This window comes from Cytobacillus kochii (assembly GCF_020171845.1).
Lineage (GTDB): Bacteria > Bacillota > Bacilli > Bacillales > Cytobacillaceae > Cytobacillus > Cytobacillus kochii.
Map to the genome: position 1 here is coordinate 461,371 of NZ_JAIVAM010000003.1, position 57,179 is coordinate 518,549.

The 57,179-nt window shown below is 35.8% G+C and carries 64 protein-coding genes, 1 pseudogene and 1 riboswitch (2 of these 66 only partly in view); of the genes and pseudogenes, 53 read left to right on the plus strand and 12 right to left on the minus strand.

Going from position 1 to position 57,179, the window contains the following annotated elements; all coding sequences use genetic code 11:
- Together LCM23_RS05760 and LCM23_RS05765 are read left to right on the plus strand one after the other, a co-directional pair.
- Positions 1-546, plus strand: partial view of an acetyl-CoA C-acetyltransferase gene (locus LCM23_RS05760; RefSeq protein WP_095372680.1) — the 3' end only. The gene continues 645 nt to the left of window position 1, outside the view; only the last 546 of its 1,191 coding nucleotides appear in the window; its start codon lies off the left edge, out of view; its stop codon occupies positions 544-546.
- 74 nt (positions 547-620) lie between these two features.
- Positions 621-872, plus strand: a complete 252-nt coding sequence (locus LCM23_RS05765) for a YqkE family protein (RefSeq protein WP_224936056.1) — start codon at positions 621-623, stop codon at positions 870-872.
- Between the two features lie 56 nt (positions 873-928).
- Here the strand turns inward: LCM23_RS05765 and LCM23_RS05770 are convergent, their stop codons facing one another.
- Positions 929-1,840: an aldo/keto reductase gene (locus tag LCM23_RS05770; protein ID WP_224936057.1), complete on the minus strand. Its 912-nt coding sequence runs from the start codon at positions 1,838-1,840 to the stop codon at positions 929-931.
- A 92-nt stretch (positions 1,841-1,932) separates the two neighbouring features.
- Positions 1,933-2,103, minus strand: a complete 171-nt coding sequence (gene mciZ / locus LCM23_RS05775; RefSeq protein ID WP_224936058.1) for a Z-ring formation inhibitor MciZ — start codon at positions 2,101-2,103, stop codon at positions 1,933-1,935.
- A 76-nt stretch (positions 2,104-2,179) separates the two neighbouring features.
- On the opposite strand from mciZ, the gene LCM23_RS05780 reads away from it, so the two are divergent.
- The 3 genes from LCM23_RS05780 (at position 2,180) to LCM23_RS05790 (ending at position 5,037) form a co-directional block, all read left to right on the plus strand.
- Complete coding sequence (locus LCM23_RS05780) at positions 2,180-2,734, plus strand: NUDIX hydrolase (protein ID WP_224936059.1); 555 nt, start codon at positions 2,180-2,182, stop codon at positions 2,732-2,734.
- Positions 2,731-3,903, plus strand: a complete 1,173-nt coding sequence (locus tag LCM23_RS05785) for an endonuclease Q family protein (RefSeq protein WP_224936060.1) — start codon at positions 2,731-2,733, stop codon at positions 3,901-3,903. Before LCM23_RS05780 ends, LCM23_RS05785 begins: the two co-directional genes overlap by 4 nt.
- A 225-nt stretch (positions 3,904-4,128) precedes the next feature.
- Entirely contained in the window at positions 4,129-5,037 is a 909-nt protein-coding gene (locus tag LCM23_RS05790; RefSeq protein ID WP_224936061.1) for an EamA family transporter, read from the plus strand.
- A 93-nt stretch (positions 5,038-5,130) separates the two neighbouring features.
- Here the strand turns inward: LCM23_RS05790 and LCM23_RS05795 are convergent, their stop codons facing one another.
- A complete protein-coding gene (locus LCM23_RS05795; protein WP_224936062.1) occupies positions 5,131-5,700 on the minus strand; it encodes a GNAT family N-acetyltransferase in 570 nt (189 codons plus the stop codon).
- Positions 5,701-5,917: 217 nt separating this feature from the next.
- Here LCM23_RS05795 and spoIIM point away from each other — a divergent pair, with 217 nt between their 5' ends.
- The 17 genes from spoIIM (at position 5,918) to LCM23_RS05880 (ending at position 20,888) form a co-directional block, all read left to right on the plus strand.
- Positions 5,918-6,559 (plus strand): stage II sporulation protein M, encoded by a 642-nt coding sequence (gene spoIIM, locus LCM23_RS05800; RefSeq protein WP_224936063.1) that lies wholly within the window; start codon positions 5,918-5,920, stop codon positions 6,557-6,559.
- Between the two features lie 251 nt (positions 6,560-6,810).
- Positions 6,811-7,275 carry a ferric iron uptake transcriptional regulator gene (fur, locus tag LCM23_RS05805; protein WP_224936064.1) on the plus strand — a complete coding sequence of 155 codons (465 nt, stop codon included), beginning with the start codon at positions 6,811-6,813 and terminating at the stop codon, positions 7,273-7,275.
- Positions 7,276-7,471: 196 nt separating this feature from the next.
- Positions 7,472-7,699, plus strand: coding sequence for a YqzK family protein (locus LCM23_RS05810; RefSeq protein ID WP_095372690.1), 228 nt, complete (start codon positions 7,472-7,474; stop codon positions 7,697-7,699).
- A 7-nt stretch (positions 7,700-7,706) separates the two neighbouring features.
- A complete protein-coding gene (gene xerD, locus LCM23_RS05815) occupies positions 7,707-8,600 on the plus strand; it encodes a site-specific tyrosine recombinase XerD (protein ID WP_224936065.1) in 894 nt (297 codons plus the stop codon).
- 258 nt (positions 8,601-8,858) lie between these two features.
- Positions 8,859-10,055: a phosphopentomutase gene (gene deoB, locus LCM23_RS05820; protein WP_224936066.1), complete on the plus strand. Its 1,197-nt coding sequence runs from the start codon at positions 8,859-8,861 to the stop codon at positions 10,053-10,055.
- Positions 10,055-10,873: a purine-nucleoside phosphorylase gene (locus LCM23_RS05825; RefSeq protein WP_224936067.1), complete on the plus strand. Its 819-nt coding sequence runs from the start codon at positions 10,055-10,057 to the stop codon at positions 10,871-10,873. Before deoB ends, LCM23_RS05825 begins: the two co-directional genes overlap by 1 nt.
- Positions 10,874-10,894: 21 nt before the next feature.
- On the plus strand, positions 10,895-12,199 hold the full coding sequence (locus tag LCM23_RS05830; RefSeq protein ID WP_224936068.1) for a pyrimidine-nucleoside phosphorylase: 1,305 nt from the start codon (positions 10,895-10,897) through the stop codon (positions 12,197-12,199).
- A gap of 269 nt (positions 12,200-12,468) precedes the next feature.
- Positions 12,469-13,647: a D-alanyl-D-alanine carboxypeptidase family protein gene (locus LCM23_RS05835; protein ID WP_224936069.1), complete on the plus strand. Its 1,179-nt coding sequence runs from the start codon at positions 12,469-12,471 to the stop codon at positions 13,645-13,647.
- Positions 13,648-13,824: 177 nt separating this feature from the next.
- The gene (spoIIAA, locus tag LCM23_RS05840; protein ID WP_095372696.1) at positions 13,825-14,175 is read left to right on the plus strand and encodes an anti-sigma F factor antagonist; all 351 of its coding nucleotides are present in this window, start codon (positions 13,825-13,827) and stop codon (positions 14,173-14,175) included.
- On the plus strand, positions 14,176-14,616 hold the full coding sequence (gene spoIIAB, locus LCM23_RS05845) for an anti-sigma F factor (RefSeq protein ID WP_095372697.1): 441 nt from the start codon (positions 14,176-14,178) through the stop codon (positions 14,614-14,616). It begins immediately after the preceding gene.
- Positions 14,617-14,627: 11 nt separating this feature from the next.
- Positions 14,628-15,383 (plus strand): RNA polymerase sporulation sigma factor SigF, encoded by a 756-nt coding sequence (gene sigF / locus LCM23_RS05850; protein WP_095372698.1) that lies wholly within the window; start codon positions 14,628-14,630, stop codon positions 15,381-15,383.
- 47 nt (positions 15,384-15,430) lie between these two features.
- Entirely contained in the window at positions 15,431-16,168 is a 738-nt protein-coding gene (locus LCM23_RS05855; protein ID WP_404826582.1) for a stage V sporulation protein AA, read from the plus strand.
- Complete coding sequence (locus tag LCM23_RS05860; protein ID WP_095372700.1) at positions 16,158-16,580, plus strand: stage V sporulation protein AB; 423 nt, start codon at positions 16,158-16,160, stop codon at positions 16,578-16,580. Before LCM23_RS05855 ends, LCM23_RS05860 begins: the two co-directional genes overlap by 11 nt.
- Before the next feature lie 28 nt (positions 16,581-16,608).
- A complete protein-coding gene (locus LCM23_RS05865; RefSeq protein WP_224936070.1) occupies positions 16,609-17,175 on the plus strand; it encodes a stage V sporulation protein AE in 567 nt (188 codons plus the stop codon).
- A complete protein-coding gene (locus LCM23_RS05870; RefSeq protein WP_224936071.1) occupies positions 17,172-18,653 on the plus strand; it encodes a spore germination protein in 1,482 nt (493 codons plus the stop codon). The genes LCM23_RS05865 and LCM23_RS05870 overlap by 4 nt, the downstream gene beginning before the upstream one ends.
- A gap of 182 nt (positions 18,654-18,835) precedes the next feature.
- Entirely contained in the window at positions 18,836-20,155 is a 1,320-nt protein-coding gene (gene lysA, locus LCM23_RS05875) for a diaminopimelate decarboxylase (protein WP_224936072.1), read from the plus strand.
- A gap of 370 nt (positions 20,156-20,525) precedes the next feature.
- A complete protein-coding gene (locus tag LCM23_RS05880) occupies positions 20,526-20,888 on the plus strand; it encodes a GNAT family N-acetyltransferase (RefSeq protein ID WP_224936073.1) in 363 nt (120 codons plus the stop codon).
- Between the two features lie 13 nt (positions 20,889-20,901).
- Here the strand turns inward: LCM23_RS05880 and LCM23_RS05885 are convergent, their stop codons facing one another.
- Both LCM23_RS05885 and LCM23_RS05890 read right to left on the minus strand, forming a co-directional pair.
- The gene (locus LCM23_RS05885; protein ID WP_224936074.1) at positions 20,902-21,414 is read right to left on the minus strand and encodes a DUF309 domain-containing protein; all 513 of its coding nucleotides are present in this window, start codon (positions 21,412-21,414) and stop codon (positions 20,902-20,904) included.
- Between the two features lie 112 nt (positions 21,415-21,526).
- Positions 21,527-21,661: a YjcZ family sporulation protein gene (locus tag LCM23_RS05890; RefSeq protein WP_224936075.1), complete on the minus strand. Its 135-nt coding sequence runs from the start codon at positions 21,659-21,661 to the stop codon at positions 21,527-21,529.
- A gap of 216 nt (positions 21,662-21,877) precedes the next feature.
- Between LCM23_RS05890 and LCM23_RS05895 the strand changes: the two genes are divergently transcribed.
- The 18 genes from LCM23_RS05895 to LCM23_RS05980 all read left to right on the plus strand — a co-directional run bounded on the left by LCM23_RS05895 (position 21,878) and on the right by LCM23_RS05980 (position 39,290).
- Positions 21,878-22,630 carry a segregation/condensation protein A gene (locus tag LCM23_RS05895; RefSeq protein WP_224936076.1) on the plus strand — a complete coding sequence of 251 codons (753 nt, stop codon included), beginning with the start codon at positions 21,878-21,880 and terminating at the stop codon, positions 22,628-22,630.
- Complete coding sequence (gene scpB, locus LCM23_RS05900) at positions 22,631-23,212, plus strand: SMC-Scp complex subunit ScpB (RefSeq protein WP_224936077.1); 582 nt, start codon at positions 22,631-22,633, stop codon at positions 23,210-23,212.
- A gap of 223 nt (positions 23,213-23,435) precedes the next feature.
- Positions 23,436-23,792 carry a hypothetical protein gene (locus tag LCM23_RS05905; RefSeq protein WP_224936078.1) on the plus strand — a complete coding sequence of 119 codons (357 nt, stop codon included), beginning with the start codon at positions 23,436-23,438 and terminating at the stop codon, positions 23,790-23,792.
- 72 nt (positions 23,793-23,864) lie between these two features.
- Entirely contained in the window at positions 23,865-24,353 is a 489-nt protein-coding gene (locus LCM23_RS05910; RefSeq protein WP_095372710.1) for a YpuI family protein, read from the plus strand.
- A 168-nt stretch (positions 24,354-24,521) separates the two neighbouring features.
- Entirely contained in the window at positions 24,522-25,403 is an 882-nt protein-coding gene (locus LCM23_RS05915) for a superoxide dismutase (protein WP_224936211.1), read from the plus strand.
- Between the two features lie 292 nt (positions 25,404-25,695).
- The gene (locus LCM23_RS05920; protein ID WP_224936079.1) at positions 25,696-26,838 is read left to right on the plus strand and encodes a D-alanyl-D-alanine carboxypeptidase family protein; all 1,143 of its coding nucleotides are present in this window, start codon (positions 25,696-25,698) and stop codon (positions 26,836-26,838) included.
- On the plus strand, positions 26,831-27,418 hold the full coding sequence (locus LCM23_RS05925; protein WP_095372712.1) for a nucleoside recognition domain-containing protein: 588 nt from the start codon (positions 26,831-26,833) through the stop codon (positions 27,416-27,418). Before LCM23_RS05920 ends, LCM23_RS05925 begins: the two co-directional genes overlap by 8 nt.
- 5 nt (positions 27,419-27,423) lie before the next feature.
- A complete protein-coding gene (locus LCM23_RS05930) occupies positions 27,424-27,954 on the plus strand; it encodes a spore maturation protein (protein ID WP_095372713.1) in 531 nt (176 codons plus the stop codon).
- 266 nt (positions 27,955-28,220) lie between these two features.
- Positions 28,221-28,952, plus strand: a complete 732-nt coding sequence (gene rluB, locus LCM23_RS05935) for a 23S rRNA pseudouridine(2605) synthase RluB (RefSeq protein ID WP_224936080.1) — start codon at positions 28,221-28,223, stop codon at positions 28,950-28,952.
- 134 nt (positions 28,953-29,086) lie between these two features.
- Positions 29,087-29,611 carry a thiol-disulfide oxidoreductase ResA gene (gene resA, locus LCM23_RS05940; RefSeq protein WP_224936081.1) on the plus strand — a complete coding sequence of 175 codons (525 nt, stop codon included), beginning with the start codon at positions 29,087-29,089 and terminating at the stop codon, positions 29,609-29,611.
- Between the two features lie 19 nt (positions 29,612-29,630).
- Positions 29,631-31,274, plus strand: a complete 1,644-nt coding sequence (gene resB / locus LCM23_RS05945) for a cytochrome c biogenesis protein ResB (RefSeq protein ID WP_318247528.1) — start codon at positions 29,631-29,633, stop codon at positions 31,272-31,274.
- A gap of 2 nt (positions 31,275-31,276) precedes the next feature.
- Positions 31,277-32,464, plus strand: a complete 1,188-nt coding sequence (gene ccsB / locus LCM23_RS05950; protein WP_224936083.1) for a c-type cytochrome biogenesis protein CcsB — start codon at positions 31,277-31,279, stop codon at positions 32,462-32,464.
- Between the two features lie 122 nt (positions 32,465-32,586).
- Entirely contained in the window at positions 32,587-33,303 is a 717-nt protein-coding gene (locus tag LCM23_RS05955) for a response regulator transcription factor (protein WP_095372717.1), read from the plus strand.
- A complete protein-coding gene (locus LCM23_RS05960) occupies positions 33,300-35,075 on the plus strand; it encodes an ATP-binding protein (protein WP_224936084.1) in 1,776 nt (591 codons plus the stop codon). The genes LCM23_RS05955 and LCM23_RS05960 overlap by 4 nt, the downstream gene beginning before the upstream one ends.
- Positions 35,076-35,503: 428 nt before the next feature.
- On the plus strand, positions 35,504-36,055 hold the full coding sequence (gene sigX, locus LCM23_RS05965) for an RNA polymerase sigma factor SigX (RefSeq protein WP_095372719.1): 552 nt from the start codon (positions 35,504-35,506) through the stop codon (positions 36,053-36,055).
- Positions 36,030-37,328, plus strand: coding sequence for a hypothetical protein (locus tag LCM23_RS05970; RefSeq protein ID WP_224936085.1), 1,299 nt, complete (start codon positions 36,030-36,032; stop codon positions 37,326-37,328). Before sigX ends, LCM23_RS05970 begins: the two co-directional genes overlap by 26 nt.
- A gap of 296 nt (positions 37,329-37,624) precedes the next feature.
- A complete protein-coding gene (locus LCM23_RS05975) occupies positions 37,625-38,272 on the plus strand; it encodes a peptidoglycan DD-metalloendopeptidase family protein (RefSeq protein WP_373370921.1) in 648 nt (215 codons plus the stop codon).
- 205 nt (positions 38,273-38,477) lie between these two features.
- Entirely contained in the window at positions 38,478-39,290 is an 813-nt protein-coding gene (locus LCM23_RS05980) for a histidinol-phosphatase (protein ID WP_224936087.1), read from the plus strand.
- A 149-nt stretch (positions 39,291-39,439) separates the two neighbouring features.
- On the opposite strand, the gene serA is transcribed toward LCM23_RS05980, so the two are convergent.
- Positions 39,440-41,014, minus strand: coding sequence for a phosphoglycerate dehydrogenase (gene serA, locus LCM23_RS05985; RefSeq protein WP_224936088.1), 1,575 nt, complete (start codon positions 41,012-41,014; stop codon positions 39,440-39,442).
- A gap of 262 nt (positions 41,015-41,276) precedes the next feature.
- Positions 41,277-41,442, plus strand: a riboswitch (FMN riboswitch).
- Between the two features lie 158 nt (positions 41,443-41,600).
- On the opposite strand from serA, the gene LCM23_RS05990 reads away from it, so the two are divergent.
- A complete protein-coding gene (locus LCM23_RS05990; RefSeq protein ID WP_224936089.1) occupies positions 41,601-42,185 on the plus strand; it encodes an ECF transporter S component in 585 nt (194 codons plus the stop codon).
- 298 nt (positions 42,186-42,483) lie between these two features.
- Here the strand turns inward: LCM23_RS05990 and LCM23_RS05995 are convergent, their stop codons facing one another.
- Complete coding sequence (locus tag LCM23_RS05995) at positions 42,484-42,732, minus strand: ferredoxin (protein WP_095372725.1); 249 nt, start codon at positions 42,730-42,732, stop codon at positions 42,484-42,486.
- A gap of 312 nt (positions 42,733-43,044) precedes the next feature.
- Here LCM23_RS05995 and LCM23_RS26045 point away from each other — a divergent pair, with 312 nt between their 5' ends.
- From LCM23_RS26045 to LCM23_RS06040, 9 genes are all read left to right on the plus strand, one after another.
- Positions 43,045-44,100 (plus strand): helix-turn-helix domain-containing protein, encoded by a 1,056-nt coding sequence (locus tag LCM23_RS26045; protein ID WP_224936090.1) that lies wholly within the window; start codon positions 43,045-43,047, stop codon positions 44,098-44,100.
- Positions 44,100-45,602, plus strand: coding sequence for a RecQ family ATP-dependent DNA helicase (locus tag LCM23_RS06005; RefSeq protein WP_224936091.1), 1,503 nt, complete (start codon positions 44,100-44,102; stop codon positions 45,600-45,602). Before LCM23_RS26045 ends, LCM23_RS06005 begins: the two co-directional genes overlap by 1 nt.
- Positions 45,592-46,182 carry a CPBP family intramembrane glutamic endopeptidase gene (locus LCM23_RS06010; RefSeq protein ID WP_224936092.1) on the plus strand — a complete coding sequence of 197 codons (591 nt, stop codon included), beginning with the start codon at positions 45,592-45,594 and terminating at the stop codon, positions 46,180-46,182. The genes LCM23_RS06005 and LCM23_RS06010 overlap by 11 nt, the downstream gene beginning before the upstream one ends.
- A complete protein-coding gene (locus LCM23_RS06015; protein WP_224936093.1) occupies positions 46,179-46,904 on the plus strand; it encodes a LysM peptidoglycan-binding domain-containing protein in 726 nt (241 codons plus the stop codon). Before LCM23_RS06010 ends, LCM23_RS06015 begins: the two co-directional genes overlap by 4 nt.
- A gap of 62 nt (positions 46,905-46,966) precedes the next feature.
- The gene (locus LCM23_RS06020; protein ID WP_095372729.1) at positions 46,967-47,425 is read left to right on the plus strand and encodes a YpbF family protein; all 459 of its coding nucleotides are present in this window, start codon (positions 46,967-46,969) and stop codon (positions 47,423-47,425) included.
- A gap of 292 nt (positions 47,426-47,717) precedes the next feature.
- Positions 47,718-48,539 carry a metallophosphoesterase gene (locus LCM23_RS06025; protein WP_224936094.1) on the plus strand — a complete coding sequence of 274 codons (822 nt, stop codon included), beginning with the start codon at positions 47,718-47,720 and terminating at the stop codon, positions 48,537-48,539.
- A gap of 35 nt (positions 48,540-48,574) precedes the next feature.
- A complete protein-coding gene (locus tag LCM23_RS06030; protein ID WP_224936095.1) occupies positions 48,575-49,153 on the plus strand; it encodes an adaptor protein MecA in 579 nt (192 codons plus the stop codon).
- A 366-nt stretch (positions 49,154-49,519) separates the two neighbouring features.
- On the plus strand, positions 49,520-50,797 hold the full coding sequence (locus LCM23_RS06035; protein ID WP_224936212.1) for a Glu/Leu/Phe/Val family dehydrogenase: 1,278 nt from the start codon (positions 49,520-49,522) through the stop codon (positions 50,795-50,797).
- A 120-nt stretch (positions 50,798-50,917) separates the two neighbouring features.
- Positions 50,918-51,886 (plus strand): YpdA family putative bacillithiol disulfide reductase, encoded by a 969-nt coding sequence (locus LCM23_RS06040; protein WP_224936096.1) that lies wholly within the window; start codon positions 50,918-50,920, stop codon positions 51,884-51,886.
- Positions 51,887-52,156: 270 nt separating this feature from the next.
- On the opposite strand, the pseudogene LCM23_RS06045 reads toward LCM23_RS06040, so the two are convergent.
- Positions 52,157-52,642: pseudogene (locus LCM23_RS06045) on the minus strand (asparaginase); the annotation flags it as partial.
- Positions 52,643-52,802: 160 nt separating this feature from the next.
- Here LCM23_RS06045 and LCM23_RS06050 point away from each other — a divergent pair.
- Complete coding sequence (locus LCM23_RS06050) at positions 52,803-53,768, plus strand: asparaginase (protein ID WP_224936097.1); 966 nt, start codon at positions 52,803-52,805, stop codon at positions 53,766-53,768.
- A 241-nt stretch (positions 53,769-54,009) separates the two neighbouring features.
- Here the strand turns inward: LCM23_RS06050 and LCM23_RS06055 are convergent, their stop codons facing one another.
- A complete protein-coding gene (locus LCM23_RS06055; RefSeq protein WP_224936098.1) occupies positions 54,010-54,345 on the minus strand; it encodes a phage holin, LLH family in 336 nt (111 codons plus the stop codon).
- Between the two features lie 92 nt (positions 54,346-54,437).
- Here LCM23_RS06055 and LCM23_RS06060 point away from each other — a divergent pair, with 92 nt between their 5' ends.
- Positions 54,438-54,542: an anti-repressor SinI family protein gene (locus tag LCM23_RS06060; RefSeq protein WP_224936099.1), complete on the plus strand. Its 105-nt coding sequence runs from the start codon at positions 54,438-54,440 to the stop codon at positions 54,540-54,542.
- 38 nt (positions 54,543-54,580) lie between these two features.
- Here LCM23_RS06060 and LCM23_RS06065 read toward each other — a convergent pair whose 3' ends face one another.
- Together LCM23_RS06065 and LCM23_RS06070 are read right to left on the minus strand one after the other, a co-directional pair.
- Positions 54,581-55,771, minus strand: a complete 1,191-nt coding sequence (locus LCM23_RS06065) for an N-acetylmuramoyl-L-alanine amidase (protein WP_224936100.1) — start codon at positions 55,769-55,771, stop codon at positions 54,581-54,583.
- Between the two features lie 80 nt (positions 55,772-55,851).
- A complete protein-coding gene (locus tag LCM23_RS06070; protein WP_224936101.1) occupies positions 55,852-56,202 on the minus strand; it encodes a hypothetical protein in 351 nt (116 codons plus the stop codon).
- 229 nt (positions 56,203-56,431) lie between these two features.
- Here LCM23_RS06070 and LCM23_RS06075 point away from each other — a divergent pair, with 229 nt between their 5' ends.
- On the plus strand, positions 56,432-56,992 hold the full coding sequence (locus tag LCM23_RS06075; RefSeq protein ID WP_224936102.1) for an acyltransferase: 561 nt from the start codon (positions 56,432-56,434) through the stop codon (positions 56,990-56,992).
- A 38-nt stretch (positions 56,993-57,030) separates the two neighbouring features.
- Here the strand turns inward: LCM23_RS06075 and LCM23_RS06080 are convergent, their stop codons facing one another.
- On the minus strand, positions 57,031-57,179 hold the end of the coding sequence (locus tag LCM23_RS06080) for a fibronectin type III domain-containing protein (protein WP_224936103.1). 4,399 nt of this gene lie beyond the right edge of the window; only the last 149 of its 4,548 coding nucleotides appear in the window; its start codon lies beyond the right edge, outside the window — the gene reads right to left on this strand; it ends in the stop codon at positions 57,031-57,033.

A 57,179-nucleotide genomic window follows, 5' to 3' on the forward strand; every position in this document is an offset into this window, starting at 1 on the left:
TTTGATCAAGATGAACATCCGAAAGCAGGTACAACGGCAGAAAAATTAGGTAAACTACGCCCAGCATTTAGAAAAGAAGGAAGTGTGACAGCAGGCAATGCATCAGGTATCAATGATGGTGCAGCAGCAGTGGTAGTAATGAGTAAACAAAAAGCGGAAGAGTTAGGAATTAAGCCACTTGTTACAATTAAAGGGAATGGGAATGCTGGTGTTGACCCAAGTATTATGGGAATTGGTCCAGTAGAAGCGGTGAAGAAAGCATTAACGAAAGCAAATACTACATTGGAAGAATTAGAGTTAATTGAAGCAAATGAAGCATTTGCGGCGCAGTCCTTAGCGGTTGATCGTGAATTGAACTTTAAGAAAGACATCTTAAATGTAAACGGTGGCGCAATTGCCCTAGGGCATCCAATTGGTGCAAGTGGCGCACGAATTTTAGTTACTCTCATCCATGAAATGCAAAAACGCCAAGCGAAGAAAGGGTTAGCAACATTGTGTATTGGTGGCGGACAAGGTGTGGCAACTGTAATAGAGCTTGCAGAATAATTTATGGTGAGAGGGTTCTATGCTATAATAACCATACATTCTATTTAAAAGAATGAGGGGGTAGGACACCAGTCATGAAGCAGAGAAAACAGCGAGCACAATCAAAGAAAATAAGTGAGGATAAGCCGCTTACTTTAGGAGATATGTTAAATCCTGAGCTTGTCAAAGGATTACAAGTGAAGAAAAATGAGCTAAAAAAAGCGGAAGAAATAAAGTTTGAGGAAGAATCACGTAGAAAAGCAGAAGAGCGTAAATTACGTGAGAAAAATAAAAGCTTTGAAGAGCTTTTAGGCGAAAGTAACTTAAATTGGAAAGAATTTAAATAATAGATTACGAGAAAAGATGACGTATCCAAAGGTACGTCATCTTTTTTTGATTGGTGTTAACGATGTGCCTCGTACTTATTCATTTTAGCTAATTGCTCCATGAAGGTTAATTCTGACTTAGATAATGGCTCTGCACGAACGGCGGCAACATTTTCTTTAACCTGCTCCATAGAAGAGGCACCGGCAATAATAGAAGTAACCCCTTTATGTGCCAAGTTATATTGTATAGCCGCTTCTTGTAGATGGCGTGTTTCAGTAAACTTTGCTTTAAGCTCAGTCAGAAGAGCGCGCAATTCAGTTTCACTATAATCTAAATATCCTTGTTCCGATAGTTTATCAATCCAGTTTTCACTTAATAAACCTTTAGCGAGTGGACCTCTCGTAACGACACTAATGTTATTTTCAGCTAAAAGTGGTAAAACTTCTTCCTCTGGACGACGATCAAGTAAACTATATTGCATCATTACTGAATCAATAGAGGCATGCTTAACATATTCGCGAATCACATTAGGACGAATGGAGGAGATACCATATGCCTTAATAAAACCTTCTTGTTTAAGCTCTTCAAACGCGTCAATTGTTTCTAGCATATTATCTTCTAGCGTCCCGCCATGCAATTGATATAAGTCAATATATTCTACACTTAATCGTTTCAAGCTTTGTTTTACGGCTTCTTTTATATAAGCTTTTGACGGATCCCAGCGCCAGCCTTCTTTTCCTTCGGTCCACCGATTACCTACTTTTGTGGCAATAACAACATCCTCTCGTACGCGTTTTAACGCTTCTCCAACTAGCTGTTCATTCAAACCAAAGTCGTATAAGTCGGCTGTATCAAAATAATTAATGCCTTCTTCTAGTGCTGTTTCAATAATCGCTTGTGCCTTTCGTTTATCTGTTCCAAGTGACATACAACCAAGACCAAGTGGAGTAACCATTAATGGTGATTTACCTAACTGTACTTTTTTCATTGTGAACCTCCGCTCTTCTCTGAGTATTTTTTATCTATTTTACCGATACTGAGAGAGGTTAAACAAATCTTTTGATTCATTGCATGGAGAATTTATAAGTGACGTTTGCTATTTTTGGGCTCCTTGTAATAATCATCATTTGTTGTTCCATCTACCCATTCTCTTACATAAGTAAATGACTGCTGATAAACCTTTAGTTTTTCTTTAATTTCCCATGCCTTACCAACAAAGGTAACACCATTTTCATGTACGTATATTTTCATCAAGAGCTCTCCTAAACATAAGTATGTTAAAATGTATGAGCAGAATAATCGGATAGAACAGGAGTGACGAGAGAAAATGAGTCGCCTAGAAGAAAAAACGTTAAAAACGGAAAAAATCTTTGACGGTAGGATTATTCGACTCCAAGTAGAAGAAGTTGAACTACCGAACGGACAATTGTCGAAAAGAGAAGTAGTCAAGCACCCAGGTGCAGTGGCAATATTAACACTAACGGATGAAGGAAAAATGGTTATGGTTGAACAATACCGTAAAGCACTTGAGAAGACGATAATTGAAATACCAGCAGGTAAATTAGAAGGAAACGAAGATCCCCTACAATGTGCAAAAAGAGAATTAGAGGAAGAAACAGGGTATGGGTGTGATGAAATAGAGTGGCTTATTTCTTTTTATACCTCTCCTGGTTTTGCTGATGAAATTGTTCATTTGTATATAGCAAAAGGTTTACATGTGATAGAAAATTCGGCCACTCTTGATGAAGATGAATTTGTTAATCTGAAAGAAGTCACTGTTCAAGAAGCTGTCCAATTAATAGGAGAGCAAAAAATCTATGATGCGAAAACCGCTTATGCAGTTCAATATATGCAACTAAAAGAAGCGTTGCAGCAAAAATGAAATCTTATTATGCAGATTTGCATATTCATATTGGGAGAACCGCTACTGGAAAGCCGGTTAAAATCACAGGTTCGAAAAACTTGACTTTTACAAACATTATTCATCATGCAAAAAATCAAAAAGGGTTAGACATCATTGGGATCATCGATTGTCATTCTCCAGAAGTGATAACTGAAATAGAGGCTTTACTTCAGGAGGGTGAGTTACAAGAGCATGAGGATGGCGGATTATTATTTGATGATATGATGATTATTCTTGGTTCAGAGCTCGAGATTTATGATCAATATTGCCATGGGCCCATCCATGTTCTGTCGTTTTTTCCGACACTTAGCCACATGAAAGATTTTTCAAACTGGTTGTCATTTCTAATGAAGAATATTCAACTGAGTTCACAGCGTGTTTATATAGAAGGGCGTGTGCTTCAACAAAAGGTAAAGGAATTAGAAGGTTTGTTTATTCCAGCCCATGTGTTTACACCTTTTAAAAGCTTATATGGAAAAGGGGTAAAGCATTCACTCGCGGAAGTATTTGACCCTCATTCGATTGATGCAATTGAATTAGGGTTAAGCGCAAATACAGAAATGGCAGACGTGATAGCGGAGTTACATGATTATCCATATATAACAAATTCTGATGCGCATTCATTAGCGAAAATTGCAAGAGAATACCAAAGAATCTCCCTCCAAGAATTAAGTTTTAAGGAGTTAACTATGGCACTGCAACAAACGGATGGAAGAGCAGTTGAAGCAAATTATGGATTAGATCCGCTTCTTGGTAAATATCATGAGACGGTCTGTGTTAAATGTGGTGAGGCCCAACCACAAGGGACAGTACAATGCAGTAACTGTTCTAGTAAGAAAATCATTAAAGGGGTAAAAAATCGTATTCAAGAGTTAGCAAATGTCACTCCAATGACTCAAGGGAGGAAACGACCACCATATATCCATCAAATCCCTTTAGAGTTTATTCCCGGAATCGGGGTAAAGACATTAGAAAAGCTACTTCTTCATTATGGCACAGAAATGGCCATCATCCATGATGTCCCTCTTGCCTCATTGCTACAAGTCATACCTGAACAAGCAGCGCTTCTGATTGAGCAGGCGAGATCAGGGAGCTTACAATTTGACGTAGGTGGCGGAGGAAGATATGGTAGAATACGCATTGATTAAATACTAGACTTGACAGACTACCCATGTCGGGGATAAGATACAGTGGTATAAATAATTGAATGCCAAAACCGGTACGGATTTGTGGACTTTTTAAGAGTAGACACTCTTTTTTCGCCACACATTGATGCAAGCAGCATTGATGTGTGGCTTTTTGTATTTTAAAAAAATGCTCTTATCTTTACTAAAACGATATTTGTTAACCGGTAGATTGAGGAGGAAATACGGATGAAACAATCAATGTATCCTTTAGCAGTCCTTATCGGAGGTGCTTGCTTTGGTGTATTATCAACCTTTGTCAAGCTTGCCTACGGTGAGGGATTCGAACTTGCTGAAGTTTCTGGAAGTCAATTTTTAGCTGGGACGTTACTGATTTGGCTTATATTCTTGTTTACAAAAAAACAGAAGATAAGCTTCAAGCGTTTTAGCTTTCTCGTATTATGTGGTGTGCCAACTGGTTTAACGGGAATTTTTTATTATCAATCCTTACAGTCTTTAAATGCATCGTTAGCCATCATTTTCTTATTTCAGTTTGTTTGGATTGGTACGGCTATCGAGTTTATTATTGATAGAAAAAAGCCAGGAATGAAAAAATTACGTGCGATTTTGCTATTACTTATTGGCTCTTTCTTGGCAACAGGTATTTTGTCACAAGGATTTAATGACTTTTCTCTAGTTGGTGCAGGATGGGGGATGCTTGCGGCATTATCTTTCTCCATCTTCGCCTATATTAGTAGCACGGTCGGGAAAGAAGTACCGCCGATCCAAAGAAGCGCTGTCTTTGCCATTGGTGGATTACTTATTACTTTTGTCATCTTCCCGCCAGTTTTCTTAGCTGATGCTGCAACTGTAACGGCACTTTTGCCGTACGGATTGTTTCTAGGTCTTTTTGGTGTCACTTTACCACCGTTGTTATTTGCGATCGGAATGCCTCATGTGGGTGCTGGGTTAGGTACGATATTGACATCGTCAGAATTACCAGTTGCTTTACTAATGTCTGTACTGGTTTTACAGGAAGAACTTGTCCCGCTTCAGTGGTTAGGGGTTTGTATTATCATTTTAGGGATTATTTATGGTAACGTGGCTCATAAAACAAAAAAGGACCACGACCTCATTCAGTCGTCAAAGGCGAGTTAATGAATCGGGGATAGGTTTATTTTTTTCTTGAGATGGTGGGGACTTTGTCTAAGATCTTGACAAGGCCCTCACCTTTTTTTATGAGGATATCAATTAGTCATCAACTTTTACTTTTGCATACACACATGTACTTCTCAGGGATATGTTATCTGTTGCTAAGCTATCGTTACGCAATATGCCCTCTAATGGGAAACCGAGACGTTCCGGTATTCGCCGACTATCTATATTTTTTTCATCACAGCGGATTTCAACTCTATTCGCTTTGAAATGCTCAAAACAGAAAGCTGTCAAAGCTTCTGCAGCTTCTGTTATATAGCCATTCTTTATTTGGCGGCTATCACACCAATAACCAATTTCAAATTTTTTAATATCCCAATTGATCCGGTGAAGGCCGATTGAGCCAACAAAAAGATGATTCTCCTTCAGATAGATATGTAGACGGAAATCGCTTCGGTTAATAAATTCGGCAAAAGATGCGCGTATTCCAGCTTCTACTTCTTCAACAGTCTCTTCTTTTACAGCAAAAGGCAGCCACTTTTTTAGAGAATCTCGCGACACCGCAATGGCTTCATGCACTATCTTGCCGTCACCAGGCAAACATGGTCTAAAATACAAACGTTCTGTTTCTATTTTCTCTGGAAAATCTACTAAGATGGGATTCATTCTTTATTCTCCTTTTTAATTTAATAGCGCCTATCGCCGGTCTATCAAACCCTTTTACATCAAGTAAATATAACTTTCTTAAAGTGTAAATAAATAACATCTTATTTACAACAACAATTTTACTAGATTAGTTATATTATTTCGTATCTTTCTGTCATGATCTCAGCAAGTCTAGCATACATTCTAGTAAGTGAAATCATTTTCAGGAGGAAGAGCAATGATAAAAAAAATGTACCAGAACGTCGTAGTAAATCATTTCCGTGAGCATTCCTCAATCTACTTGTTTGTTATTATATTGTTTTTGATGGGTGTCATATTTGGAGCGGTGGTCGTAAATAGTTTAAGTTTGACGCAAAAAGAGGATTTATTTCAATACTTGACTCAGTTTTTTGGTCATGTTTCAAATGAGGAAATGGCGACACCGGCTAATATATTTGAACAAAGCTTACTTCATAATGGAAAATATATAGGCGTGATATGGCTATTGGGGATATCTATTATTGGATTACCGCTTATTTTAGTTTTATTATTTGTGAAAGGGATGGTCGTTGGCTTTACTGTCGGTTTTTTAGTAAGTCAATTAAAGTGGCATGGGTTTTTATTATCTTTTGTGTCCATTTTGCCACAAAATATGATTATCATTCCAATTTTTATTATTACATCTACTTTTGCAATTTCATTTTCAATGAAGATGATTCGTCGGCTGTTTATGAAGAAAGTAAATAATCCATTTATGCCGTTGCTAGGTAAATACTTAATTTCTTTCCTTATTGCCATTATTATATTAGCTGGTGCATCAGCTATTGAGGCCTATATTTCACCGGTGCTAATGAAGTCAGTCATTGACTCAGTCCTCTAAACTCATCGATTGCTTATATAAGGTTTGAATGCTATAATTCTTTTATCATATGAGTTTAGTAATAATGACTACTTGGATAAATGATCATGTACAGAGCCTACGTTAGGTTCTGTACTTTTATGTTGTTTTAGGTATTATAACAATTCTAATATAAGAGTTATTATAAAGGTCTCTTTATAATGATTTTAGTTTGATTCTATACATCTATCTGTTATAATGAGAATGTTAGTGGTGAGGGAGGGACTTTCGGTATGGAAAGCAGAATTGACAGAATCAAAAAACAGTTGCATTCATCCAGTTATAAACTAACACCACAACGTGAAGCCACGGTTCGCGTTTTGTTAGAACATGAAGAGGACCATTTGAGTGCGGAAGATGTATACCTCCTTGTTAAAGAAAAGTCGCCAGAAATCGGTTTAGCAACTGTTTATCGAACACTTGAATTACTAACTGAATTAAAAATTGTTGATAAAATTAATTTTGGTGATGGCGTTTCCCGATATGACTTACGTCAAGAAGGTGCTGCTCACTTCCATCATCATCTTGTATGCATAGAATGCGGTGCAGTAGATGAAATTCAAGAAGATCTACTAGAAGATGTGGAAGAAGTTGTTGAGAAGCGTTGGCATTTCAAAATAAAAGACCATCGTCTTACTTTTCATGGCATCTGCTATCGATGTCAAGATAAAAAAAATGATGAAGAGCCAGAAGCATAAGGCACAACCCTTTTCTAATTTCATTGGAAAGGGTTTTCTTATTTTTCTCTAACTCGTGTCTCAAGCTCCGAACGAAAATAGGGTTTTTGTTCGGTAAAAGCTCACAGAACTTAAATGATTCCTCATTGGAAACAGGTATAAATCTTGTCCAAAATGGCATACCCTCTAATAAGACGTTTTATTTGGGGGAGAAATGATGAGTGCATGGATTAAATTAGTCTATCAAACCATTAAGGTTTTTGTTCTTTTTACAGGAAGCACAATTCTTTTTTATTATGGAATTATGTGGTTAAATGAAGAGTATCAGGATTATCATCGTTATGATGAGCCGAGTGGGGCAGCCGTGAAGGTAGCAGCAAGTGCGAATGCAACGGACTCTTCTTGGTTGGATCGGTTGATTCTGTTTTATTTAAATGGGGAGTAATGATTTTATGAATGATCATCTGCAGGATTTTATCCACTATTTAATGATTGAAAAAGGGCTAGCCAGAAATACGATAATGTCATATGAAAGAGACTTAAGAAGTTATATATTGTTTATTGAGCAGAAGATGATGAAGCAATCGATGAATGAGATTGAACGTGTTCATATTGTTCAGTTTCTAGCTCAGCTTAAGGATGATGGCAAGTCTGCTAAAACAATTGCAAGGCATATAGCGTCTATTCGTTCCTTTCACCAATTTGCACTTCGTGAAAAAATAGCAGATCACGATCCTTCTATTCATATTGAAACACCGCAAGCTGAAAAATCTTTGCCAAAGGTTTTAAATATGAAGGAAGTTGAGAGATTGCTAGACCTCCCGAACAATGGCAGCCGCTTTTATTTAAGGGACAAAGCTATGCTAGAAGTACTCTATGCAACAGGAATCCGCGTCAGTGAATTAATCCATTTAACAATAAATGATGTTCATCTAACGATGGGTTTTTTAAGATGCATTGGTAAAGGAAATAAGGAAAGAATCATTCCATTAGGAAAAACAGCACAAGCAGCTGTTCAAGATTATTTAGATAAGGGTAGACAACAGTTGTTATCACCAAAACACCCGACAGAATACTTATTTTTAAATCATCATGGGAAAGGGTTATCACGGCAAGGATTTTGGAAAAACTTAAAAAAAACAGCACAAGCAGCTGGTATTCAAAAAGAGTTAACGCCTCATACTTTAAGGCATTCATTTGCCACCCATTTACTTGAAAATGGAGCAGATTTAAGAGCTGTACAAGAAATGCTTGGCCATGCAGATATTTCTACGACACAAATATATACACATGTGTCAAAAACGAGATTAAAAGATGTATATAAACAATTCCATCCGAGAGCTTAACAGGAAATATGTAGAAAAACAGTGAAAAGTGATATAAAAGACTGTTTTTCTTTTTTTATTTTCAGTACAATATAGATGTCAGACTTCTGACGAAAGAGATCTTTCTTAAAGGTGATGTATATTAAAGTCTTTCATGACATTCCTCTTTGTTAGGTTCTAGACGTTTTACACTATCCTTCGCTGTTGATGAAAGCCTTTTTGGGGTATGATAAGTAGGGATTTCTGTAGTAAAGAAATAGTTAGAAAGGAGTGTTATTTGTGAACACATTTACATATAAACGTATTTTTCTTATTGTAATGGACTCTGTTGGAATAGGAGAAGCACCTGATGCGAAAAATTTCGGTGATGAAGATGCTCATACGTTAGGCCATATTGCCGAGAAGATGGGCGGTTTGCATATGCCTCATATGGAACGTCTCGGATTAAGTAATATCAATGAAATAAAAGGGATAGCCAAAGTCGCACAACCTGAGGCTTTTTATACAAAGCTTCAAGAAGCTTCTGTTGGGAAAGATACAATGACAGGACATTGGGAAATAATGGGCCTTCATATTCAAAAACCCTTTCAAGTATTTCCTAATGGATTTCCAGAGGAGTTAATTCAAGAATTAGAAGAAAAGACAGGTCGAAAAGTGATTGGTAATAAACCTGCGAGTGGCACAGTGATTTTAGACGAATTAGGGGAAGAGCATATGGAGACAGGCTCTCTTATTGTTTATACATCGGCTGATTCGGTGCTCCAAATCGCCGCCCATGAGGAAATCATACCAATTGAAGAACAGTATCGTATTTGTGAAATAGCTAGAGAATTGACTTTAAATGAAAAATACATGGTAGGTAGAGTCATTGCTAGACCATTTGTTGGTAAAGCTGGGGCGTTTACAAGAACAGCGAATAGACATGATTATGCATTAAAGCCATTTGGCAGAACAGTAATGAATGAGTTAAAAGATGCCAATCTAGATGTCATTGCCATCGGAAAAATTAATGATATATATGATGGAGAAGGCGTAACAGAAGCAATTAGAACCACTTCAAATATGGATGGCATGGACAAGATGGTAGCTATAGCAAAAAAAGACTTTACAGGCATTAGTTTCTTGAATTTAGTAGACTTCGATGCCCTTTATGGACATAGAAGAGATCCACTAGGGTACGGTCAAGCATTAGAAGAATACGATGCTCGTTTACCTGAACTTTTCGAGCAGTTAAATGAAAATGATCTTCTGATTATTACAGCGGATCATGGTAATGACCCAATCCATCATGGTACAGATCATACGAGAGAATATGTGCCATTACTTGTTTATTCTAAGCGCTTATCTCATGGAGAAGAACTGCCTCAAGGCAAGACATTTGCTAACATTGGCGCGACTATTGCAGAGAATTTCCAAGTAAATAAGCCATTGATTGGAGAGAGCTTTCTTAAAAATGTCAAGGGAGTAGGAAAATAATGACTAGTTTACATGAGGTAAAAGCAGCGCAAGAATTAATTCAATCTAGAATAGATCAAACACCAACAGTAGGACTTATATTAGGTTCTGGACTTGGGGTACTTGCTGAAGAGATAACAAATGCGATAAAAATACCGTATAGAGATATACCGGGTTTCCCGCAATCAACAGTAGCTGGTCATGCAGGTCAACTCGTTATTGGTCGATTAAACGGTGTAGCGGTTGTTGCTATGCAAGGAAGATTTCATTATTACGAAGGCTATACTATGCAGCAAGTTACGTTTCCAGTCCGTGTAATGAAGGAGTTGGGAGTACAGAAATTAATCGTAACCAATGCTGCTGGAGGCGTTAATGAAACTTTCTCACCAGGTGATTTAATGATCATCACAGACCATATTAACAATATGGGGGTAAACCCACTTATAGGTCCTAATGATGACCATTTTGGTGTGCGTTTTCAAGATTTGTCATCAGCGTATAATAAAGAAATGATACAAGTCGCAAAAGAGGTCGCAGAACAACAACAATTAGACATACAAACTGGTGTATACGTAGCTAATACAGGGCCAGTTTATGAAACACCTGCAGAAGTAAAAATGCTTAGAATTTGCGGTGGAGATGCAGTTGGTATGTCAACTGTTCCCGAAGTTATTGTTGCGAATCATGCTGGTATGAATGTACTTGGAATCTCTTGTATTTCTAATATGGCTGCAGGTATATTAGACCAACCATTAAATCATGAAGAAGTAATAGAAACAACGGAGAAAGTAAAACAACAATTTTTAAGCTTTGTCAAAGGAATCGTGACAAAAATTTAAATTTAGTGGGGGAACGATACGATGAGAATGGTGGACATCATTGAGAAAAAAAGGGATGGTCATTGCTTAACGACAGCGGAAATTAACTATTTTATTCAAGGCTATACAAATGAAACAATTCCTGATTATCAAGCAAGTGCACTTGCTATGGCGATTTATTTTCAAGGAATGGATGAAAGAGAAACAGCTGATTTAACAACGGCAATGGTTAAATCAGGCGATGAAATCAATCTTTCAAACATTGATGGAATCAAAGTCGATAAGCATTCTACTGGGGGTGTAGGAGATACTACTACGCTTGTATTAGGGCCGCTAGTAGCTGCTGTAGGTGTGCCGGTTGCAAAGATGAGCGGAAGAGGTCTGGGCCATACAGGTGGAACTATTGATAAATTAGAGGCTATAGATGGATTTCATGTGGAGATTGATAATGACGAATTTATGAATTTAGTCAATCGTAATAAACTAGCAGTCATAGGTCAAAGTGGAAACTTGACACCAGCTGATAAGAAGCTCTATGCATTAAGAGATGTGACTGCTTCTGTTAATAGCATCCCTTTAATTGCATCAAGTATCATGAGTAAAAAAATTGCTGCGGGTGCAGATGCAATTGTTTTGGACGTGAAAACGGGTTCAGGTGCATTTATGAAAACGATTGAAGAAGCAATTGCTTTAGCAAAAACAATGGTGAAAATCGGTAATCATGTTGGTAGACAGACAATGGCTGTCATCTCAGATATGAGCCAGCCCCTTGGCCTTGCAATCGGTAATGCTTTAGAAGTAGAAGAAGCGATTAATACTTTAAAAGGAGAAGGCCCGGAAGATTTGACTGATTTATGTTTAACTCTTGGAAGTCAAATGGTCGTTTTAGCGAAAAAGGCCGATACGTTAGAAAGTGCGCGCACGCTATTACAAGAAGCAATCAGTAGCGGTAAAGCGTTAGAGACTTTTAAAACATTTATCCAATCTCAAGGAGGAGATGTTGCAGTCGTTGATGACCCATCTCTACTTCCACAGGCAAAATATCAAATAAAGGTAGAAGCTGCACAGAGTGGATATATTTCTGAAATTGCTGCAGAAAAACTTGGTACTGCGGCAATGATGCTTGGTGCGGGTAGAGCAACAAAAGATTCTATTATAGATCTCGCAGCAGGTCTCCTTCTTCATAAAAAAGTTGGCGATTCTGTCCAAAAAGGGGAAGCGTTGCTAACGATTCATAGCAATATGGAAGATGTTGAAGAAGTGAAAGATATCCTTATTAATCATATTAAAATAGTGTCAGAAGAAGTAACAGCACCAACATTGATACATCAAGTCATCACTGAATAAAAATACTAGAAAAAGCTTAAAGGAAATAAAACCTTTAAGCTTTTTTAGTACAATTTAACTGAAAGATGCTCATTCTTAGAATATTTCCTTCGAATCATGCCCACATCAAAGTATACAAGGTCTCATTCCATCCCTCTTACCTTCCGAACTTTTTTCATAGTAAAACACGGAATTTTTCATTTATAAAATGTAGTTTATGGTATTTTCATTGGTATAAATTATCAACAAATGGTAATCATGGAAACTATAAAGAATGGAGGGTTTGTGCGATGAAGCGAATAGTAAGTGTATTTTTTATATGTATTCTCATGGTTTCTACCATAGCACCACAAGTATTTGCACGTGAAAGCGAAAAAATGACTGAAGAAGAAGTTGTGAAAAATGTAAAGTCAGCTATTTTAATTGAACGAGATACAGGCAAAGTGCTGTATGAAAAAAATAGTGATGTTCAATTACCACCTGCAAGTATGACGAAAATTATGACGATGCTTTTAATTATGGAAGCAATCGATGAAGGCAAACTTAAATGGGATGAAAAGATTAAGACAAGTGAATATGCTGCTTCAATGGGTGGTTCACAAATTTTTCTTGAGCCTGGAGAAGAAATGACAACAAAAGAAATGTTACAAGGGATTGCAATCGGTTCTGGAAATGACGCTTCTGTTGCTGTAGCAGAACGATTAGCCGGTACGGTAGATGACTTTGTCAAAATGATGAATGCAAAAGCAAAGGAGCTAGGTTTAAAGGACACTGTATTCAAAAATCCTACAGGCCTCCCGGTAACGGATCATTTTAGTACGGCTCATGATATGGCGATGATGGCAAAGGAATTACTGAAGTATGAAGATATTACTAACTTTACCGGTACTTACGAGGCTTATTTGCGTGAAGACACTGATAAAAAATTCTGGTTAGTAAATACGAATAAATTAGTGCGTTTTTATCCGGGGGTAGATGGTCTTAAGACTGGATTTACTCAAGAAGCAAAGTATTGTTTAACAGCGACAGCTGAGAAAAATGGCATGCGTGTCATTGCGGTTGTTTTTGGTGCACCTAGCTCAAAAGAGAGAAATGCAGAAGTGACGAAAATGCTAGACTATGCTTTTAATAAATATGAAACACATGCCATGTATAAAAGGAATCAAGCGGTGGCAAAAGTGAAAGTATCAAAAGGTGAAAAGAAACAAGTAGAAGCATTAACAAGCGAACCCATTTCAATATTAGCTAAAAAAGGTGAAGATATTAAAAACGTGAAACAAACGGTTGTACTCGATGAGAATATGAAGGCTCCTGTTAAAAAAGGTGATGAAGTCGGCAAGATTATTTTTGAAAAAGACGGAAAAACAATGGTTGAAAGTCCTTTAGTCGCAAGTCAAGATAGTAAAAAAGCCAACATTTGGACATTATTTAAGCGTTCAATGGGAATGTTTACGAAAGTATCAGAGTAATATGTCGAATCGAGTGATGACAAGTCCTGTTTTAGCGAATAAACACTAGTTTTGTCTTCATGAAGGAAAAACAGTTCATAGTATAGAATTGGACTCACTAAAGGCAGGTTGATATTCTATATGTGTCAATCCTGTCTAATCCATAGAGACAACTGATTACAAAGGAGGCTATGGTTAGTGAGTCTAGCAATTAATTTAGAAATAAAAAACAACGTATTATGTATTCGTTTAAGCGGGGAGCTTGATCATCACTCTGCGGATGAATTAAGAGCAAAAGCAACAAAAACGATTGAGGAACACGATATCCACCATATTATTCTTAATCTGGAACAATTAACATTCATGGATAGTTCTGGACTTGGAGTAATTCTTGGCAGATATAAACAAGTGAAACAAAAAAATGGCGAAATGGTTGTATGTGCAATTTCTCCATCTGTAAAAAGACTTTTTGATATGTCTGGTTTATTTAAAATTATTCGCTTAGAACCTACTGAAGCGTTTGCCCTGCAACGATTGGGGGTGGCGTAAGTGAAAAATGTTATGCAAATGCAGTTTACTGCTCTCAGTCAAAATGAATCATTTGCTCGCGTAACAGTGGCAGCTTTTATTGCTCAGCTGGATCCAACAATGGATGAATTGACAGAAATTAAAACCGTTGTCTCAGAAGCTGTAACGAACGCTATTATTCACGGCTATGATATGAGCCCAGATGGCATTGTACACATTTCAGTAACCATTGAAGAAGGAATAGTCGAACTGTCCATTAAAGATGAGGGTCTCGGTATTATGGATATAGAAGAGGCAAGACAGCCTCTTTATACAACAAAGCCAGAGCTAGAGAGATCAGGCATGGGCTTTACGATTATGGAAAATTTTATGGACGAGATTAGTATTGTATCACACCCAGGTGAAGGCACAGAGGTCCGTTTAAAGAAGCATTTATCAAATAGTAAAATGCTATGTAATTAAGGAGTCTTGCTATGGATGTGGAGGTTAAAACAGGAAAGACGCAATATTTAAAAGATCATGAAGTTAAAGAGCTCATTGGTAAAAGTCAAAATGGTGATCAAGCGTCTAGAGATTTGATTGTCCAAAAGAATATGCGCTTAGTATGGTCAGTTGTCCAGCGCTTCCTCAATCGAGGATACGAACCAGATGACTTATTTCAAATTGGCTGTATTGGATTGTTGAAATCGGTTGATAAATTCGATTTGAGTTATGATGTGAAATTTTCTACTTACGCTGTTCCTATGATTATTGGTGAGATCCAACGTTTTATAAGAGACGATGGAACAGTTAAAGTCAGTCGTTCACTTAAAGAACTCGGAAATAAAATTCGGAAAGCAAAAGATGAGTTATCGAAATCATTAGGTAGGGTGCCAACCGTATCAGAGATTTCTGAATTCCTTGATATCCCAACAGAGGATATTATCATGGCCCAAGATGCTAGTCGACTTCCCTCGTCAATTCATGAAACCGTGTATGAAAATGATGGTGACCCTATTACTTTGCTTGACCAAATAGATGATGGGGATGAGGGGAGATGGTTCGATAAAATCGCGTTAAAAGAAGCGATAAATGAATTAGATGAAAGAGAGAGACTGATTGTTTATTTGCGCTATTACAAAGACCAAACACAATCAGAAGTAGCAGTCAGGCTTGGTATATCACAAGTACAAGTCTCGAGGCTTGAGAAGAAAATATTGAAGCAAATGAAAGAGCATATGGACTTATAGTCTATATGCTTTTTCATTTGCTTCTTTTAAGTGAAGAGTCGACGTTTATGAATTTACTAATAACAAGCAAGCAATATCAGTGTGAGGAAATTATTGGATTTCATGAAGTGAAATACCTTTACTCATACTATATGCAAGGAAATCTTTGTGTGGGAAGTGAAAGGATGGAACGTATCGTTTATTTACGCTTGCGACATCGATTGCAGGTTAAACCGCACGAAACTATCGTTTTATCGGATGTTGCGCAATTGATTGCAGATGACGAAGTTTACGATAAATTAGCTAATCTCTTGTTATACCGTGTGTCTAAGGAAGATAAAAATATTATCATTATTGATGTTATGCAGGTAATTAAGCATATTACAAAATGTTTTCCGAGTTTGGAAATCCAAACGGTTGGACCGACACAGATTATTGTTGAAGTTGCCGTGAAAAGAAGAAAAGTCTCACTTCCATTGTTTATGCTAATATGGTTTTTATTATTTTTTGGTGCCGCTCTCACCATCATGAATTTTCATGAAGACGTTAGTATGCAAGAAGTTCAACTAAAGATTTATACATTGATTACAGGTGAAGTCGATAGTCGGCCATTGATTTTTCAAATCCCATACTCAATAGGATTAGGCTTAGGAATGATTCTCTTCTTCAATCATGTATTTAAAAAGCGTTTAAATGAAGAACCTAGTCCTTTAGAGGTAGAGATGTTTAATTATCAAATGGATTTGGATAATTATGTTGCCCTACATGAAAACAAAGAGAGTATGAAGAATATTGATGAGCGGTAAAATTATCTTTGCCATCTTTATAGGCTTAGCGAGTGGTATAGCTGTAGGTGGTGGAGTAGTTGCTTTCTTATCTGTCTTAGGAATTATTCCACGACTTACACAACTAACAAAAACAATGAAGATGATTCATGCTTATGAATGGGCAGCGGTGTGCGGGGTGATCGCTGGGGCTGTAGCTTCCATGTGGGAGCCAGTACTACAAGCACCGCCCTTTATACTTATTCCGATTGGTCTATTATGTGGAATCTTTGTAGGAATGCTTGCAGCTGCACTCACGGAAGTTCTAAATGTCTTCCCTATATTGGCTAAACGCATTGGTGTAGAAGGAAAAATTGTCTATTTGTTAATGGCTTTTGTTTTTGGGAAAATTATCGGATCTTTATTTCAATGGATATATTATGTCAATCTGTAGGTTTGCTCACTTAGAAAGGGAAATGGCGATGAAAGAACGGAGAAAAGTCATATTGATTACAGATGGAGATGAGTTTGCAAAGCGAACGATTGAACTCATTGCTCATGATATAGGTGGTAGTTGTATTTCTGCTTCTCAAGGAAATCCAACGATACTGTCTGGTGAAGAAATGGTGCAATTAATTAAACAAGCACAATCAGATCCTGTTTATATCATGTTTGATGATAGTGGTTATATCGGAGAAGGTCCAGGAGAGAAAGCGATGACTTTCGTTGCCAAGCATCCTGATATTGAAGTCATTGGTGCAATAGCTGTAGCGTCAAGGACTCACCACGAGGAATGGACAAAGGTAGATGTAAGTATTGATCGCTTTGGTGAATTGACAGAATATGGTGTTGATAAATCTGGCATAGCAGATATGGATGAAGGAAGAATAGTAGGGGATACCGTTTATTGTCTTGAGATGTTAAATATCCCTTTTATCGTCGGTATTGGTGATATTGGTAAAATGGCAAGAATTGATTCAATTGAAGCCGGTTCACCCATTACGAAACAAGCTGTTGAACTTATATTGGAAAGGAGCGGTATGTTATGAGCGAAAAAGAAAAAATAAGAAAGAGACCATTGCCGACATCCGTCAAAGAAGTTGAAGCGTACATGCAGGACCATGTAGGTCTTGGAACAAGCTTTGACCTTGGAGTGAGAAAGCTTAAAGTATTAAAAAAGGATGTTCATTTATACTTTATTAATGGTTTAACAGAGACACAATTTATCATTGAAATTGTTGAAGAGCTTGTAGGGATCAATGATAAAGAAAAATTATCGACCCATCTCTTTGATATTGTAGAGAACCGTATCGTTCATCAAGCAGTTGATCGTATTAAGACAATTGATGAGCTCGTTGACCAAGTATTATCAGGGCTTATTGTTATCGTGATGGAAGGCGAAGGTACCGCTTTAGTAATAGACGTAAGAAGTTATCCAGGGCGAACACCACAAGAGCCTGATACGGAGAAGGTAATTAGAGGTTCTCGTGATGGTTACGTAGAAAACATAATTGTCAATACCGCTCTAACAAGAAGAAGAATTCGTGATGAACGATTAAGGTTTGAAATGCTCCATGTTGGTGTAAGGTCAAAAACTGATATTTCCTTAGGCTATATTGAAGGGTTAGCTGATCCCAACCTAGTAGAAGTGTTACGTAAAGAACTTAATGAAATTGATATCGATGGGCTACCCATGGCTGATAAAACGGTAGAAGAATTCATCCTTCATCAAAGTTATAATCCATTTCCACTTGTTCGGTACACTGAAAGAGCGGATGTTGCGGCCACTCATTTGATGGAAGGTCATGTCGTGGTTTTTGTGGATACATCGCCTAGTGTGATTATCGCCCCAACGACTTTATTTCATCATTTGCAACATGTAGAGGAATATAGGCAAGCCCCGGCTGTCGGTACTTTTGTTAGATTCATGAGGTTTATCGGACTTGCTGCTTCTTTATTTTTCCTACCATTGTGGTTTTTATTTGTCTTAGAACCGTCTTTGCTTCCGGATGCTATTGATTATATCGGTCCAAATGAACAGACAAATATCCCTGTTCTTATTCAATTATTATTAGCGGATTTAGGAATAGAGTTTTTAAGATTAGCTGCTATCCATACACCGACCCCATTATCAACAGCAATGGGACTAATAGCCGCAATACTTATAGGGGAAATTGCGATCACTGTTGGGTTGTTTGTACCTGAAGTTATTCTCTATGTTTCTGTTGCGGCAATTGGGACTTTTGCCACTCCGAGCTATGAATTAAGTGTGGCAAATAAACTTATTCGTATGCTCTTGTTAATATTAGTTGCAATTTTTCATACACCAGGTTTAGTTGTTGGAATTACGCTATTTATTCTTTTCCTTGTGTCCATGCGTTCGTTTAGAACCCCATATTTATGGCCATTCATTCCATTTTGCCCTGGCGCTATCGTTCATATTATTTTTAGAAGAGCCGTACCAGGGTCAAAAATTCGACCAAGTATTACCCATTCTCGCAATCGTTTTAAGCAGCCACCAAAATAATTGGGTAAATGGCGATTGCAGGCATATGGGAATTATGGTAAAGTATGTTCAACTGAATAAAGGGTTAAAGGATAACAGAATAGACAGTTTCTTAAGGATTCTGTCTATTTCTTCATTTTAGTCCGATAAAAATAAGCATCAATTCTTTGATTAGAGAAGTAATGGACGAAAGAGGGGAAAGCATGTTTTTTCACGGTACATCAAAGGTAAATGACAAAGGACACTTAGAAATTGGCGGTGTTGATACAGTAAAATTAGCTAGTAAATATGGCACACCTGTTTATATTTATGATGTAGAGTTAATAAGAAGAAGAGCACGTGGATTTAAGAAAATGTTTGAGGAAAATAATATGAAGGCACAAGTAGCCTATGCAAGTAAGGCTTTCTCTTCTGTAGCGATGATTCAGTTAGTGGAAGAAGAAGGATTGTCTTTAGATGTTGTTTCTGGAGGAGAACTATACACTGCCATTAGAGCGGATTTTCCAGTTGAACGTATTCATTTTCATGGGAATAATAAAAGCCGTGAAGAATTAGAAATGGCGCTTTCCTATAATATCGGTTGTATCGTCATAGATAATTTCCATGAAATGAACTTATTAGAAGAAGTAGCTTTATCAATGAATAAGCGCGTCGATGTGTTACTACGGATTACTCCAGGAATAGAAGCACATACACATGATTATATTTTAACTGGGCAAGAAGATTCTAAATTTGGTTTCGATTTACAAAATGGACAGGCAGAGGAAGCATTAAAAATCGCCCTTAATTCCCAACACATCCATTTACTTGGCTTCCATTGTCATATTGGTTCACAAATCTTTGAACCAACTGGTTTTATCCTTGCCACACAAAAAATCTTTGCCAAATTGAAAACGTGGAGCCAAGAATATGATTATGAATCTGAAGTTCTTAATTTAGGTGGAGGATTTGGGATTAGATATACAGAGGAAGATGAACCACTCGCCCCAGAAACGTATGTAGAGGAAATTATCAAGGAAGTTAAAAAACAAACAAGCCATCACGGGATGACTTTACCTGAAATATGGATTGAACCTGGAAGATCACTTGTTGGTGATGCTGGTACAACCATCTACCAAATTGGTTCATCAAAAGATGTTCCGACTGTAAGAAAATATTTGGCTATTGATGGAGGAATGAGTGATAATATCCGTCCGGCTCTTTACCAGGCACAATATGAAGCTGTTCTTGCTAATCGTGTACTAGATGAAATAGAGGAAAAAGTCTCTATCGCAGGTAAATGTTGTGAATCCGGAGATATGCTTATTTGGGATTTGCCACTTCCGAAGGCTGGAAACAACGATTTGTTAGCTGTTTTTTGTACAGGTGCATATGGTTATTCAATGGCAAATAATTATAATCGTATCCCTCGTCCACCTGTTGTGTTTGTGGAAGATGGAGAAGATCGATTGGTCATTAAAAGAGAATCTTTTGAAGATATGGCACGTCTAGATTTACCTTTAAAAAACAAGGTTAATCAGTAATTAACATGAACCAAGAAATTTAGGTGGGTTTCTAGAATCTTCATAAGGGACTCACCTATTATTCTCCTTATTTGGCTAACTCCTTCTTTTAACATATTGGAATGTAGAAACCTTTCATGTACAATGAAGGTGAATGTATATCAAAAGGGGAGCTACTGAAGAAAGTATGGATAAAAAAAGTAATATTATGTTATTTGTCTTTATTTTAGGTATAGCTTTTATATGGGGGCTTATTTATTGGTTATTTATTGCCCCGCAATCATAACTAGTTCCATTTCAATCCATAGATACATATGATAAAATAGTTTAAGTTAGTTGTGAAATGGAAATAATAGCAAATAAACGGTTTTACTAATAATGAGGGGTTATCATGTTAATACGCTATAAAAAGTCTTTTGAAAAGATTGCTATGGGACTTTTATCTTTTATGCCAAAAGAAAAAGTATTAAAGCAGTTGTTACAGACGATTAAAGAGTATGAAAGTGAAGAAAATCTGCAATTGTTTTTGTGGAAAGAAGACGAAGATATTATTGGGCTAGTTGGTGTATGCTTATCTGATCATCATATTGAAGTTCGTCATATATCAGTCAACCCTTCTCATCGTCAGCAAGGAGTCGGTAAGTCGATGGTAAAAGCATTAAATGACACTTATCCACATAAAGAACTAACAGCGGACAATGTAACAGAAGCCTTTTTACAGAAATGTGAAGAGATAAATAAAGGCAGCGAATAATTTTCGCTGCCTTTTAGCGATGTCTTTGGAGGGCTTTCTCTCTCTCTGCGATGACATTTGATCGATCTCTTTTCATATGTCGATGTACAATTTCTGCGTTTTCAAGATTGCTTTCCTGTCCCCATCTGAATCCCTTAGAATCACATGTCTTTTTGACTTCATCTAATAAGGAAATATCGTTTATAGGGAAGTAATAGCTTTTATAAGGAAGGGCCTTATCAATTTCTTTTTGTATTTTGTGTATATCATTTAACAATTGTTGATGGTCAATACCAAGTTGTTTGACTTCATTTGGATATGACGAAAGAATCAATGCTGCTTTTTGCAATGTTTTTTTAGCACCATGAAAATTCCCTCTACGATGATGATAATTAGATACGGCTACTTGAATCAAGCCAACCCAGAGGGATTGCTTGTTTCGATTGTCTACTTCTTTCCAATACTCCTCTAAAATTTCGTGGCATTCAAAATAATCACGATCTCCGTGATAATGAGCTAAATAGTCAATAAAAGCTTGGGGATGCAAAGTTACACTCCTCCTCTCAAACATACAGTCGATTAATTTCATGGTATCATATAATAATGTTGGAAAAAAGAAATGCCTGGCAAATTACAATGCCAGGCAATGTCTATTTACATTAAAATAACCAAGAAGCGCCTACGATAATAAGTAGGATGAATAGAACAACGATTAAAGCAAAGCCTGCACCGAAACCGCCACCATAGCACTCTTCTTCTCTATGATGATTGTCACCACAATTTTCTCTGGACATATTTATACCTCCAATAGTACCTAATTGTCATTACCTTCTCATTGTATGTGCGTAGTTTGTCTCATGTTTGGGCTTAGGATAAAATAAAAAGTAAGTTTCTAAAAGTTGATAAAAGAGTCCGTTGTGGAAGAAAAGAATTATGTTGGATTCGCTACGTTGAATCATCTATACTGTATAGAGTAAAGAAATAATTTTATAGAAATTTTGGTGGAACATATGGAGCATTATAATGTGAAGATTAACGCCTTCGAAGGGCCGCTCGATTTATTACTGCATTTAATTAATCGGCTCGAGATTGATATATATGATATTCCAGTAGCAGAAATTACTGAACAGTATTTAATCTATATACATACCATGCAAGAATTAGAGCTGGATGTAGCAAGTGAGTATTTGGTTATGGCTGCCACGTTACTCGCTATTAAGAGTCAAATGCTACTCCCAAAGCACGAAGAAGATAACTATGACGAAGATATTGATATGGAAATGGAAGAAGATCCACGAGATGAACTCGTTGAAAGATTAATAGAGTATCGCCGTTTTAAAGAAGCAGCCGAGGACTTAAAAGAACTTGAACAAGAAAGAAGCTTATTATACACAAAAGCACCGAGTGACCTTTCTGACATGGCAAAAGAAGTGAAAATGGAACAGACCCATGTCGACGTATCGCTTTACGATATGTTAGGTGCGCTGCAAAAGTTATTAAGAAGAAAAAAATGGAAAGAACCGCTTGCAACGAAAGTAGCTAGGCAGGAAATTCCGATTGAAAAAAGAATAGACGAAGTTATACGTACACTTAGGAAAAGTAATGGCCGTAAAAACTTTAATGATTTATTTACTGCACATTCTAGAGAAGAAGTTGTTGTAACCTTTCTAGCTGTTCTAGAGTTAATGAAAAGACAGGCTGTGCTCGTTACGCAAGATAATAACTTTGCAGAATTGTATGTAGAAGTAGCGGAGGGAAAGTAAGTGAGTAAGAAAGAAAATTGGAAAGCCATTTTAGAAGGGCTTTTATTTGCAGCAGGAGATGAAGGACTTAATTTGAAATCGATCGCTTCGGTATTTGAAGTGAGTGATCAAGAGGCAAGTGAAAGAATGAATCAATTAATGACTGAGTTAGCAAATAACCAAGGACGGGGATTACAAATCATTGAAATTGATGGGTCGTATCAATTAACAACTAAAAAGGAATTAGCTGACTATTTAAAGAAACTAGTGGAAGCTCCTTCTTCCCATTCTTTATCGCAAGCTTCTTTAGAGACATTAGCGATTATTGCTTACAAGCAGCCCATTACAAGAATTGAAATCGAGGAAATTCGTGGAGTGAAGACAGAAAGACCATTACAAACACTTGTGGCAAAAGCATTAATCAAAGAAGTAGGAAGAGCTGAAGGTAATGGTCGTGCATACTTGTATGGCACGACAAAGGGTTTCTTAGATACATTTGGATTAAAAAGTTTAAAAGAGTTGCCAAAGCTACCTGATCAAGGAGACGAAGAGTTTGAGCAAACAGAAGCAGATTTGTTCTTTGATACATTAAATAATGTATAAGTGGAATAATTCTGAACAATCAACAGCTCATTTATGTTAATATAAAAACATTAAGGGTGATTTACTTGTTTAGCATAATTAAACATCAAAGGCATATATACATAATGTCAGATGGTACAAACGAAAATGAATCCCTTAATAACAATTATGTCATCAGCAAACTTCATTATTATCAATCACGAAGCTTATCAAAAAGTAGATTGAATCTGAAGGAGGGTTCTGATTGTTCATTCTGCAATTGAAAGGATGGTCGCTTGAAAAAACTCTTCCTAATTCCTTCGAAGATTTTTTTAATAAAAGTGAAGTCATTTATGAGGAAGATGGAGAGGAAAGAAAATTCACATTAACTTATTTGCAGTACTTTGAAGAAAAGCTTGATCAATTGACATCATTTGAACAGTCAGTAAGTGATAGAACTTTTAAGGATATTGCAGCGCTAGCTTCTCTTCTCAATCATCCGGAATTGAAGCTGAGAAAACGGTTATTTATAAGTGATGAGACCGCTTTTATACGCTTATTTGAGGGATTTGATTTTAAGCAAATATCTAACATAATAGAAACAATGATGCAGAATAAATGAAGAGCTGATATAAACAAATTGGCTGAAGAACAAAATGGATAAAAGAGTAGCTAAATACACGGGAGGAAAATGATGGGAAATTCTATAGTTGAATCACAAATGGAAGATGTGCAACAATTCCTTAGTAATACGGTAAGCACTTTTGAGAACTTCTTAAATGAAACAACCTTGTCGGTACTTAAAGAGGAAGGACAGGGTGATGAGCGATATTATAAAAGCATTTTATCCAATTTGAGAAAGCTTCTAGTGTTTTGCGAGGAAGGTCATGAAGCATGTCGCATCATACTCATGAGTGATCAATTTCAGCGGGGAGCAGCTGAGCAAACATTGTATAAACTTTACCATCATTGTATTGAAGAGTTTTTTTCACCTAAAAATGATGCGTGGTATGAGAATAGTCGTTCAGCGTATACAGGAAAGAATTCAATTCGTTTTCATCACGAAGTACCCGTTCGCCTTGAGAACTTATTTAGAGGATTAGAAAGCGATTTCCAAAAGATAAGAGAAGAACTAGAATACTACGAAACAGATTATCGTACTAAAATGATGCAATCAAAATAAATATTGAAATACTTTAGAATGAGCTAAGGCACGGACAAATTTGTTCGTGCTTTTTTGTGCCTATAGCGTTCAAATGATAAGCATCAGTAGAATGGCAAAAAACGATATTATTTATCATTACTATACATATGATGTAATGAAGAGGAGGGATTTAGCTTGAATCATCGCATGAATGAATACTTAAAGAATGTGTTTCAATGGAATGAAGATATGAGGGCTTTTTTAGAGAGTGAAAATATTGAAGAGAGCAATGAGCTATGGGATAAACTTGATCATATGACAGCCATTATGGAGACAATTGATCATAATATGGGAGACAAGGAAATAGAAGAAATTCACGAAAAAGTAGAAGAACTTCACGGTGAAATGGAACAGTATTTCAATCACCGATTATCTCTTGGACAAATTTATGTCAATGAAGTAAGTGTTCAAGCAGGAAAGCATGAACTTCCACCTTTACCTTATGGATATAATGCGTTAGAGCCGTATATCTCAGAAGAAATCATGAGATTACATCATGATAAGCATCATAAAAGTTATGTGGATGGACTGAATAAAGCAGAAAAAGAATTAGAAAAGGCGAGGAATTCGGGCGATTTCTCTCTAGTTAAACATTGGTCAAGGGAATTGGCTTTTAATGGATCAGGACATTATTTGCATACGATATTTTGGGGAAATATGAGTCCGCAAGGTGGTGGAGAACCTACGGGGGAATTGAAAAAAGAAATAGTCAAATACTTTGGTAGCTTTGAAGCTTTTAAAAAACATTTTACAGAAGCGGCAAAGCAAGTAGAAGGTTCAGGTTGGGCCATTCTTGTTTGGTCTCCGAGAGCTAGACATTTAGAAGTATTACAATCTGAAAAACATCAAAACTTAACACAATGGGACACGATTCCGTTACTAGTGTTAGATGTTTGGGAGCATGCCTATTATTTACAATATAAAAATGACAAAGGTGCTTATATTGATAGTTGGTGGAATATTGTAAACTGGGACAATGTTTCAAGAAGATTTCAAAAAGCACATGAAATGAAATGGCAACCTTATTAAGAAAGTAGCACAAGAAAACAGGCAGTTGCTTATGTTTTTACACCCCGCAAGAGTATTGAGCTCTCAACTCTTGCGGAACCTCAATCATAGTCAGTCAACAAAGTCCAAGTGATCCAACAGTTTACAATACCCGTATCCTTACCCCAATTTGAATGGATAGTTCAACTCCTTTTGATGAACGGTTGATAAAATACAGACTACTAATTTATGAACCGATCGCCATGAATCTGTCATAACAGAACTTGTCCTGCATAGAATTGTACAAACCATAAAATGAGACGGGGTTTGTGCGATGAAGAAATGGAAAAACCTAATCACTATTCTCATAATGTCCACCTTATTGCTTAGTTTAAGTCCACAACTAGTAGAGGCGAAACCCTCTGTTAGTGCTAGAAATGCAGTATTAATCGAACAGGAATCAGGTAGAATCATTTATGATAAGGCAGCCAATGATAAAAATCGGATAGCTAGTATAACAAAAATTATGACAGCAGTATTGGCGATTGAATCAAATAAGCTAGACGAAGAAGTAAAAGTAACTGATACGATTTTAAAAGCAGAAGGCTCATCCATTTACTTAAAACCGGGGGAAGAAATCAAACTAGAAGATTTAGTTTATGGCTTAATGCTTCGCTCGGGTAATGATGCGGCAGTTGCGATTGCAGAGTATGTAGGTGGAAGCTTAGATGGCTTTGTGTATTTAATGAATCAGAAGGCTGAAGAAATAGGCATGACAAATACGCATTTTGAAAATCCACATGGGCTGGATGATCATGAAAATCACTATTCAACTGCCTATGATATGGCGTTGCTTACTCGCTATGCAATGAAAAATGAGACGTATCAAAAAATAGCAGGGACAAAATCGTATCGATCTGAAAACAGAGATTATAGCTGGAATAATAAAAATCGTTTATTAACCCAGCTTTATAAATATACAACTGGTGGAAAGACTGGTTATACAAAAAGAGCAAAAAGGACTTTAGTAACAACAGCGACAAAAAACAATCTTGATCTAATTGCTGTTACGTTAAATGGACCGGATGATTGGAATGATCATATTGCCATGTATGAGGGAGCATTTGATCAATATGAACAAGTTGAAGTATTGAGCGAAGGGAGAATTAAGGGAGTAGAATATGCTTTCTACAAAGATAAAGTATCACTACACTCTTCCTTTTCGTACCCGGTAACAGAAAAAGAGAAAGAATCTTTTCGGATTAAATATCATTTTATTGAACCGAAAGAGAGTTGGAGAAAAGGTGAAAAATCACCTGAAATAGTAGGAAAAGCAGTTGTTTACTTAAATGATGAAGCAATTAAAACTTTGCCTATTCACTATAATCAGGATGGAGTAAAAGAAGAAAAAGGAAGATTTTTTGATTACTTTAAACATCTGTTTATAAGGATATTAGGAGTACAACAACATGATTAATGTAATATGGGCAGGATTAGCGATCATTGGTATCGTTTTTGCCATGATTAATGGAACGATAAGTGATGTAAATGAAGCGATATTTAAAGGGGCAAAAGAAGCAGTCACATTATGTATTGGTTTAATCAGCATATTAGTCTTTTGGCTAGGAATGATGAAAATAGCCGAACATGCAGGTTTGTTAGACAAGCTGGCTAAACTATTTAAACCATTCATATCAAGACTTTTTCCGGATGTACCGAAAGATCATCCGGCAATGGGCTATATATTATCGAATATGATGGCCAATTTGTTCGGCTTAGGGAATGCTGCTACCCCTCTAGGGATTAAAGCAATGGAACAATTAAAAGCATTAAATGGTGAAAGTACAGAAGCAAGTCGTTCTATGATCACATTTCTTGCCATAAATACATCTAGTATTACATTAATTCCAACAACAATTATCGCCATCCGTATGAATTACGGGTCAGCTAGTCCAACTGACATCGTTGGTCCTACCCTTATAGCGACAATTTGTTCGACCATTTCCGCTATTTTGATTGATAGATACTTTTATTACAGGAGATCACGAAAAGGATGAGATAGATGGAAATAGTATCTTTAATTTCTCTTTGGTTTATTCCCGTACTTATAGGTTTTATATTGGTCTACGCGACGTTTAAAAAAGTACCGACTTATGAGAGTTTTGTAGAAGGTGGGAAAGATGGGATTAAAATTGCTATCTCAATCATTCCTTTTTTAGTAGGTATGATGGTAGCTATTGCAATCTTTCGAGCATCAGGTGCATTAGAATACTTCCTTGATTTCATCAGGCCATTATTTGTGGCTATCGGTATTCCAGCAGATGTTGTTCCGCTCGCTATTATTCGTCCAATATCAGGTAATGCAGCCTTAGGAATGACGACTGATTTAATAGCTGAACACGGACCAGATTCATTAATTGGAAGAATGGCATCTGTCATTCAAGGGAGTACAGATACAACCTTTTATGTATTGACTGTTTATTTTGGCGCAGTCGGTATTAAGAAGATGGGTGATGCGTTGAAAGTAGGTCTATTAGCAGACTTAGCAGGTTTTATCGCTGCCATCCTTATTGTATTACTTGTCTTTTCATAATGTAGTCTTTAATTTATAAAAGAGGAAGCTGAACAAATGAGGATCATTTGTTCAGCTTTTTTTTGTACAGTGTGATAACAGCTTACTACAACGCTTCTTTTATGTTAGAATTGCCTACTAACTGTTCAAATTCAAAAAGAAGGGAATAACTATTGTATACTTAGTTTAAAAATGTACAATTTGGTTAAAAAATGCGCTCTTTGAAAAAACTTGAACTTATGGCATAATTCATATGGACAGTAATAGAGATTTTGAGGTGACTGATAATGGAAAGATTACAGAAAGTCATAGCCCATGCAGGGGTTGCATCTAGGAGAAAAGCGGAGCAACTAATTGTAGATGGCCGTGTAAAGGTTAATGGTAAGATTGTAAAAGAATTAGGGGTGAAAGTGACACCTTCTGATAAAGTCGAAGTCGATGGTATCCCGGTTGAGGGTGAAGAGCCGGTTTATTTTCTTCTATATAAGCCAAGAGGTGTATTATCAAGTGTTGCGGATGACAAAGGTAGAAAAGTGGTAACCGATTACTTTGAACATGTGAAACAAAGAATTTATCCAGTGGGTCGATTAGATTATGATACATCAGGATTATTATTATTGACGAATGATGGTGAATTCGCGAACTTGCTTATGCATCCAAGAAATGAAATTGAAAAAGTATATGTAGCGAAAGTAAAGGGCATTCCTTCTAAAGAAAGTTTAAATCATTTACAAAGAGGTGTCCGCTTGGAAGATGGAAAAACGGCTCCTGCACGAGTAAAAGTGCTTAGTAGTGATAAACAAAAACAAACAGCGATTATCGAATTAACGATTCACGAAGGCAGAAACCGTCAAGTGAGAAGAATGTTTGAGGCTGTAGGTCATCAAGTGCAAAAGCTCAAACGAGAAAGATATGGATTCCTTCAATTGAACGGGCTGTCAGCAGGTGACGCAAGAGAACTTACAGCACATGAAGTAAAGCAATTTAGGGCATTAGCTAAAAAGAGTACAGGTAAATAAATGAAAAAGTCATAGAGTTGTCACATTTCCTTCACACCGTTTACAAGGACTGTTTTCATACTAGTGATATAATAAATACCAAATTGTTAAAATAATGCTAAAAATTTGTGTCTTAACTTTGGGAGGAATTTTTTATGAAAAAACGACGGCTCGTTATGAGGACAGCGATATTAGTGATTCTATTTGCAGCCGTTGCTTACACGCTATATGCAAACTTTAATAAGGATAATGTGCATAAAGTACAAATAGGTAAAGAAGCTCCTGATTTTGTATTAGTCGATATGGATGGAAAAGAACATCAATTATCTGACTATAAAGGCCAAGGCGTTTTTTTGAACTTTTGGGGTACTTGGTGTAAGCCTTGCGAAAAAGAAATGCCATTTATCAACAATCAATATGAGCAATTTAAAGATCAAGGGGTTCAAACAATCGCAGTAAACATAAGTGAATCGAATCTAGCAGTGAACAAGTTTATTGAAAGACATGGCATGAATTTTCCAGTAGTCATTGATAAAAATGAAGATGTAAAGGCAGCATATGGCATCGGTCCATTGCCTGCGACTTTTCTCATTAATCCTGAAGGTGAAGTCGTGAAATATCATACGGGGACTTTGACCGAACCAATGGTAAAAGATTTTATGACGCAAATCAAACCGTAATTATTGGGGAGTTTTTATGATGAAACAAGTAAAGTGTGAATGTGGCCATGTAAATCCTCATGGTACAGTCCTATGTGAATCATGCGGTCGTGTGTTAGTAGAAGAAGAGAAAAGTAAAAAACTCGTTGATATGCGTTATGAAGGCAGTGCGAGAAGGTCACAAACGTATAACAAAACAATCATCGATAAAATATGGAACTTCTTTTCTTCTGTTAAAGTAGGGGTAACTTTAATCATTATTACATTAGCCGCTTCAGCAATTGGTACAATTTTCCCACAAGAAATGTATATACCGCCTACAGAAAATGCATCCGTTTATTATGAGGATCAATATGGGTTTGCTGGGGAAGTGTATTATACGTTAGGGTTTCACAACCTGTATAGCTCATGGTGGTATTTATTGCTCATTGCTTCAATTGGCGTATCTCTGGTTATATGTAGTCTTGACCGTGTCGTACCTCTATATCGTGCCTTGAAAAAACAAAGAGTCGATCGGCATGAAGGGTTTTTAAAACGACAAAGATTATATAGAGCCACAACCTTGGCTTCTATTGAAGAGGATTCATTTGAGAACATCAAGGTGAAATTAAAGGAAAAACGCTACAACATAAGAGAAGAGAATGGGAGTATACTTGCTGAGAAAAACCGATTTTCAAGATGGGGCCCTTATATAAACCATATTGGGTTAATCATTTTTTTAATTGGAGGCATGTTGCGTTTTGTGCCTGGGATGTATGTTGACGAATTGCTATGGATCCGTGAAGGTGAAACAGTCGTTATCCCAGAAACAAAAGGCGAGTATTATCTGGAAAATCACGAATTTATTCTAGAAACTTATGAAAAAGAAAAAGAAAATGAAGCGTTTACAACAGCGATAGAAAACAATGGTACAGTCGCGAAGAACTTTCAAACAAATGTGAGCCTTTACAAAGAATCTGGAGAAACAATTGCAGGACAAGAGCCAGAACTAGAAAAGGTAGAAGATTACGAATTAAGGGTAAATGAACCTTTAAAGTTTGAACAGTTTGCTCTCTATCAACAAAGCTATAAATTAGGTGAGATAAGCGAAATGTCGTTTGCTTTAACGAATAAAGAAACAAATGAAGAATTTGGTCAAATGACGATTGATTTACATAACCCACAAGATGAATATACATTTGAAAATGGATACAGTGTTGAGCTAATGAGCTATTTCCCTGATTTTGAATTTGATGAAAATTCAGAGCCAGTCACGAAATCACGCGTGCCGAACAACCCAGCGTTTATCTTTAAAATGTTCTCACCTGAACATCCTGATGGAGAAGTTAGCTTCGTTGCTATTCAACAAACGATTGAACCATATGGTGATAATGACTTAAAGATGGCCTTTAAAGGAGTAGACACGCAAAATGTTAGTGCTTTGACCGTAAGAAAAGACTTAACACTCCCTATTCTAGCTATAGGTGGTCTCATCTTCATGATTGGTGTCGTGCAAGGTGCATACTGGAACCATCGCAGAATATGGATTAGAAGGTTAGGAGATCAAGTTTTAGTTGCGGGTCATACAAATAAAAACTGGCACGGACTTAAGCGAGAGATCACCCATGTATTTGATGGTAGTGGTATTCAAGAACCGATTGACCAATCAGATGAAATAACAAATAAGAAGGGTAAGGAGGAGTAATAATGGTTGCATTAAGTGGAAATTTATTATTTATCGCCTTTTTGCTCTATTTAGTAGGCACAGCTTTTTTTGCCGGTTCGATTAAGGACAAGAAAGCAAGAGAAAAAGATCATGGACCAAATAAGTGGGCAAAAATAGGTGTTACGATAGCAATTGCCGGATTTATATGTCAAGTAGGTTATTTTATTACAAGATGGGTAGCAGCTGGACATGCACCAGTAAGTAATTTATTTGAGTTTACAACATTCTTTGGCATGTGTTTAGTTGGGGCGTTTATTGTCATTTATTTTGTTTATAAGCTTCCTGCCCTTGGGTTATTTACATTACCAGTGGCACTTCTCCTTATTGGGTATGCTGCCATGTTCCCAAGGGACATAACACCATTGGTCCCTTCTCTTCAAAGTAATTGGCTTCATATCCATGTAACAACAGCAGCGTTAGGACAAGCGATTTTAGCGATTAGCTTTGTTGCTGGCTTAATCTATTTAATCAAAGCAGTGGATCATACGAAAAAAACAAAAGAGGCAATCTGGTTAGAAGTTGTTCTCTTTGGGGTTGTTTGTACACTTGGCTTCATTATCATTTCTTCCGTATTTGGGGCAACAGGCTACAAGTCAGAGTTTCATTGGATTGATAATAATAATGTAGAAGAAACGTTAGAATATCACTTACCTGCTCTCGTTGGGCCTCATGAAGGTGAACATTTAACGCCGGATAAATTTAGCCCATTGGTGGAGACTCCTGGTATCATTAATGCCAAAAAGTTAAATACTGTTTTATGGTCATTGTTTACAGGAGCAATTATCTATTTGCTCTTTAGGTTATTTGTTAGAAAACGAATGACACTAGCGTTGCAACCACTAACGAAGAGAGTAAATTTGGATTTAGTCGATGAAGTAGGTTACCGGTCTGTCCTAATTGGTTTTCCGGTGTTTACATTAGGAGCGTTAATTTTTGCCATGATATGGGCACAGATCGCTTGGTCGCGATTTTGGGGCTGGGACCCTAAAGAAGTGTGGGCATTAATTACTTGGTTATTCTATGCAGCATACCTCCACCTCAGATTATCCAAAGGTTGGCATGGTAAAAAATCTGCTTGGCTCGGTGTAATTGGGTTTATTATTATCATGTTTAACTTAATTGTTGTCAACTTAGTTATTGCCGGGTTGCATTCCTATGCAGGATCGTGAAAATTTTGCTAAAATAGAATTGAGCATTAAGGTAGTGCTAGATTTTATGCCTTCACTTCACATGTAGTGGAGTGAAGGCTTTTTTCTATGAAAATAATCTTCATTCTAAAGGAGTGCTATAAATGGATAATGAAGTAAAAGTTTTAGTTGTTGATGATGAAGAGAGAATTCGCCGATTATTAAAAATGTATTTAGAGAGAGAAGACTATGTTATTGAAGAAGCAGAAGATGGTGACGAGGCACTAGATAAAGCCCTAACAAATGAATATGATGTCATTCTTTTAGATCTAATGATGCCAGGTAAAGATGGGATAGAAGTTTGTAAAGAAATAAGAGAAAAGAAAACAACACCAATCATTATGCTTACGGCAAAAGGAGAGGAAGTAAATCGCGTCCAAGGATTTGAAGTAGGTACAGATGATTATATCGTCAAGCCTTTTAGTCCTAGAGAAGTGGTTTTAAGAGTGAAGGCATTACTAAGAAGGTCGTCTAAATCTTCTTATGTCCCACCAGAAACGACTGCTAAAGATATCATTGTCTTTCCTTATTTAACAATAGACAATGATGCCCACCGTGTATTAGCGGATGGTAAAGAAGTAAGCTTGACTCCTAAAGAATATGAGTTGCTTTACTTTTTGGCTAAAGCACCAGATAAAGTATTTGATCGTGAACAGTTATTAAAAGAAGTATGGCATTATGAATTCTTTGGTGACTTGCGTACAGTAGACACACATGTAAAAAGGTTGCGAGAAAAATTAAACAAAGTATCAGAGCAAGCTGCTAGAATGATTGTTACTGTTTGGGGAGTGGGTTATAAGTTTGAGGTTGTAAATGAATGAGGTTATGGCATAGTGTTGTAGGGAAACTATGGGCAACTTTTCTTATACTGGTCTCCTTTGTCTTATTTATTTTAACGGTTATGTTGCTGCAATTCTTTGAGAATTATCATATTGATCAAACAGAAAAGGGATTGAAGGCAACTGCCAATAAAATAGCATTGATCTTGGAAAAACATGATCGTGAAATAGGACTGGAAATTGCTTGGGAATTAGTAGATGAAGTGACAAAAGTAATTATTATTGCTGATGATCAAGTGTACTATTCTCCCAATGAAAATCAAACATTTGAGTTGCCACTATCCTATTTACATGGTGATCCAGATTTAAAAGCTGTTTTTACAAAAAATGAATCAGTTACTAAGGTTTCTTCTTATTTAACGGATGGTGGAGAAGGAAATATAGATAATCCTGATATACTGATTAGTGGGGTCCCACTTCCGCCATCAAATGAAAATGATGGTGCAGTATTTATATATCAATCTTTGGAGGTTATGCAAGAAACAACAGAGTCAACGACTAAGTTTACTTTATTAGCCGCTGGGGTAGCGATTATTTTAACAACTATTTTTGCCTTCTTCTTGTCAACGAGGATTACTGCACCACTTAGGAAAATGAAAGAAGCCGTCACAGCAGCATCACGAGGGAATTTTGATACAAAAGTACCTTATCTTTCTAAAGATGAAATAGGTGATCTAGCGATTACCTTTAATCGGATGGGCCGGCAGTTGAAATATAATATTGATGCTTTAAGTCAAGAGAAAGAACAATTATCTAGTATTTTAAGCAGTATGGCAGATGGTGTATTCACCTTTAGTAAAGATGGTGAAATTGTGATAACAAATCCACCAGCGGATCGTTTTCTGCGTCATTGGTCCTATGAACGTGAAGATGGTCTCGTTGATAGTGTACCTGCTTATGTAATGGAATTGTTCCAAACAGCTGTAAATACAGAAAGTGAGAGTATAGGTGAAGTAAATATTCAAGGGCGAACTTGGGTAATGGTTATTAGCCCTTTATATAATGAAACGTTTATTCGGGGTGCAGTTGCAGTTATCCGTGATATGACAGAGGAACGGCAACTTGATAAATTACGCAAAGATTTTATCGCCAACGTTTCTCATGAATTACGGACACCAATTGCTTTAATGCAAGGATATAGTGAAGCAATTGTCGATGACATCGCTGGTACTGAGGATGAAAAGAAAGAAATGGCTAAGGTTATTTATGATGAATCGTTAAGAATGAGTAGACTTGTGAATGAACTACTAGATATCGCAAGAATGGAAGCTGGGCATATTCAGCTTATTCGTGAAGCTGTAGAAGTAAAATCATTTATTCTAAAAGTCACCAGAAAGTTTCAAAGACTGGCGGCTGAAAAGAAAATTATATTGGCTGAGTCATTGGAAGATAAAGGGGTTTGGGCAAGCTTTGATCCTGATCGTATGGAGCAAGTGTTGACCAATCTGATAGATAATGCTATTAGACATACTCCAGAAAGTGGACAAGTCACTGTCGTTCAGCGTAGTAACGAAAAAGGATTAATGATAGAGGTTGTTGACTCTGGATCTGGAATCCCAGAAGAAGATTTACCATTTGTATTTGAAAGGTTTTATAAAGCAGATAAAGCACGAACAAGAGGAAGATCTGGAACAGGACTTGGCCTCGCAATCGCCAAAAATATTGTCGATACCCATAAGGGGCAAATCACTGTTCAGAGTAAAATTGGACATGGTACGACATTTTCCATCTTTCTTCCGAAAAGTCATGAATGATCAGCGCTGTTCTTGACGAATTCTCTTGATTCATAAGGAACATTCCAATCATAAAAATAAAAAAAGTAACTGCAATTCAAAAAAACCGGACATGAAACTCCTAAATGAGAGTGCGTGTTCGGTTTTTTGTTTTCCTTTATACGTATGATGTCAATACCACATGGGATTAACAAAAAGCCATGGTTTGAATCCTTTCTCTAACAAGGATAAAAGAGCTAGATATGTGATGATTCAGACAATAGATTTGTATATGGCAAACCATTCATGTCAGAAAACAGCTTGATTCTAAAAGGCAAACAGAAGCGAAATAAGCAAGAAGAGATTTCCTAAAGAAACCCTTCCATTTTAATTTCATTAATACTATAGTTAGAGTGTAACTTTTTTAATTCTAATAACGACTATTATTTATGAACGGGGAGGGGAAGTTATTGGACTCCGTTTTCGATGAATTATATACAAAATACCATCAGGATGTATTTCAATTCTTATTTTATATGGTGAGAGATCGAGAGCTGGCAGAAGATCTTATGCAAGAAGTATATATAAGAGTTTTGAAGTCATATGATAAATTCGAAGGCAAGAGTAGTGAAAAAACATGGTTATTCTCAATTGCAAGGAATGTGGCCATTGATTCATTTAGAAAACAAAAAGGCTGGAAACAAAAAATAATTGAAAAATTTGATTGGTCAAAGCAACAGATTAAAGATGAGCACCCTATGCCAGAGGAAGTAGTTATGCAGAGTCAGGAAATCCAAATGATCTATCGGTGCATGGAAAAGTGTTCAGTAGACCAGCGAACGGTTATTATAATGAGATATATTCAAGAATTATCCATTGCTGAGACGGCAGCAACTCTAGGCTGGACGGAAAGTAAAGTGAAAACTACGCAACACAGAGCATTAAAGGCTCTGAAGAAAAACATGTCTGACATGTGGGAAAAGGAGGGGTTAAATAGTGAAAAAACAAGATTGGAAAGATGATCACATCGAAGAACTATTGAAACAACTTCCTAAAATCACCAACCACATAAGTAAGCAAGATATGTATCAACAAATGATGATATATAAAGAGCAGAAGAAAAGAAAAAGGTGGTTAACCCCATCTGTAGCCTCTGCAGTTGCTGTTTTACTGTTATGTATTCTCGTTCCGACCATGATTAATTTTCAAGATTCAGCCGGAAGTAATATAGATGATAGCGAGCAAGAGAATCAATTGGCATCGAATGCGACTCAACAAAAGGAAGAAAACGATGAGATAACAAATGATGAGAGTAATCATACGCAAGGAAATACAGAAGATATAGTAAAGGATGAAGAGGTAGATCCGCAAGAAGATATAGATCAGACGGGGGATATTTATGCTCAAAATGACCAGTCAGAATATACCACTGCCAATGATAATAATGAGCAACCAGTGACACAGCAAATTGAACCAACTGCAGTCTATGCGGAAGATATTAAAGATCAAGAGGAAGTTTTAACATATTCTATACCGGATCATAATGTTCAAAATTTTATTCCCATTAGTGTGATGGTAAATAAAGAAGCAGATCTTTCTAAAATGGAATTATTCATAAATCATATGTCAGATTTAAAAGAAGCTGAATGGGGGTTAGGGGAGCTAAACCCATTTAATGCGGACTTTCATTATGATACATCAAATCAAGTGCTAGCAGTAGATTTTCCTGCTGCAACAAATATTTCATCAAGCAGTCAATCAGAAGCTATTAAAGAAATATTAACGGATATGATGGCTGATTTTAATATAGAGAAAATCGATTTATTAACAGATGGTGAACAAGGGGTAGAGATGGGAAATGAAGGCTTTACAGAAAAAATAGATCAAGTTGATACGTCTAATAAATCTGCTTACTATTTTTACTATCCTAACGAAGAATGGACAACGCCTTTCCTTGTTCCGTTTAGAGAAAAAATAAACTCGGTGACAGATGCTTTTGCAGCAATGAAAAAAGGGATTGAAACTTATAACCTGAAAGCTTCTATACCTAATGACATAGACTTTGAAACGGAAGTCGTTTCCGATGAACAATTATTAATTACTTTTGAAGATGATGCCGATATAAAGAATGATGAGGAAACTTTATATACGATTGAAGCGATTCTATTAACGGCCAAGGAATTTGAATATAATGAGGTTAAGTTGGAAAATACCGAAATTGATCAAATTGGTCGATTTGATTTAGAAAAAGAAATTCAAGTGCCAGTAGCACCTAATAAAAGGGATTTACCATAAGAAAGAATCAAGAGTTGGTAATTATGACTGTAAAAGTCTAATATTACCAACTTTTTTTGCGCTTTTGACAAAGGTAATATTGAAAAAAGTAAAATACTCATAACTATAATTTTAAAATAAGGTGCCATTAAAAAAAGAAAAATTAATTTTTATATACATATTTTTTAAAAACTCGTACATAGTAATGGATGTGTTTTTTGGCAGGATTTGTCGTAATCATAGAAGTAATTAATTTGTCTATATAATAGAACGCTTTAGGAGGCAAAGTTTTGAAGTATAAAGTAGGCCGTTTGTTCATGTTCGGAAGTATATGTTTTCTTTTTTTTATATTCAGTAGTGAAAAAAATGCTTTAGCAGACTCTTGGCCAGAAAAAACAAAAAATTGGGTATGGCCAGTAGAAGGGGTCATCACAGATACATATGGAACTAGAGGAGGACATCATAAAGGGATTGATATTGCTGCTGAGATAGGTACACCTGTTCACTCAGTGGATAGTGGAGTAGTTACAAGATCATATTACTCTGATACCTATGGTAATGTTGTGTTTATACAGCATCATAACGATACAGAAACCATTTATGCTCATTTGAAAAAGCGTTTAGTATTGGAAGGTGAAGTGATTTCAGCAGGCGATACAATAGGAGAAATGGGCAATACCGGTGATTCCTCAGGTGTACATTTGCATTTTGAAGTTCACGCAAACGAGTGGACCTTTTCTAAGGAGAATGCGCTTGATCCTTTTTTAGTATTTAATCACGATGAGGATACGATGCTTGTTTCAGGAAAAATGAACGGACCTCATATGGATACGTATGAAGTGAAAACAGGAGATACATTATGGTCGATTAGTGAAAGGTATAATGTGACGGTAGCAGAATTGGTAAATAAGAATGGATTGCGGACAGAAAACATATATCCTAATCAAATATTACAGGTTCCCTAAATGGAAAGGAATACATACAAGGCACGTACATTTAATATGAAAATAAATAAAAGGTTGTTTTTTTAAAAAAAATCGTATCTATTTTTCGATCAAAATAGTTTGACGCCATTTAAGTATTGATTATTCTAAAAAAATAGTTAAATCTCATTGTCCATGCCTCTTTTAAGGCGTATAATTGTTACATACAATTGAGGAGGCAGGCAAAATGTTAACGGATTATCATAATCATTTAGAGAACGGTACACTTACATTAGACTATTTAGAACAATTTACAAACGCGGCTAATAATAAAAATATTGGTTCATTTGGTATTTCTGAACATGCTTATCACTTTTACCAAACAGCAGATATTCTGCAAAATAAATGGGTGAATGAAAGACGATATTATGATATGAAGGATTATGTTTCATTATTTCACCAAGCATGGAATAAAGAAATAGATGTAAAGATGTCCATTGAAATGGATTATACACCTGGAAAGCATAAGGAAATGGAAAAATTCATTCAATCATATGATTTTGATTATGTGATTGGCTCTGTCCATTGGGTAGGTGACTTTGGCATAGATTTAGCTGAATACAAAAACGAATGGGAACGACGCGATCTTTATGATGTATATCGTAAATATTATGATCAGATAGTTACTTTGGCTCAATCTAATCTATTTGATATTGTCGGCCATATTGACTTAGTGAAGATTTTTAAGTATGTTCCACAAGATGAAGAGTTTCTATTAGAACAATACGAAAGAGCAACTGATGCTTTAGCACAATCAAAAACATGCGTGGAAATTAGTAGTGCAGGTTTAAGAAAACCTGTGGGTGAGCTTTATCCAGATCCAAGATTATTACGAAAATGTTTTGAGAAGAATATACCAATCGTTTTATCATCTGATGCTCATTTTCCCGAGCATGTTGGTGCAGACTTTGATCAATCGCTTGCATTAGCAAAGGAAATTGGATATTCATCCATCATGACTTTTTCAAAAGGTGAACGTAAAGAATATCCTTTAGGCTAGGAATAATGATGACTAGTGTTCAATTTAAAAAGTCATTCATAAAATGAACAGGTTCTAATTGGAAACTGTTTGTGTTGTGAATGACTTTTACTTTTATCCAAAATATAAAAAAGAGTGGTCGACTGAGGGCCACTCTCTACAAAAAAGAATTATAAAATAATAGGATTAATAGAAACAATCTCATCTAAGTTGTTCAATAAGGAAAGCTCTTTGTCACTTAGTGGTTTGTCAAAAGCTAGAACCATAATCGCTTCTCCACCTGCTTGTTTACGCCCTACTTGCATTGTGGCAATATTAATATGGTGATCGCCGAGGACTTGACCTACGTGGCCAATAACACCAGGTCTGTCCATATGTTGAATATAAAGAAGGTTACCCTCTGGTAAGAAGTCAATATTAAACCCGTTTAAATAGACAATTCTTGGCCCATAATGATCAATAAAGGTTCCTCTAACTGTAAATGCATTTTCTTCTCCTTTTGCTGTGACCGAAATGCAGTTGTCATAGCCAAATGCATCGGTGGAAATCTTTTCTCCAACAGTGATACCACGCTCTTTTGCAGTGAGTAATGCATTAACCTCATTCACGTTAACGTCAATTCTACCTTTGAAGAAACCGGACAGCATTGCTTTTGTTAAGTATGCAGTTTCTAAATCTGTCACTGAACCAGAGTAAGTAATAGAGAGTTCATGTACCCCTTCTTTAACACATTGAGTTAAAATATTTCCGATTTGTTTAGAGATTTGGTAAAAAGGTTGTATTTTTTCATAAATGTCTTTGGAGATAGCTGGTAAGTTAATTGAATTAGATACTGGATTTCCTTCAAAGTAAGTCCGAACTTCTTTGGCGACTTGTGTTGCTACATTTAATTGTGCTTCTTTTGTTGACGCACCTAAATGTGGAGTTACAATGACATTATCATATTTTAAAAGTGGGTGTTCACCAGGTGGTTCAGTTTCGAATACGTCTAATGCAACTCCTCCGACATGTCCATTAGCCACATATTTAGCTAAATCTTGCTCATCAATGATACCACCACGGGCGCAGTTGAGTAAGCGAACGCCTTTTTTTGTTTTTTTCAATGACTCTTCATTGATAATCCCTCTTGTTTCGGGTGTAAGTGGAGTATGAACCGTAATAATATCAGATCTTTGCAGTATTTCATCTAATGAACTAGATTCTACACCGAGTTTTGCTGCACGTTCTTTGGTTAAAAAGGGATCGAATACTAACACACTCATGCCAAATACTTTTGCTCGCTTGGCGATTTCACTCCCGATTCTTCCCATACCAACAATACCAAGACTTTTACCGAATAGTTCAGTACCTACATACTGATTTCTTTTCCATTCCAAATTCTTAACTGAGCTATATGCTTGAGGAATATTTCTCATAAGGGAGGCCATCATAGCAAAAGTATGCTCTGCCGTAGAAATTGTGTTTCCGTCTGGTGCATTTATAACGATAATGCCTCTTTTAGTTGCTGCTGGAACATCAATATTATCGACACCCACACCTGCTCTTGCAATAATTTTTAACTTTGGCATCTCCGCCATTAATTCATCCGTTACTTTCGTGGCACTTCGTACTAACAAAGCCTCAATAGTTGATAAATCAACCTCGGGATCGTCGGTTTTCTTTTGAATAATTTCAGCATTTGTGTCGTTAAGTAAAGGGTATAAGCCTTCTTCACTAATGGCATCAGCCACTAATATTTGATACATGTATGAACCCTCCTAAGTTGGTTACTTAATTATCTGATTATTTTACAAGACGAATATTATTCTGTCAATTGGATTTATTGTTTGTGTTTAAAATGGAAACGCTTTAATGTAGTAAAATAAAACGATCTTCGTGCAAAGAAAATTTTATCTCCTGAAGACAAATGTGCATAATGAAAGGAATGTTTTTAATTCGAGATATTTACTATTTTAGGCTTCACAAATGAATTATTTTTCAGTATAATGAAGTTGTCAAATAAATATGGTCTATCTTCGGGGCAGGGTGAAATTCCCGACCGGCGGTGATAAGTATTTATACTTTAAGCCCGCGAGCCTAAAAGTGGAGTGCAATTAGCACGAAGCGTTTGTATTGGGCAGGATTTGGTGAGAATCCAAAGCCGACAGTAAAGTCTGGATGGGAGAAGATGGAGGTTCTGCTAACGTTCAAAGTATACACTACAAGAACGTTTATTAAGAATGTCTTTGTTCAATTCTCCCTCAAGTTTACTTGAGGGTTTTGTTATGCAAAGACGCTTATTTGCTGAACCTTTCTTCTATAGGAGAGATAGCCTAAAAGGAGAGAGGAAAATTGAAGAAGTTAAATGTCAAAGCTTTTGTTGCAATCGGTATGTTGAGTAGTATCGCGTATATTCTTATGTTGTTAAACTTTCCATTACCACCGTTTCCGAACTTTTTGATGATTGACTTTAGTGATATTCCTGCTTTAGTGGCTGCGTTAATATTTGGTCCGATTGCGGGAATACTGGTCGAATTGTTTAAAAATGTGTTGGATTATTTTATGACGGGAAGTGCTACTGGCGTACCTGTTGGTCATATTGCTAACTTTGTAGCAGGTTTATTATTTATTTTGCCAACCTATTATGTTTATACAAAGATGAAATCCAAAAAAGGTATGACAATAGGATTAATCGTTGGCACAAGTGTAATGGCTGTATCCATGAGTTTGCTTAATTATTTCGTCTTTTTACCTGCCTATACAATGTTTTTAAATATGCCCGCTATGTCAGGACCAGAAATGCGTTCAACTGCAGTCATGTTTATTCTACCTTTTAACTTTATTAAAGGAATTTTAATGGCATCGGTATTTATGCTTGTGTTTGCTAAGATGAGTAATTGGATTAATAAACAAAGATCACTAAATACGATTGCTTAATTTATAAAGGAGGCATCTAACTTTGAAAAGTTAGATGCCTTTTAATATTAATTTTATGCCGCTTAAGTAGAATTGTCACTTTTATCCAACATTTTTCATCATTCGTAAAAGCACCAATGAACTCATTTGCATTCTTCGATAACTACTATTTAAGTTCCAACTGGATAATTGATTGGGAAACGACCTTTATTCGAATGAGTATACGAGTATGTGATTCCTGTAGCTCATAGAAAAAACGAGTAAATCCCTAAATTAGGATTTACTCGTTTTCTCTTTTACCATTAGATTTCTTTTTGTTCTATTCGTATTTTAACGGATCACCATCAAAGGCATCGTCTGCGACTTTTATTGAGTCAGTTGGACAGCCTTCAAATGCATCCATCATATCTTCTATAAGAACATCAGGAATTTCAACAATTCCTTCATTATCATCTAGTGTTACAAATGCGATGCCCTCATCATCGTAATCATAAATGTCTGGAGCTGCCGCACCACATGCGCCACAAGCAATACATGTTTCTTTGTCAACAATTGTATACTTCGCCATGGAATAACCTCCTATTTAAAATCTTTTTCATGTTAAAGCACGAAAATATCTGCCGAAACACTTACCACATGTTCTATTGTAAATCTGTCTTGTAAACATTTCAATAAAAATCTACCATCTAGAATAGTCTATGGTGGGACTTTTCATCTGGTTCATGATGAAAAATTGACTGATATTATCACGTATATAACGGTTTCATGATACAATAAAATTCAACAAAAAAAATTAAAATAATGTCGAAAAAGTCTGCAAATTCACCACGGAAATGCTATTCTAAAAACTAATTAGTCAATGAATAAAGGGGAGAGAAATGTGAGCGTTATTCAGAAATTGGTCTTATTTTGTCTAAAATCAATTGAGAATCAGAGAACTGCTTATGCCATTTTACATTTGCTTAATGGCAAAAAGTCTTCTCAAACAATACAAGATGCTCATTTATTTCACTTGAAGCGATACTTTCATGTGTTACCCCATTTGGCAAGAGAGGAATTTAATCAAATATTAGATGATCTTTTAGAGGAGAATTATGTCACTTGTCTTGGTGAGGGGTCTTATCGAATGACGGAAAAAGGGGATATGTATCTCCAAGAGTATGATGAACCAATCATACCTAGATATCTCAATGGCTGGTCATATAACCGGATGGACAAACTTTTTTGGGAGCGCCTTTCTCTTATGGTTCAAGTAATTTCTAACCTAGTCGCATATAACGGGAGGTATCTCCCTATTCAAAATAATAAACCTCATCTTGATTGGTTAAAAAACTTTATTCAAAGGAATAGAATCAATCGTCATGAGTTGGCAACACAACTGTTTAAGGAGTTACAACATATTTTAACGAATAAAAAAATTGACCCCCTTATTCTCATTCTAAGGTTAACAGGAAGTAATCGAATTGGCTTAACACAACAGCAGGCAGCCGAACAGTTGCAAATGTCAGTGTTAACCTATCAGTTACACTTTATAAATGTGATTCACATGATATTAACTGAAGTAAAAGAAAATAACACCTCTTATCCTTTACTCGAGCAAATATTAGAGACAGAAGAGAAAAATGAGTGGTTACAGCTAACACAATCAACAAGAAAAACAGCTATCTATTTAAATCAAGGATACGATATTGAGGATATTATTAAAATAAGAAAATTAAAACAAGGAACAATTGAAGATCATATTGTGGAATTGGCCATTGTTGATTCGTCATTTAATATAGATATATATGTTCCACCAGAAGTACAAAGAAACATTATAAAAACTTCAACGAACGGAATAAAGCAGTTAAAATATATCCGTCAATTAGTTCCCGAAGCAAGCTATTTTCAGATACGGCTTGTACTAGCTAAACAAAAAAGTGCGGTGAGCGTATAATGAAACAATTACTGAGAGAAAAATTTGGTTATACGTCTTTTAGAGATGGACAAGAAGAAACAATAAAAGCGGTAGTGGCCGGTAAGCATACGTTAGCCATGCTCCCTACTGGTTCTGGGAAGTCTTTATGTTATCAACTTCCAACATTTATGCTCCCAGGCACAACTTTAATTATTTCTCCACTTCTTTCCTTAATGCAGGATCAGGTAGACCAATTACTATTGATTGGGGAAAAACGAGCAATCGCATTTAATTCTTTTTTAAATTATCAAAAAAAAATGTATGCACTTAAAAACTTGCACCAGTATAAGTTTATTTTTACTTCACCTGAAATGCTGCAATCAAAATTGTTCATGGAGAAATTAAGTGAGCTTAATATTACATTACTTGTTGTCGATGAAGCGCATTGTATTTCTCAATGGGGACATGATTTCCGACCGGACTATTTAGCTATTGGCTCTGTAATGAAAGAGTTAGGGCATCCGCCTATATTGGCGTTAACGGCTACGGCAACTGATAAGGTGAAACAGGATATTAAAAAATCTTTAAACATGCAAAACAGTATGGATATTCTATATTCAGTTGACCGACCAAATATCTCATTACATGTTGAGAAAGTAGAAAGTTATCAAGAGAAAATAGATGTGTTAATTAAGAAGATAAGAGCCTTACACGGTCCAGGTATTATTTATTTTTCTAGTAAAAAAACGGCAGAAGTTTGCGCACAATCATTAAAAGAGAATGGCATAAAAAGAGTGAGCATCTATCATGGCGGATTGAATCATGAAGAAAGAATACTTATTCAGCAACAATACATTCATAACCAACTCGATGTGATATGTGCAACAAGTGCATTTGGCATGGGGATTAATAAAGAAAATATCCGTTATGTTATTCATTTTCATATGCCTATGAATATGGAATCTTATTTACAGGAAATTGGTAGAGCTGGGAGAGATGGCAAACCTAGTCTTGCTTTACTGTTATATGCACCTTTTGATGAACAGCTGCCGATGCAGTTGGTAGAATCAGAACTAATAAATGATAGTCAAATGGAAAATTTAAAACGTTTTTTTTTAACAGATTCCCTAAGGTGGTGGGAGTTAGAAAAATACGAAGAGGATATTACAGTAATTGCCAACCTTAGCGAAACATCTATGCGAATATTAAAGGATTTTCATCGTCATGCTATCCTTGATTATAAGGAGGCGACCTCCTTAGATGAACTAAAGGTGATTATGAACAAACAATTCCAGCTTAAATTAGAAGCCATTCAGACTGTTTATCAATATATTCATAGTTCCACATGTAGACGAGAAAAAATCTTACACTATTTTGGTGAACTGCCGACAATAAATATAGGAGACTGCTGCGATCATTGTAATGGTAGCAACTACCCTGATCTGCAAACTGAAGAGCTGGAGATAATACCCTTATATGAAAATTGGGAAGAGATTTTAAAAGACATTTTATTAAGTGAGACATCCAAAAATGAAGAGTAAATATGAAGAAACCATTCGTTTGTTATCTGATAAAGAATTAAGATTTCATTTATATTTAACACAATTGTTATTACTTTTCATTGCATTGGTTATTGGCCTATTTCTCTTTCATTCATGGGATTCTTTTTTTGCGCTATTCCAATGGGATGGACCATCTATTGCGATTGGTATAATATCAGGATTAGTCATTGTTATGCTTGATATAATAGGGATGCGGGTCCTACCTCCCTCCTATTATAATGATGGTGGGGTAAATATAAGGATATTCAGCTCACTATCACCGGCCCATATCGTAGTAATTACGTTAATTATTGCCTTTAGTGAGGAAGTGTTATTTAGAGGTGTGCTGCAAACTCATTTTGGGTTGATAGTGACTAGTTTAATCTTTGCTCTTGTCCATTATCGTTATTTATTTCAATGGTTTTTATTTATAAATGTCGTTTTATTAAGTTTCTTCATTGGTTGGATATATGATTTAACAGGTAATTTGTTAGCGACAATTATTATGCATTTTATTATTGATTGTTTATTGGGGTTATATATATATAAAAGTCAAAGAGCAGGAAGGGAAGATAGATGAATAGAGAGGCATCATATCGGGAGAAGGCAAAGAGAGATCGCCAAAGATTACAAAAAGTAAATGTAAGTGAAGAGTTGGCAATGGCGGAAATCAGCAGTACAAAAGAAAAACAAACATTGGATAAAAAGTTGGACTACCCACTCATTCGTTTACTTGCAGCATTTTTTATTATGGTACCAATAGTGGCTTTGTCTGTTTATTATCTTGTTCCTATGCTAGCTGATCAGTCTTCAACATCAGCAGAAAAAGAAGATTTTGAAACGGTTGGTATATCAAATAACAGTAATAATGGGTCATCACAAAATGTTGCAGCTGCCCCTGATGATAAGGAAGAAGAGAAGGAAGAACAAGAAAAGGAGAAAGCAGCTGAAGAGGCAAAATTAAAAGAACAAGAAGAAGCTGAACGAAAAAAACAAGAGGAAGAAGAGAAGATAGCAAAAGAAGAAGCAGCCAAAAAAGAAAAGGAAGAGGCTGAAAAGAAAGCACGGGAAGAAGCTGCACAAAAAGAGAAGGAATTAGCAGAACAAAAGGCGAAAGAAGAGGAAGCAAAAAAACAAGCAACAAAAGTTGTTCAGCATACGGTTCAATCACAAGAAACAATGTATAGAATTGCTATGAATTATTATAAGTCACCCGATGGGATTGCTAAAATTAAGGCTGCTAATAATTTGCCATCTGAGGAAATTTACGTTGGCCAAGTATTAAGGATTCCCCTCGACTAGTCATGAATCTACTCCACCAATCATATAATGTGGGCAAGCATAGCTATGATTGGGGGGAGTTTATGGAAACAGCAATTAATCAACTAGATGAAAGAACAGACCAAGCAACGAGACAAATGCTTCAAAAAGTAGTTGAAAGAAAAGCGAAATATGATCATTTGAAAGAGTGGCATTTGGTTATTATGTGGCTAGTTGTATTTCTATCATTTGCTTATGTTATTTTTGTGTATTATCAATTTTATTTACCTTATTCCTATTCATTTGCTTCTGTTTTTTCTGTTTATATTAATCACCCATTCAATTTATACAGTATGGTAACGTTAATTGGCTTTTATGGATATATGGTTCTGTTACAACAGAAGCGTGATAAAGCGGAAAAAGAATATCATGCACTTAGATGCGAGATTATCGATAAGAGTAAGGACTTGTGGAAAAAAGAGGATGAGTGGAAAAACAGACATCATGTCTTTAATATGATGAAGAAAAATTATGATATTAATCTGTTTCATGAGAACAAATAATCAAAGTTAGGGAATAAAGACATTTAAGTCTATTTCATACGAATGAAGAGAATGAGGAACTGCTCCTAAAACCTACCCCAGTTTGTGACTGTATGACATGAATCATGTGAAAATCTAAGAACTTCTTACAGAACACAAACGGTGATTCAAGGCATCAGTGACAATCGGGCAAGTTCACATGAAATATAAGAGTTGTAGAAACAAAATAAATGATATTTAGGTTGTTCGCTTATAGAGCATCCTTTTTTTATTGACTAACTTAAATTTTAGTACATATAGATGAGGTGGAGTCATGTATATTATTTTAGCAGGTGCATTACTGTTTATTATCGTTGGTGTCGTCGTTTATATGTATAAGGAAGCACATAAAGATACAATTGAAGTGAGAAAGGTTGCAATACAAGGTGTACCAGATAGTCTTGCAGGGTTGAACATTTTTTTCATTTCTGATATCCATCGTAGAGAGCTATCAGGAAAGTTGATTCAAGCTGTTAAAGATAGAAAGGTGGATATCGTATGTATTGGCGGAGATTTAACAGAAAAGGGAGTACCTTTGGCAAGGACGAAACGGAATATAGAAAACCTTGTTTCTATTGCTCCGACTTATTTTGTATGGGGGAATAATGATTATGAAGGGGATTTTCATGAGTTAGATGCATTGCTATTAGATCTCGGAGTGAAAATTCTTGATAATTCAGCAGTCAGTTTTGAAGGCTCAGATGGTAAACGTATCGTGTTGCTTGGAACAGATGATTTTAGTAGGGAAAGAGACCAGATTGATCTTGCAATTGAGGATGCTGGGAATGGCTGTCGTATTCTCATGAGCCATGATCCTGGTATTGTTGACTATTTATTACCAGAATATCAAATCTCGTTTATGATGTCAGGACATACCCATGGTGGGCAAATCCGTATCTTAAACTGGGGACCTTATGAAAAAGGTGGGATGAAACATAAGAACGGTATACCTTATTTTGTAAGTAATGGTTATGGGACAACAGCCTTGCCTTTAAGGCTAGGCGCACCTGCACAAACACATATCCTTTCTTTATATCCAAGTTTAGAAGGAAATGTTAAGGACGACTCACCAACTAAAGTATATACCATACACTAATCACAAGAGTCGGTTCTGGGCAGGGGGCAGGAGAAATGCAATTGGAGCGTTTGAATGATAATAAAATTAAAATTTTGCTTACTTTAGATGATTTGTTTGAGAGAGGCTTGTCAAAGGAAGATATTTGGAAGGACTCTTTAAAATGGCATCAGCTTTTTCAAGATATGCTTGAGGAAGCAAGTGAAGAATTTGACCTTGATATATATGGCACAATCAGTATCGAGATTTTTTCAATGCAAATACAAGGAATGGTTATGATTGTAACGATACAAGAAGAAGTAGAAGAAGAATGGCTTAAGGATGGAATCATTGATTTTCAAGTAGATGTAGACAAACAAGACTATATTTTATATGAATTTGATGATTTTGAGAATATTATTTCATTAAGTCACCGGAAAATATGGAAAGAAGAAGTGGTAAATTCTTTATATGTGTATAACGGACTTTATTATGTATTGATTGAATGCAATAGAAAACAAACGGAAGAAAAACTGATTTCAATTTTAGCTGAATATGGTACCGTTTCTTTTGTGAGTTTATATATTATTAAAGAATACGGAAAAGAATTAATTAGGGACCATGCATTAGAAAAGATCGAATATTATTTTAAATAATGATATTACATTCAAGCAAATAGGATTTAAGTGATCCTATTTGTTTGAATATTCAGGTGCCTTGATGTTTATCGTATTAGTTCTTTGGGAATAGGATGTAATATGGAGCCTATCGCTGAAATGAATTCAACCTAACTCGATAAATACACATGTGTATTTTATGAATGAAATCAGCTATTAAAGGCAAAATAAAATAGATGTAAATATTTTTGAAAATAAGGAAAATACGAAATATTATAGCTTTGGTAGCGTTTACATAAAAATAAGAAAAAATTGCTTTTTCTCCTTGCATAAATAGAGTAAAGGTGTATACTATGTCTTGAAAGCGGACAACTAAAGAATGTGAATTTTTCTAGGAGGTTTCAAATAGTGGCCGATAAAGGTACTGATCATACGAATCAAGAAGATAAAATGGATGTTTTGAAGTCAACTCAAATCGTAATCCACAAAGCGTTGGAGAAACTTGGATATCCAGAAGAGGTTTTTGAACTGTTGAAAGAGCCAATGCGTTTATTAACAGTGAAAATTCCTGTTAGGATGGATGATGGGACGGTGAAAATTTTTACTGGTTACCGTGCTCAGCATAATGATTCAGTCGGTCCTACAAAAGGGGGAATTCGTTTTCACCCTAATGTAACAGAAAAAGAAGTGAAGGCACTATCTATATGGATGAGCTTAAAATGCGGTATAGTCGATCTACCATATGGCGGAGGTAAAGGCGGTATTGTTTGTGATCCAAGGGATATGTCTTTCCGTGAGCTTGAGAGATTAAGTAGAGGGTATGTTAGAGCGATTAGCCAAATTGTTGGTCCTACAAAAGATATTCCAGCTCCAGATGTATTTACAAATTCACAAATTATGGCCTGGATGATGGATGAATATAGTAGAATGGATGAATTTAATTCCCCAGGATTTATTACTGGTAAACCACTTGTACTTGGTGGTTCTCATGGTAGGGAATCAGCAACAGCTAAAGGGGTAACGATCTGTATTCATGAAGCAGTCAAGAAAAAGGGTATTAATTTAAAAGGTGCTCGCGTGGTTGTACAAGGTTTTGGTAATGCAGGTAGCTTCTTAGCGAAGTTTATGCATGATGAAGGCGCAAAAGTCGTGGGTATTTCTGATGCATACGGTGCGCTTCATGACCCTAATGGTTTAGATATTGATTATTTACTTGATCGCCGTGATAGTTTTGGAACTGTAACAAAGTTATTTAATGAGACGATTTCAAATAAAGAGCTACTCGAGCTCGATTGTGACGTATTGGTTCCTGCAGCAATTGAAAATCAAATTACTGAGGAAAACGCACATAATATTAAAGCAAGTATTGTAGTAGAGGCAGCGAATGGCCCAACAACATTAGAAGCGACGCAAATATTAACAGAAAGAGATATTCTTCTTGTGCCTGATGTGCTTGCATCATCCGGTGGTGTAACAGTTTCTTATTTTGAATGGGTACAAAATAACCAAGGCTACTACTGGTCTGAAGAAGAAGTAGAAGAAAAATTAGAAAAAATTCTAGTGAAATCATTCAATAATATTTATGAAACCGCTCAAACACGTAGAGTAGATATGCGCTTAGCTGCGTATATGGTTGGTGTACGTAAAATGGCTGAAGCATCAAGATTTAGAGGTTGGATTTAATTTTCACAATTTCTTACATTTGAAAGAAGGTAAAAAATCTCCTATTATATACATTAGGAGATTTTTTTCAATTCTACATATATAAAATATCATACGGGTCAGTCCAAGAGGTGAATCATCATGAATAAAAAAGATGCGATTGTGGTTGGTGGTGGACCATGTGGATTAGCCGCAGCCATTTGTTTAAAAGAGTTAGGGAAAGATGTTTTAGTCATTGAGAAGGGCAACATTGTTAATGCCATTTATCGTTACCCGACTCATCAAACTTTCTTTAGTTCCAGTAAAAAATTAGAAATTGGTAATATACCGTTTGTAACGGTTGAACATAAACCCAATAGAAATCAAGCACTTACCTATTATAGAGAAGTGGTCAAACGAAAAGCAATCAATGTCAATGCATATGAAAAGGTTGAAAGCATCACAAGGAAAAAAGATAATGATTTCTCTGTGCAAACGGATAAAGCGGAGTACCAATCATCTTATGTTATTGTTGCAACTGGGTATTATGATCAACCAAACTATATGGGGATCCCTGGTGAAGATTTAGATAAAGTCTTTCATTACTTTAAAGAAGCCCATCCGTTTTTTAATAAAGATGTTGTTGTTATTGGTGGGAAAAACTCCAGTGTTGATGCGGCCATTGAATTAGAAAAGGCTGGGGCAAATGTGACGGTTCTCTATCGGGGCGAGGAATATTCAAAAAGCGTTAAGCCGTGGATTTTACCGCAGTTTGATTCACTTGTTCGTCATGAGAATATTCAAATGGAATTTAATGCAAATGTTCAGGAAATAAGAGAAACTTCTGTTGTCTATGAGAAAGAGGGGCAAATCAAGGAAATCGCGAATGATTTTGTCTTTGCCATGACTGGTTATCATCCAGATCATCCATTTTTACAATCAATAGGCATTAAAAAAGACGAAAAAACTGGAAAACCTGAGCATCATCCTGAAACAATGGAGACCAATGTAGAAGGTATATATATTGCTGGCGTGATTGCAGCGGGTAATAATGCCAATGAAATATTTATCGAGAATGGTAGGCATCATGGAGAAATCATTGCCAACGCGATAAAAGAGAAAGAACAATAAACAAACAAATTCAGACGAGAATATGAGCTTAAGTAAACCCGAACTTTATGCAAAACACTTTTCAATGGTGCTTTGCTTTGTTCGGGTTTTCAAATGATATGGCATCACTTGTCAATACCATTAGCCTTTTGTAAAGGCTGATTTCTCCATATGTTGAAATTTTGTCGCTTACTATCATTAAGATCTTCACAACTGCCAAAGGAGTTAGCAATCAACTCAGTACACTTTCCATCTAATAGATGCAATAAAGAAATTCAGTAAATCATACTTTTATTGTTGAAACATTTCTTCAAGTTTTTCCAAAGGCATCCTACTTTCCAAAGCGATTAATAGTTTAATACGAGCTTTTTGCCCATTTAATCCATTAGAAAAAATGAGGCCAAGCTCTTTTAATTCTTTGCCCCCTCCAGGATAACCATAAACATCTTGGGCAATGCCATTAAAGCATCTTGATACGATAATAATAGGAATCTTTCTAGCAAGTAAATCTTTTATACCAGGAAGCATGGCTGGAGGAAGGTTTCCTTGCCCAAGCGCTTCAATCACCAATCCATCGCATGTAGTTTGTGCAATGGCTCCTAATAGGGTAGAGTCCATGCCGGCATGAGCTTTAATGAGCATCACTTGTTTATCAGCTTGTTCGATTTCGAAATGTGCATGTTGAACAGGGAGGTGATGAAAAAGTACACCCCTTTTTGTGACTATACCTATGGGTCCATATTGAGGACTTTGAAAGGTCGAGACGTTGCTAGTATGCTATGTGTTAAATATACCGTTTAAAGGAAATTGATTAGTCTATCCCCAAAAATGCTGATATATCAAGGGTTTTAGCACACTATAATAGTGTGCTTTTCCTTTTTAAGTTATCCACAATAGAGTAAATAGTGTAAAATAGATGATGGAGGTGTCGGATTTTATGAAGAAAAAGGTTTCAATTATTACCACTGGAGGAACAATTGCAAGCAAAGAAAATGAAAAAGGACTACTAGAATCTGGAGTAATGACAGGTGAAGAGTTAGCAACTTTATGTAATTTACCTAATGACATAGAAATTAAAGTTGTAGATGTGATGCAGAAACCAAGTATGCATATAGATTTTAATGAAATGATGAAAGTTAGACAAGCAATAATAGAAGAATTGAAGAATGAAAAGGTGGATGGCATTGTAGTTACACATGGTACTGATTCATTAGAGGAAACAGCCTATTTTCTTGACTTAACAATCGATGATGACAGACCAATCGTTGTTACTGGCTCTCAGCGGTCACCACAAGACGTAGGAACAGATGTATTCTCTAATCTAAGGAATTCTGTTTATGTTGCTGTTAATGACGTTATACACGATGTAGGAGTGGTTGTAGTATTTAATGAAAGAATATACTCAGCTAAGTACGTGAAAAAAGTACACGCATCAAACTTACAAGGCTTCGAATCTTTTGGTTACGGTTATTTAGGTATTATAGATAATGATTTAGTGAGCGTTTATCAAAAACCAGTAAAGAAAGATACATATCAAATCAATAAGACGATACCAAGAGTAGATATCGTTAAATGTTACTCAGGTGCAGATGGAATAGCAATAGACGCTTATATTGAAAAGGGAGCTAAAGGAATTATTTTAGAAGGTGTGGGCAGAGGTCAAGTTTCTCCTTACATGGTAGAGTCCATAGAAAAAGGAATTGAGAAAGGAATAATTTTTGTTGTTACTACTAGTGCAGAAGAAGGGAAAGTATATCCTTCCTATTCATACTTAGGTAGCGCACATTATTTGATGGAGAAAAAGGTTCTTCTTGGAGAAGATTACGATAGTAAAAAGGCAAGAATTAAATTAGCAGTCTTACTTGCATCCATCGATAGAGTGGAACAAAGTAATTTTAAATGAATTACCAAAAATTGATTAAATAAAATACCGATTTTATTACATGGGAAATTCATTCAATTTTAGTTTAGGGTGGTCAAACAGGTGATCAAATTTTAATTTGGAGTAGGCAGGGGAGAGTTGAGAGAGGTAACTTTGAGTTTTTCTTGCATATAATTAAATACTCTAGGGCATATTATTGAATAGAACAAAACCTCCAAGATGGTCAACTTTATTAATAAGGAGAAGGGGATAACCCCACTCCTTATTTTGGTTGTTTAGCTTTAAGTTTATTTACACCTTGCTCAATCCCAGCGACAACTTCTTCCTTTGATACAACAATACCTTTATCATTTAAAATAGCAATAGCCTTATCAATTGCGAAGTCACGCTTAACAATACCATGTGAACCAGATAATTCAGCTTCAGCATATTCAACAACTGTATCAGTAATCATATCTACGATACCTGTTTCATCTTTTTTCTTTAAGGTATTTACGTAACTTTTGACTTTAGCTAATACTACTGATAACAATGAACCAACCATGATCACCATAATTTCAATTACATACTGCATTACTGATTGAAATAAAATATCCATTTATATTACCTCCATTTTTTTGAAATTTAAAAGGACTTTTTACCTATTTGTAGAATATGTTAATTCACTTAAAAGTTGGGGGTGGATTAACAATGCAACTTGATGATGAATGGATCTTTTTGATTTATGAAGCTAAAAAACTAGGGTTAACCAAGCAAGAAGTACTTGACTACCTTAATAGCAAAAAGTCTAAGTAGTTAAAAATAGCCCATCAAATTAATGGGCTATTCAAGATTTAAGCTAAATCGTTTTTCTTGACCCAAGAGTAGATCTCTTTAAGTAATACTCGATCGGATTTAACTTGTTGGATTGTGTATGTTTTACCTTTAACTGAAGAAGGTATATTTTGACCAGTAGCATATTTTTTAGCAGATGATTTAATCTTTACTTTAGCGTTTACTTTAAACACTGGTGTTTTGTTAGTTGCTGTTTTTGTGCTATTACCATTTCTTAATTTATTTAATAAAGTTAAATTTTGCTGTGGAGTACCAGAGTAGTTTTTAATTCCATTTTGCTGCGCTAATTTTTTACGGTTAGAGAAACTTGAATTAACCCCAATACTGTTTAGGTAATCTACAATACTAGTTGTTTTCATGTCGCCTTTTGAAGCAGCTGGTTTATTATTGTCATTTTGCAAAAATCCCAATAAAGCTGTGTTTTGATCAGCTTTACCTTGATAGTTTTTGATACCATACTTAGTTGCAAGTTTCGAGCGATTGTTGAAAGAGCTATCCATTCCCTTAGATTTCATCCAGTCAACTAAACCTAAGCTTCCAGTAGCCTGTGGAGCTTTATTTGAACTAGAAGATGAATTTGTTCCAGTATTAGTTTCAGGTTTAACACTAGGGGCAGGGGTTGGATTAGAAGGTGATTTACCAATATCATACTTACTATCCTTGACTAATCCCATAAACCAATTCTTATCAATTCCAGTACCTGGGCAAGTCTTTGGTTGTTTACCGTTGATAAGTAATTCACGATGAAATTTAACTGGCTTACCTTTTTTATGAAAATATCGAGAAATCTTAATCGCTGATTCCAGTTGCTTTCCTTCAAATGAGTCATTACCTTTATCGAAGTTACCGATCATTTCATAAGCAAAAGGGTGCCATGAAGTAGAACCGTTATATCCTTTGGCTGAGATAGGGATTATTCTAATATCTCTTCCTGTGACAATATCACCATCTTTTCCGATCGTAATATTCTGGGCAATATCATCCCATCCGTTCGTTCCAACATGGAAATTTCTCATGTTCTTATGTAATTGAAGTGTAGTGTATTTTGGATAGTTTGAATGATTTGGCTTCCATGTGTGATGCACATGATTTTCGCTAATATGCTTACCAATGTAGTCACCAAATTTACTGTCTAACCAATTTAAAAACTCATCTGCATTTGTAAATACTTTGTCTTTTACCCAACTCATTAAATCTCCTCCTAAATTTTATAAAAATAAAAAAGAGCCCAAAATGGACTCCTAATAAAAAACACATTTTATTTTGAATGTTACTTCTCAAACTTTTCAATTTGCTTCCAAACATTATCAAAGCCTTCATCCATTCTTTTTTCTAATGCATGTAGACTACCTTCAATTTTTTCTAATGTGTTAGAAGTTTTCTCTTGGGTGTCATTTGATTGTTTCAAGTGATCCATCAAGTTTTTTTCTCTCTCTTTTGATTCAATTCTGTGGTCTTCGTATAGTTTTTCAATTTTTTCTTCTCTTTCTCTGTTTTCCAATTTAATTTCTTCATTATGCTTATTAACCCACTTGTAAAAAAGAAAGCTCAGGATAATAAACAGTATCCCAAATACGTATGGGGAAGCTGCTATTTCTTGAGCTGTTTGAATTTCTGGCATATTGGTCTCACACCTTATATATATTTATAATTTAATTAATAAAATAAACTGACTAATTCATTAGAATTTTAACACTCTGACAGAACACATCAGCATCAATCATGCTATATTCTTACAATTTTTTAGCAATAAAATATGTTCTCCTATATATTCGATATTGAAATCAAATTCCAAAAGATATATCCTAAAATAAGATGTTCTTTTAAAAGAACGCTAAGGAGGAGAATCTATGTTAAAACGTTTTACCAACTTCGTCAGGTCTAGATTAAAAAAGTATATATTAGAGGAAATTTGGCTTGAAGACTATATAAAACTAGGTATGAAAGTTGGTAAAAATTGTTCAATCCAACCAGGTGTAACGTTTGATTATTCACATTGTTGGCTAATTAATATTGGTAATAATGTTACTATCGCTCCACAAGCGTATATTTTGGCACATGATGCAAGCACTAAACAAACTCACGGTTACACTAAAGTTGGCAATGTCACTATTGAAGATAATGTTTTTATTGGTGCAAGAGCAGTCATTATGCCAGGAGTGTTCATTGGAAAACACTCAGTAGTAGCATCTGGAAGTGTTGTAACAAAAGATGTTCCAGAAAATAGTATAGTTGCTGGTAATCCTGCTAAGGTAATTTCCTCTATTGACGCTTATCGTGAAAAGACCAGAGAATTAATTGATAATTCAAAGATTTATGATTTTACCTATACAATAAAGGGTAAAGTGACAGCATCTAAAAAAGAGAAGATGTACTCAGAGTTAAAATCAGGAATAGGTTTTGTAGATTAAAAAAGCCCTCTAATATACGAGGGCTTTGTTTTTGTTCTTTATAAAATTGAAGTCGTAATTAAATTAGTTGATGTCTTATTTAAATGATTGTCCACTATTTCAATTTTGAAGTCATATGAAATACCACTTGTTAATCCTGTAATTTGGTAGGACTGTTCGGTAATTCTGGAAGCATTTGCTTTTGTCC

What these genes read in the sequence shown, in the direction of transcription:
- LCM23_RS05765 (WP_224936056.1), top strand. Translation starts at nt 621, where the DNA reads ATGAAGCAGAGAAAACAGCGAGCACAATCAAAGAAAATAAGTGAGGAT.
- LCM23_RS05770 (WP_224936057.1), bottom strand. Translation starts at nt 1,840, where the DNA reads ATGAAAAAAGTACAGTTAGGTAAATCACCATTAATGGTTACTCCACTT.
- mciZ (WP_224936058.1), bottom strand. Translation starts at nt 2,103, where the DNA reads ATGAAAATATACGTACATGAAAATGGTGTTACCTTTGTTGGTAAGGCA.
- LCM23_RS05780 (WP_224936059.1), top strand. Translation starts at nt 2,180, where the DNA reads ATGAGTCGCCTAGAAGAAAAAACGTTAAAAACGGAAAAAATCTTTGAC.
- LCM23_RS05785 (WP_224936060.1), top strand. Translation starts at nt 2,731, where the DNA reads ATGAAATCTTATTATGCAGATTTGCATATTCATATTGGGAGAACCGCT.
- LCM23_RS05790 (WP_224936061.1), top strand. Translation starts at nt 4,129, where the DNA reads ATGAAACAATCAATGTATCCTTTAGCAGTCCTTATCGGAGGTGCTTGC.
- LCM23_RS05795 (WP_224936062.1), bottom strand. Translation starts at nt 5,700, where the DNA reads ATGAATCCCATCTTAGTAGATTTTCCAGAGAAAATAGAAACAGAACGT.
- spoIIM (WP_224936063.1), top strand. Translation starts at nt 5,918, where the DNA reads ATGATAAAAAAAATGTACCAGAACGTCGTAGTAAATCATTTCCGTGAG.
- fur (WP_224936064.1), top strand. Translation starts at nt 6,811, where the DNA reads ATGGAAAGCAGAATTGACAGAATCAAAAAACAGTTGCATTCATCCAGT.
- LCM23_RS05810 (WP_095372690.1), top strand. Translation starts at nt 7,472, where the DNA reads ATGAGTGCATGGATTAAATTAGTCTATCAAACCATTAAGGTTTTTGTT.
- xerD (WP_224936065.1), top strand. Translation starts at nt 7,707, where the DNA reads ATGAATGATCATCTGCAGGATTTTATCCACTATTTAATGATTGAAAAA.
- LCM23_RS05825 (WP_224936067.1), top strand. Translation starts at nt 10,055, where the DNA reads ATGACTAGTTTACATGAGGTAAAAGCAGCGCAAGAATTAATTCAATCT.
- LCM23_RS05830 (WP_224936068.1), top strand. Translation starts at nt 10,895, where the DNA reads ATGAGAATGGTGGACATCATTGAGAAAAAAAGGGATGGTCATTGCTTA.
- LCM23_RS05835 (WP_224936069.1), top strand. Translation starts at nt 12,469, where the DNA reads ATGAAGCGAATAGTAAGTGTATTTTTTATATGTATTCTCATGGTTTCT.
- sigF (WP_095372698.1), top strand. Translation starts at nt 14,628, where the DNA reads ATGGATGTGGAGGTTAAAACAGGAAAGACGCAATATTTAAAAGATCAT.
- LCM23_RS05855 (WP_404826582.1), top strand. Translation starts at nt 15,431, where the DNA reads ATGAATTTACTAATAACAAGCAAGCAATATCAGTGTGAGGAAATTATT.
- LCM23_RS05860 (WP_095372700.1), top strand. Translation starts at nt 16,158, where the DNA reads ATGAGCGGTAAAATTATCTTTGCCATCTTTATAGGCTTAGCGAGTGGT.
- LCM23_RS05865 (WP_224936070.1), top strand. Translation starts at nt 16,609, where the DNA reads ATGAAAGAACGGAGAAAAGTCATATTGATTACAGATGGAGATGAGTTT.
- LCM23_RS05870 (WP_224936071.1), top strand. Translation starts at nt 17,172, where the DNA reads ATGAGCGAAAAAGAAAAAATAAGAAAGAGACCATTGCCGACATCCGTC.
- lysA (WP_224936072.1), top strand. Translation starts at nt 18,836, where the DNA reads ATGTTTTTTCACGGTACATCAAAGGTAAATGACAAAGGACACTTAGAA.
- LCM23_RS05880 (WP_224936073.1), top strand. Translation starts at nt 20,526, where the DNA reads ATGTTAATACGCTATAAAAAGTCTTTTGAAAAGATTGCTATGGGACTT.
- LCM23_RS05890 (WP_224936075.1), bottom strand. Translation starts at nt 21,661, where the DNA reads ATGTCCAGAGAAAATTGTGGTGACAATCATCATAGAGAAGAAGAGTGC.
- LCM23_RS05895 (WP_224936076.1), top strand. Translation starts at nt 21,878, where the DNA reads ATGGAGCATTATAATGTGAAGATTAACGCCTTCGAAGGGCCGCTCGAT.
- LCM23_RS05910 (WP_095372710.1), top strand. Translation starts at nt 23,865, where the DNA reads ATGGGAAATTCTATAGTTGAATCACAAATGGAAGATGTGCAACAATTC.
- LCM23_RS05915 (WP_224936211.1), top strand. Translation starts at nt 24,522, where the DNA reads ATGAATGAATACTTAAAGAATGTGTTTCAATGGAATGAAGATATGAGG.
- LCM23_RS05920 (WP_224936079.1), top strand. Translation starts at nt 25,696, where the DNA reads ATGAAGAAATGGAAAAACCTAATCACTATTCTCATAATGTCCACCTTA.
- LCM23_RS05925 (WP_095372712.1), top strand. Translation starts at nt 26,831, where the DNA reads ATGATTAATGTAATATGGGCAGGATTAGCGATCATTGGTATCGTTTTT.
- LCM23_RS05930 (WP_095372713.1), top strand. Translation starts at nt 27,424, where the DNA reads ATGGAAATAGTATCTTTAATTTCTCTTTGGTTTATTCCCGTACTTATA.
- rluB (WP_224936080.1), top strand. Translation starts at nt 28,221, where the DNA reads ATGGAAAGATTACAGAAAGTCATAGCCCATGCAGGGGTTGCATCTAGG.
- resA (WP_224936081.1), top strand. Translation starts at nt 29,087, where the DNA reads ATGAAAAAACGACGGCTCGTTATGAGGACAGCGATATTAGTGATTCTA.
- resB (WP_318247528.1), top strand. Translation starts at nt 29,631, where the DNA reads ATGAAACAAGTAAAGTGTGAATGTGGCCATGTAAATCCTCATGGTACA.
- ccsB (WP_224936083.1), top strand. Translation starts at nt 31,277, where the DNA reads ATGGTTGCATTAAGTGGAAATTTATTATTTATCGCCTTTTTGCTCTAT.
- LCM23_RS05955 (WP_095372717.1), top strand. Translation starts at nt 32,587, where the DNA reads ATGGATAATGAAGTAAAAGTTTTAGTTGTTGATGATGAAGAGAGAATT.
- LCM23_RS05960 (WP_224936084.1), top strand. Translation starts at nt 33,300, where the DNA reads ATGAGGTTATGGCATAGTGTTGTAGGGAAACTATGGGCAACTTTTCTT.
- LCM23_RS05975 (WP_373370921.1), top strand. Translation starts at nt 37,625, where the DNA reads ATGTTCGGAAGTATATGTTTTCTTTTTTTTATATTCAGTAGTGAAAAA.
- LCM23_RS05980 (WP_224936087.1), top strand. Translation starts at nt 38,478, where the DNA reads ATGTTAACGGATTATCATAATCATTTAGAGAACGGTACACTTACATTA.
- serA (WP_224936088.1), bottom strand. Translation starts at nt 41,014, where the DNA reads ATGTATCAAATATTAGTGGCTGATGCCATTAGTGAAGAAGGCTTATAC.
- LCM23_RS05995 (WP_095372725.1), bottom strand. Translation starts at nt 42,732, where the DNA reads ATGGCGAAGTATACAATTGTTGACAAAGAAACATGTATTGCTTGTGGC.
- LCM23_RS06005 (WP_224936091.1), top strand. Translation starts at nt 44,100, where the DNA reads ATGAAACAATTACTGAGAGAAAAATTTGGTTATACGTCTTTTAGAGAT.
- LCM23_RS06010 (WP_224936092.1), top strand. Translation starts at nt 45,592, where the DNA reads ATGAAGAGTAAATATGAAGAAACCATTCGTTTGTTATCTGATAAAGAA.
- LCM23_RS06015 (WP_224936093.1), top strand. Translation starts at nt 46,179, where the DNA reads ATGAATAGAGAGGCATCATATCGGGAGAAGGCAAAGAGAGATCGCCAA.
- LCM23_RS06020 (WP_095372729.1), top strand. Translation starts at nt 46,967, where the DNA reads ATGGAAACAGCAATTAATCAACTAGATGAAAGAACAGACCAAGCAACG.
- LCM23_RS06025 (WP_224936094.1), top strand. Translation starts at nt 47,718, where the DNA reads ATGTATATTATTTTAGCAGGTGCATTACTGTTTATTATCGTTGGTGTC.
- LCM23_RS06030 (WP_224936095.1), top strand. Translation starts at nt 48,575, where the DNA reads ATGCAATTGGAGCGTTTGAATGATAATAAAATTAAAATTTTGCTTACT.
- LCM23_RS06040 (WP_224936096.1), top strand. Translation starts at nt 50,918, where the DNA reads ATGAATAAAAAAGATGCGATTGTGGTTGGTGGTGGACCATGTGGATTA.
- LCM23_RS06050 (WP_224936097.1), top strand. Translation starts at nt 52,803, where the DNA reads ATGAAGAAAAAGGTTTCAATTATTACCACTGGAGGAACAATTGCAAGC.
- LCM23_RS06055 (WP_224936098.1), bottom strand. Translation starts at nt 54,345, where the DNA reads ATGGATATTTTATTTCAATCAGTAATGCAGTATGTAATTGAAATTATG.
- LCM23_RS06060 (WP_224936099.1), top strand. Translation starts at nt 54,438, where the DNA reads ATGCAACTTGATGATGAATGGATCTTTTTGATTTATGAAGCTAAAAAA.
- LCM23_RS06065 (WP_224936100.1), bottom strand. Translation starts at nt 55,771, where the DNA reads ATGAGTTGGGTAAAAGACAAAGTATTTACAAATGCAGATGAGTTTTTA.
- LCM23_RS06070 (WP_224936101.1), bottom strand. Translation starts at nt 56,202, where the DNA reads ATGCCAGAAATTCAAACAGCTCAAGAAATAGCAGCTTCCCCATACGTA.
- LCM23_RS06075 (WP_224936102.1), top strand. Translation starts at nt 56,432, where the DNA reads ATGTTAAAACGTTTTACCAACTTCGTCAGGTCTAGATTAAAAAAGTAT.